At 71.3% G+C, this 55,179-nt stretch carries 52 protein-coding genes and 2 riboswitches (2 of these 54 cut by a window edge); of the genes, 24 read left to right on the top strand and 28 right to left on the bottom strand.

From position 1 onward, the window contains the following. The 5 genes from IAI59_RS07440 to IAI59_RS07460 form a co-directional block, all read left to right on the top strand. Positions 1-1,380 carry the 3' portion of an ABC transporter permease gene (locus IAI59_RS07440; RefSeq protein ID WP_237180632.1) on the top strand. It extends 132 nt beyond the left edge of the window, so the window shows 1,380 of its 1,512 coding nt (coding positions 133-1,512); its start codon lies beyond the left edge, outside the window; the stop codon is at positions 1,378-1,380. Then, positions 1,377-2,459: an ABC transporter ATP-binding protein gene (locus IAI59_RS07445; protein ID WP_207416850.1), complete on the top strand. Its 1,083-nt coding sequence runs from the start codon at positions 1,377-1,379 to the stop codon at positions 2,457-2,459. Before IAI59_RS07440 ends, IAI59_RS07445 begins: the two co-directional genes overlap by 4 nt. Positions 2,460-2,758: 299 nt before the next feature. Then, the gene (locus IAI59_RS07450; protein WP_207416849.1) at positions 2,759-3,094 is read left to right on the top strand and encodes a hypothetical protein; all 336 of its coding nucleotides are present in this window, start codon (positions 2,759-2,761) and stop codon (positions 3,092-3,094) included. A 333-nt stretch (positions 3,095-3,427) separates the two neighbouring features. Continuing rightward, positions 3,428-3,727 (top strand): hypothetical protein, encoded by a 300-nt coding sequence (locus IAI59_RS07455; RefSeq protein WP_207416848.1) that lies wholly within the window; start codon positions 3,428-3,430, stop codon positions 3,725-3,727. A gap of 73 nt (positions 3,728-3,800) precedes the next feature. Then, positions 3,801-4,070, top strand: a complete 270-nt coding sequence (locus IAI59_RS07460; protein WP_207416847.1) for a hypothetical protein — start codon at positions 3,801-3,803, stop codon at positions 4,068-4,070. Between the two features lie 89 nt (positions 4,071-4,159). Here the strand turns inward: IAI59_RS07460 and IAI59_RS07465 are convergent, their stop codons facing one another. Beyond that, a complete protein-coding gene (locus IAI59_RS07465; RefSeq protein WP_207416846.1) occupies positions 4,160-5,188 on the bottom strand; it encodes an adenosine deaminase in 1,029 nt (342 codons plus the stop codon). 186 nt (positions 5,189-5,374) lie between these two features. Continuing rightward, positions 5,375-6,517 (bottom strand): GntR family transcriptional regulator, encoded by a 1,143-nt coding sequence (locus IAI59_RS07470; protein ID WP_207416845.1) that lies wholly within the window; start codon positions 6,515-6,517, stop codon positions 5,375-5,377. Positions 6,518-6,715: 198 nt separating this feature from the next. On the opposite strand from IAI59_RS07470, the gene IAI59_RS07475 reads away from it, so the two are divergent. Further along, positions 6,716-7,684 carry a Bug family tripartite tricarboxylate transporter substrate binding protein gene (locus tag IAI59_RS07475; RefSeq protein WP_207416844.1) on the top strand — a complete coding sequence of 323 codons (969 nt, stop codon included), beginning with the start codon at positions 6,716-6,718 and terminating at the stop codon, positions 7,682-7,684. Positions 7,685-7,697: 13 nt separating this feature from the next. Further along, positions 7,698-9,035 (top strand): class-II fumarase/aspartase family protein, encoded by a 1,338-nt coding sequence (locus tag IAI59_RS07480; RefSeq protein WP_207416842.1) that lies wholly within the window; start codon positions 7,698-7,700, stop codon positions 9,033-9,035. Between the two features lie 112 nt (positions 9,036-9,147). Here the strand turns inward: IAI59_RS07480 and IAI59_RS07485 are convergent, their stop codons facing one another. From IAI59_RS07485 to ispH, 4 genes are all read right to left on the bottom strand, one after another. Further along, a complete protein-coding gene (locus IAI59_RS07485; RefSeq protein ID WP_207416841.1) occupies positions 9,148-10,584 on the bottom strand; it encodes an alkaline phosphatase family protein in 1,437 nt (478 codons plus the stop codon). Between the two features lie 446 nt (positions 10,585-11,030). Then, positions 11,031-11,516: a ribonuclease HI gene (rnhA, locus tag IAI59_RS07490; RefSeq protein WP_207416838.1), complete on the bottom strand. Its 486-nt coding sequence runs from the start codon at positions 11,514-11,516 to the stop codon at positions 11,031-11,033. Next, positions 11,506-12,480 carry a homoserine kinase gene (locus tag IAI59_RS07495; protein WP_207416836.1) on the bottom strand — a complete coding sequence of 325 codons (975 nt, stop codon included), beginning with the start codon at positions 12,478-12,480 and terminating at the stop codon, positions 11,506-11,508. The genes rnhA and IAI59_RS07495 overlap by 11 nt, the downstream gene beginning before the upstream one ends. Further along, a complete protein-coding gene (gene ispH / locus IAI59_RS07500) occupies positions 12,480-13,460 on the bottom strand; it encodes a 4-hydroxy-3-methylbut-2-enyl diphosphate reductase (protein ID WP_207416834.1) in 981 nt (326 codons plus the stop codon). Before ispH ends, IAI59_RS07495 begins: the two co-directional genes overlap by 1 nt. A gap of 111 nt (positions 13,461-13,571) precedes the next feature. On the opposite strand from ispH, the gene IAI59_RS07505 reads away from it, so the two are divergent. From IAI59_RS07505 to IAI59_RS07515, 3 genes are all read left to right on the top strand, one after another. Next, on the top strand, positions 13,572-14,129 hold the full coding sequence (locus IAI59_RS07505) for a hypothetical protein (protein ID WP_207416832.1): 558 nt from the start codon (positions 13,572-13,574) through the stop codon (positions 14,127-14,129). A gap of 2 nt (positions 14,130-14,131) precedes the next feature. Beyond that, the gene (locus tag IAI59_RS07510) at positions 14,132-14,692 is read left to right on the top strand and encodes a histidine phosphatase family protein (protein WP_237180631.1); all 561 of its coding nucleotides are present in this window, start codon (positions 14,132-14,134) and stop codon (positions 14,690-14,692) included. A gap of 77 nt (positions 14,693-14,769) precedes the next feature. Further along, entirely contained in the window at positions 14,770-15,027 is a 258-nt protein-coding gene (locus IAI59_RS07515; RefSeq protein ID WP_207416831.1) for a DUF3072 domain-containing protein, read from the top strand. A 39-nt stretch (positions 15,028-15,066) separates the two neighbouring features. Here the strand turns inward: IAI59_RS07515 and IAI59_RS07520 are convergent, their stop codons facing one another. Then, entirely contained in the window at positions 15,067-16,092 is a 1,026-nt protein-coding gene (locus IAI59_RS07520) for a Bug family tripartite tricarboxylate transporter substrate binding protein (RefSeq protein ID WP_207416830.1), read from the bottom strand. 198 nt (positions 16,093-16,290) lie between these two features. Here IAI59_RS07520 and IAI59_RS07525 point away from each other — a divergent pair, with 198 nt between their 5' ends. After that, positions 16,291-17,262: a phosphoribosylaminoimidazolesuccinocarboxamide synthase gene (locus tag IAI59_RS07525; RefSeq protein WP_207416829.1), complete on the top strand. Its 972-nt coding sequence runs from the start codon at positions 16,291-16,293 to the stop codon at positions 17,260-17,262. A 149-nt stretch (positions 17,263-17,411) separates the two neighbouring features. On the opposite strand, the gene IAI59_RS07530 is transcribed toward IAI59_RS07525, so the two are convergent. From IAI59_RS07530 to IAI59_RS07545, 4 genes are all read right to left on the bottom strand, one after another. After that, complete coding sequence (locus IAI59_RS07530) at positions 17,412-18,503, bottom strand: site-specific DNA-methyltransferase (protein ID WP_408887608.1); 1,092 nt, start codon at positions 18,501-18,503, stop codon at positions 17,412-17,414. A gap of 79 nt (positions 18,504-18,582) precedes the next feature. Beyond that, entirely contained in the window at positions 18,583-19,209 is a 627-nt protein-coding gene (locus tag IAI59_RS07535; protein WP_207416828.1) for a ribonuclease HII, read from the bottom strand. A gap of 8 nt (positions 19,210-19,217) precedes the next feature. Beyond that, on the bottom strand, positions 19,218-20,153 hold the full coding sequence (locus IAI59_RS07540) for an alpha/beta hydrolase family protein (RefSeq protein ID WP_207416827.1): 936 nt from the start codon (positions 20,151-20,153) through the stop codon (positions 19,218-19,220). 139 nt (positions 20,154-20,292) lie between these two features. Further along, positions 20,293-20,745 (bottom strand): GNAT family N-acetyltransferase, encoded by a 453-nt coding sequence (locus IAI59_RS07545; RefSeq protein WP_207416826.1) that lies wholly within the window; start codon positions 20,743-20,745, stop codon positions 20,293-20,295. 94 nt (positions 20,746-20,839) lie between these two features. Between IAI59_RS07545 and IAI59_RS07550 the strand changes: the two genes are divergently transcribed. Beyond that, the gene (locus tag IAI59_RS07550) at positions 20,840-21,976 is read left to right on the top strand and encodes a DNA topoisomerase IB (protein WP_207416825.1); all 1,137 of its coding nucleotides are present in this window, start codon (positions 20,840-20,842) and stop codon (positions 21,974-21,976) included. 19 nt (positions 21,977-21,995) lie between these two features. Here the strand turns inward: IAI59_RS07550 and budC are convergent, their stop codons facing one another. The 6 genes from budC to IAI59_RS07580 form a co-directional block, all read right to left on the bottom strand. Beyond that, positions 21,996-22,760 carry a meso-2,3-butanediol dehydrogenase gene (budC, locus tag IAI59_RS07555; RefSeq protein WP_207416823.1) on the bottom strand — a complete coding sequence of 255 codons (765 nt, stop codon included), beginning with the start codon at positions 22,758-22,760 and terminating at the stop codon, positions 21,996-21,998. Positions 22,761-22,807: 47 nt separating this feature from the next. Then, entirely contained in the window at positions 22,808-23,383 is a 576-nt protein-coding gene (locus IAI59_RS07560) for an NUDIX hydrolase (RefSeq protein ID WP_207416821.1), read from the bottom strand. A 288-nt stretch (positions 23,384-23,671) separates the two neighbouring features. After that, a complete protein-coding gene (gene gcvP / locus IAI59_RS07565) occupies positions 23,672-26,560 on the bottom strand; it encodes an aminomethyl-transferring glycine dehydrogenase (RefSeq protein ID WP_207416820.1) in 2,889 nt (962 codons plus the stop codon). Beyond that, a complete protein-coding gene (gene gcvH, locus IAI59_RS07570) occupies positions 26,560-26,934 on the bottom strand; it encodes a glycine cleavage system protein GcvH (RefSeq protein WP_207416819.1) in 375 nt (124 codons plus the stop codon). Before gcvH ends, gcvP begins: the two co-directional genes overlap by 1 nt. Positions 26,935-26,945: 11 nt before the next feature. Then, positions 26,946-28,052: a glycine cleavage system aminomethyltransferase GcvT gene (gene gcvT, locus IAI59_RS07575; protein ID WP_207416818.1), complete on the bottom strand. Its 1,107-nt coding sequence runs from the start codon at positions 28,050-28,052 to the stop codon at positions 26,946-26,948. 51 nt (positions 28,053-28,103) lie between these two features. Continuing rightward, a riboswitch (glycine riboswitch) is annotated at positions 28,104-28,190 on the bottom strand. 4 nt (positions 28,191-28,194) lie between these two features. Next, positions 28,195-28,295, bottom strand: a riboswitch (glycine riboswitch). 199 nt (positions 28,296-28,494) lie between these two features. After that, a complete protein-coding gene (locus IAI59_RS07580) occupies positions 28,495-29,544 on the bottom strand; it encodes an A/G-specific adenine glycosylase (RefSeq protein WP_237180662.1) in 1,050 nt (349 codons plus the stop codon). Positions 29,545-29,549: 5 nt separating this feature from the next. On the opposite strand from IAI59_RS07580, the gene IAI59_RS07585 reads away from it, so the two are divergent. From IAI59_RS07585 to IAI59_RS07630, 10 genes are all read left to right on the top strand, one after another. Continuing rightward, on the top strand, positions 29,550-30,095 hold the full coding sequence (locus IAI59_RS07585; RefSeq protein ID WP_207416816.1) for a DUF721 domain-containing protein: 546 nt from the start codon (positions 29,550-29,552) through the stop codon (positions 30,093-30,095). A 74-nt stretch (positions 30,096-30,169) separates the two neighbouring features. Then, positions 30,170-30,790, top strand: coding sequence for a DsbA family protein (locus IAI59_RS07590; protein ID WP_207416814.1), 621 nt, complete (start codon positions 30,170-30,172; stop codon positions 30,788-30,790). A gap of 92 nt (positions 30,791-30,882) precedes the next feature. After that, a complete protein-coding gene (locus IAI59_RS07595; protein WP_207417079.1) occupies positions 30,883-34,875 on the top strand; it encodes a chromosome segregation SMC family protein in 3,993 nt (1,330 codons plus the stop codon). Positions 34,876-34,931: 56 nt separating this feature from the next. Next, positions 34,932-35,417 carry a putative pterin-binding protein gene (locus tag IAI59_RS07600; RefSeq protein WP_207416812.1) on the top strand — a complete coding sequence of 162 codons (486 nt, stop codon included), beginning with the start codon at positions 34,932-34,934 and terminating at the stop codon, positions 35,415-35,417. A gap of 68 nt (positions 35,418-35,485) precedes the next feature. Further along, complete coding sequence (locus tag IAI59_RS07605; RefSeq protein ID WP_207416810.1) at positions 35,486-37,831, top strand: putative bifunctional diguanylate cyclase/phosphodiesterase; 2,346 nt, start codon at positions 35,486-35,488, stop codon at positions 37,829-37,831. Between the two features lie 101 nt (positions 37,832-37,932). After that, positions 37,933-38,229 carry an AtpZ/AtpI family protein gene (locus tag IAI59_RS07610; protein WP_207416809.1) on the top strand — a complete coding sequence of 99 codons (297 nt, stop codon included), beginning with the start codon at positions 37,933-37,935 and terminating at the stop codon, positions 38,227-38,229. A 34-nt stretch (positions 38,230-38,263) separates the two neighbouring features. Continuing rightward, positions 38,264-39,019, top strand: a complete 756-nt coding sequence (locus IAI59_RS07615; RefSeq protein ID WP_207416808.1) for a F0F1 ATP synthase subunit A — start codon at positions 38,264-38,266, stop codon at positions 39,017-39,019. A 91-nt stretch (positions 39,020-39,110) separates the two neighbouring features. Continuing rightward, positions 39,111-39,338, top strand: a complete 228-nt coding sequence (locus IAI59_RS07620; RefSeq protein ID WP_187786829.1) for an ATP synthase subunit C family protein — start codon at positions 39,111-39,113, stop codon at positions 39,336-39,338. Positions 39,339-39,406: 68 nt separating this feature from the next. Further along, positions 39,407-40,030, top strand: coding sequence for a F0F1 ATP synthase subunit B family protein (locus IAI59_RS07625; protein WP_207416807.1), 624 nt, complete (start codon positions 39,407-39,409; stop codon positions 40,028-40,030). Between the two features lie 13 nt (positions 40,031-40,043). Next, positions 40,044-40,550 (top strand): F0F1 ATP synthase subunit B family protein, encoded by a 507-nt coding sequence (locus IAI59_RS07630; RefSeq protein WP_207416806.1) that lies wholly within the window; start codon positions 40,044-40,046, stop codon positions 40,548-40,550. A 73-nt stretch (positions 40,551-40,623) separates the two neighbouring features. Here IAI59_RS07630 and IAI59_RS07635 read toward each other — a convergent pair whose 3' ends face one another. The 6 genes from IAI59_RS07635 to IAI59_RS07660 all read right to left on the bottom strand — a co-directional run bounded on the left by IAI59_RS07635 (position 40,624) and on the right by IAI59_RS07660 (position 46,577). Then, positions 40,624-41,412: an alpha/beta fold hydrolase gene (locus IAI59_RS07635; protein WP_207416805.1), complete on the bottom strand. Its 789-nt coding sequence runs from the start codon at positions 41,410-41,412 to the stop codon at positions 40,624-40,626. A gap of 72 nt (positions 41,413-41,484) precedes the next feature. Beyond that, positions 41,485-42,105, bottom strand: coding sequence for a 2-dehydro-3-deoxy-6-phosphogalactonate aldolase (locus IAI59_RS07640; RefSeq protein WP_207416803.1), 621 nt, complete (start codon positions 42,103-42,105; stop codon positions 41,485-41,487). Continuing rightward, on the bottom strand, positions 42,102-42,992 hold the full coding sequence (locus IAI59_RS07645; RefSeq protein WP_207416801.1) for a 2-dehydro-3-deoxygalactonokinase: 891 nt from the start codon (positions 42,990-42,992) through the stop codon (positions 42,102-42,104). The genes IAI59_RS07640 and IAI59_RS07645 overlap by 4 nt, the downstream gene beginning before the upstream one ends. Positions 42,993-43,076: 84 nt before the next feature. Continuing rightward, the gene (locus IAI59_RS07650) at positions 43,077-44,786 is read right to left on the bottom strand and encodes a DUF4214 domain-containing protein (protein ID WP_207416799.1); all 1,710 of its coding nucleotides are present in this window, start codon (positions 44,784-44,786) and stop codon (positions 43,077-43,079) included. 107 nt (positions 44,787-44,893) lie between these two features. Next, positions 44,894-45,769 (bottom strand): ABC transporter permease, encoded by an 876-nt coding sequence (locus IAI59_RS07655; protein WP_207416798.1) that lies wholly within the window; start codon positions 45,767-45,769, stop codon positions 44,894-44,896. Next, on the bottom strand, positions 45,759-46,577 hold the full coding sequence (locus tag IAI59_RS07660) for an ABC transporter ATP-binding protein (protein WP_207416797.1): 819 nt from the start codon (positions 46,575-46,577) through the stop codon (positions 45,759-45,761). The genes IAI59_RS07655 and IAI59_RS07660 overlap by 11 nt, the downstream gene beginning before the upstream one ends. A 191-nt stretch (positions 46,578-46,768) precedes the next feature. On the opposite strand from IAI59_RS07660, the gene IAI59_RS07665 reads away from it, so the two are divergent. Both IAI59_RS07665 and IAI59_RS07670 read left to right on the top strand, forming a co-directional pair. Then, positions 46,769-48,238 (top strand): NAD(P)H-hydrate dehydratase, encoded by a 1,470-nt coding sequence (locus tag IAI59_RS07665; protein ID WP_408887610.1) that lies wholly within the window; start codon positions 46,769-46,771, stop codon positions 48,236-48,238. A 144-nt stretch (positions 48,239-48,382) separates the two neighbouring features. Further along, the gene (locus tag IAI59_RS07670) at positions 48,383-49,777 is read left to right on the top strand and encodes a malonyl-CoA decarboxylase (RefSeq protein ID WP_207416796.1); all 1,395 of its coding nucleotides are present in this window, start codon (positions 48,383-48,385) and stop codon (positions 49,775-49,777) included. A gap of 21 nt (positions 49,778-49,798) precedes the next feature. On the opposite strand, the gene IAI59_RS07675 is transcribed toward IAI59_RS07670, so the two are convergent. The 5 genes from IAI59_RS07675 to gpmI form a co-directional block, all read right to left on the bottom strand. Next, the gene (locus tag IAI59_RS07675) at positions 49,799-50,281 is read right to left on the bottom strand and encodes an RNA pyrophosphohydrolase (RefSeq protein ID WP_207416795.1); all 483 of its coding nucleotides are present in this window, start codon (positions 50,279-50,281) and stop codon (positions 49,799-49,801) included. Between the two features lie 8 nt (positions 50,282-50,289). Then, the gene (locus tag IAI59_RS07680) at positions 50,290-51,294 is read right to left on the bottom strand and encodes a divergent polysaccharide deacetylase family protein (protein WP_207416794.1); all 1,005 of its coding nucleotides are present in this window, start codon (positions 51,292-51,294) and stop codon (positions 50,290-50,292) included. A 20-nt stretch (positions 51,295-51,314) separates the two neighbouring features. Further along, positions 51,315-52,697 carry a S41 family peptidase gene (locus tag IAI59_RS07685; protein WP_237180629.1) on the bottom strand — a complete coding sequence of 461 codons (1,383 nt, stop codon included), beginning with the start codon at positions 52,695-52,697 and terminating at the stop codon, positions 51,315-51,317. Positions 52,698-52,818: 121 nt separating this feature from the next. Next, positions 52,819-54,141, bottom strand: a complete 1,323-nt coding sequence (locus IAI59_RS07690) for a murein hydrolase activator EnvC family protein (protein ID WP_207416792.1) — start codon at positions 54,139-54,141, stop codon at positions 52,819-52,821. Further along, a protein-coding gene (gpmI, locus tag IAI59_RS07695; RefSeq protein WP_207416790.1) for a 2,3-bisphosphoglycerate-independent phosphoglycerate mutase crosses the window boundary here: on the bottom strand, positions 54,141-55,179 show its 3' portion. 491 nt of this gene lie beyond the right edge of the window; 1,039 of the gene's 1,530 nt are visible here — the last part of the coding sequence; its start codon lies beyond the right edge, outside the window; the stop codon is at positions 54,141-54,143. Before gpmI ends, IAI59_RS07690 begins: the two co-directional genes overlap by 1 nt.

Genomic DNA, 55,179 nt, shown 5'->3' on the forward strand with positions numbered 1-55,179 from the left:
GGCGAATTGCTGTGGAACACCACGCTGCTGGTGCTGCTGGCAGTGCCGGCCTGCGGCGCCCTGGCCTTGGTGATGGCTTGGCTGACCGAACGCAGCGACCTTCCGGGTGCCCGGACTTGGTCCTGGCTGGCCGTGGCGCCGCTGGCGGTGCCGGCCTTCGTGCAAAGCTATGCCTGGGTGAGCTTGGTGCCGTGGCTGCACGGGCTGCCCGCCGGGTTGCTGGTTTCGGTGCTGGCGTATTTTCCCTTCATGTACCTGCCCGTCTCGGCCGCGTTGCGGCGCCTGGACCCGGCGCTGGAAGACGCCGCCGCGGCATTGGGCGATCCACCCGCCCGCGTTTTCCGGCGCGTTGTCGTGCCGCAACTGCGGCTGGCGCTGTGCGGCGGGGCGCTGCTGGTGGGGCTGCACCTCCTGGCTGAGTACGGCCTCTTCGCGCTGATCCGGTTCGATACCTTCACCACGGCGATCATCGATCAGTTCCAGTCCACCTTCAACGGCCCCGCCGCCAGCATGCTGGCCCTGGTGCTGGTGCTCTGCTGCCTCGGGCTCCTGTGGCTGGAGGCGACGGTTCGTGGCCGGGCCCGCTATGCCCGCGTCGGTGCTGGCGCCGCCCGGCCCCCGGCTCGCCGGCGGCTGGGATACTGGACGCTTCCGGCGCTGGCGCTGCTGCTCGGGGTGGCGGTGCTTTCGCTCGGCGTTCCGGCCCTGACGCTGTGGCGCTGGCTGGCTGCGGGCGGCAGCGGCATCTGGCGCTGGCAGGAAATCGGCCCCGCCCTCGGCCAGACGCTGGTGCTGGCGCTGTGCGGCGCGGCGCTGACGGTGGCCGCGGCCTTCCCGATCGCCTGGCTGTCCATCCGTCGGCCAGGCCGGCTGCAGCGCGCCCTGGAGGGCGCCAACTTCCTGACCGGTGCGCTCCCGGGCGTGGTCGTGGCATTGGCCCTGGTGACGATCGCCGTGCGGGTGGTGCTGCCGCTGTACCAGACCCTGTTCACGGTGATGCTGGCCTATGCGCTGATGTTTCTGCCGCGCGCCATCATCGGCCTGCGCGCCTCCCTCGCCCAGTCGCCGGTTGAATTGGAGCAGGCGGCCCATGTGCTGGGGCGTTCGCCCGCCAGGACGCTGCTGACCGTGACGCTGCGGCTGGCGGCGCCAGGTGTCGCGGCGGCCCTCGCGCTGGCCTCCCTCGGCATCGTGGGGGAACTGACGGCGACCCAGATGCTGGCCCCCAATGGCACGCAGACCCTGGCGACCGCCTTCTGGTCCTACAGCGGCGAACTCGACTACGCCGCAGCCGCGCCATATGCGCTGCTGATGATCCTGCTGACCTCTCCCCTGACCTGGCTCCTGCATCGCCAATCCCGCCGAGCCGCCGGGCAATGAGCTTTCTCAGCCTTCAAGGAGTCACCAAGCGCTTCGGGTCGGTGCTGGCGCTGGATGACGTCGTTCTGACGGCGCCCCAGGGCAGCCGCACGGCGATCGTGGGTCCGTCCGGCAGTGGCAAGTCGACCCTGCTGCGGCTGCTGGCAGGCTTCGATGCCCCGGATACAGGCCGTATCTCCCTGGATGGCGAGGTGCTGGCCGATGGCCCGGCCGCGGTCCCGGCGCATCGCCGCGGCATCGGGCTGGTGGCCCAGGAAGGCGCGCTGTTCCCGCATCTCAGCGTGGCGGAGAACATCGGCTTCGGCCTGCCCCGCGGCACCGCAGGGCGCGACGCACGGATCCGCTCCCTGGCCGGGATGGTCGAACTGGACGAGGACCTGCTGCGCCGCAGGCCGGACGCCTTGTCCGGCGGGCAGCAGCAGCGGGTCGCATTGGCCCGGGCCCTGGCCCGCCAGCCCAGATTGATGCTGCTGGACGAGCCGTTCTCGGCCCTCGATACCGGGCTGCGCGCCAGCACCCGGAAAGCGGTATCGGCTCTGCTGGACAAAGCGGGGGTCACCACGATCCTGGTGACCCATGACCAAGCCGAGGCCATGTCCTTCGCCGACCAGGTGGCCGTGATGCGCAATGGCCGGCTGCTGCAGGTCGGACCGCCGCGCGAACTGTATCTCCAGCCTTCCGATGAAACGGTTGCCAGCTTCCTTGGCCCAGCCATCTTTCTTGCGGCACAGATGCAGGGCGGCTTCGCCGAATGCGCTCTCGGCCACGTTCCTGTCGGGGGTCATCCCGCCGGCACGCGGGTGCGGATCATGCTGCGCCCGGAGCAGATATCCTTCGTCCCCGTATGTGGCGCAGCTGAGGGCATTGGATATGCCAAGGTCATCGCGACCGAGTTCGCTGGAAGCGATTGCCTGATGCAGGTTCAGATCGAGGGACGCGCAGGGACCGATGCGGTATCCGTCGCCATCAGGACCTCGCCCAGCCATATGGTCCCGCCCGGATCTTGGCTGAAGCTGGCCGTCGTGGGCACGGCGCACGTCATCGAGGCCTCCGCCGCATCCGAAGCATATGTGGACTGAACGCTGCTCCACCCCGGTAGGGTGGGGATGTGTCTCGTGGTCGTGGCACCGCCAAACGCCCACGTAAAAACCAGACGAAGCACTGCCCCATTCCGCAGCACGCTCACCATGCCGGGCAACCAAGCGCTTGGGCACGATGCCGCCGCGTTCGCGCCTCTGGTGGCCGAGGCATCGCTTTCATTCCGGCAGCGGCGTGGTGCCGCGATCGGCAACAAGAGAGCGATGATCGACGCTTCTGCATAGGGCTCGGATGTTCAGCATTGCGCCGTTCCCGGCATTCGCTTCGTGGCACGACCTTGATGGCTGATGTCTGCATCGCTAGGTACCACTTGTCTTCAGATGCCTGTGCCCCGAGACTTTCTTTGCCAAAGAATCGCAAGACGGCAAAAGCCGATCAAAAGCTCCCCTCATCTCGAACCCAGAGACAGGCTGCAAGTCCGGTCAAGGCGATCAAACAAACCGCCAGGAAGCGGAAAACTGGCAAGCCGAAGCTCACTGCCAAGCAGGTGAAACAGATTGCTGCAAGGCAGGCAGCCCGGAGACGATTGCTGTTCGCCGTCGGAGATTACGCACTCGGCCTAGCGATGCTGGCAGGCGCCGTCTGGTGGCTGATCACATTTCTTGAAAGACGGTGACCAGCGCCAGAACGTGTGATCCATAGGCGCTGATCGAAGCAACAGCCATCTCCCCGCGACTGCCTGCTTCAGCGAACGGCGAGTACGAACACCGATGGAGACATGCCACAGCTGCTGTCGCACTTGGGCATCAATCCATATGTGATACGAGATACACTAAGATCTCGTTCGGTTGATGCGCAAAACCCTGGCCTTTGCAACAATCCAATCACGCGCCGGGGGGGCACACCGCCGTTCGATCGCTCGACTGCACCGGGACGCTGCCAACGAACTCTGCAGTATGTCTGAGATAAGCTTGTTGTGATGTCACTCTAAGGAAAGGGACATAATCAGATGCTGAAGATGAGCCATCGATCCAGCGCTGTGCCCGGCAGCAAGAGTGCTGATCCTTCGCAGAAACCGGGCGTGAGCAAACGAATCCTCCCCTTGGTTGGGCTGGCCTTCGTACTTGGGATGGTCATGGCCGGGCTCGTGCTCTGGGCTACCTCTGCTGCCTACGGAGCGATGCCAATGGAAGGCGCGCCACTTATCGCTGCGTTGATCGGGGGCGGTGGGGCGATGGCGATTGGCGTTGGTCTCATGGCTCTTCTGTTTCACAGCAACCGCAGCGGTTGGGATGACCAAAGCGGGTAGTGGATGCTTGGCCTTCTTGCTCAATGACCCAGAAGGTGCTGCGTGCATTCTGCTATTTGAGCAGGCATAGCATGTGCCTTCAGGAATTGGTGCGACGGATCGCCTGTCCTATCGGATCGATCTGGCGACCTTCCCAGGAGACCTCAGCTTTTCATATCGGCGTAGCAAAGAGCTTCAGGCGATCAGCCAATGGCTGATCGAGCGGCGGAGCATCGGGACGCATATTCCATTTTTCAGCAGCAATTTCTTTGCGCCTGATCCGGGCCTGGAGATTCCAGATCTGAGTTTCTGCCTGATGATCGGTTCGACAATCTGGTGGCGCGGAAGACGCCTCTATTTTTGAGTTGCGCAACCAGTCGACCCGTCCCCAGAGGGATAGGTCGCTATATCCGACACATCAAGGCCGCTGCGCGACGATCTGCGTTCAGATGATCAAGCTTGAGCCTCGGTACGGCCGGCAAGATAGTCATCCAGCCGCGTGAGCAGGATTTGCCGCTCCTCCCGCGTGACCCAGGCAGCTTCCAATCCATTGCGGACCAGACGCACGATCTCCGGAACCGACAGGTCGAGGGCGCTTTGGCAGGCCACCAAGTTCTCCGTCACGTATCCGTCGAAGTAAGGCGGATCATCGGAATTGACGGTGACATGCAGGCCATGGGCCATCATGGCCTTCAGCGGGTGCTGAGCCAGATCCGTGACCACTTGAAGCCGCAGATTGGATAGTGGACAGACCGTCAGCGGTGTGCGGCGCGCTGCCAGTTCCCGCACAAGGTCCAGGTCGTCCAGACATGCGTTGCCATGGTCGATCCGGTCCACGCGGAGCAGCTCGAGCGCTTCGCGCACGTAGCTCGCCGGGCCTTCTTCTCCGGCATGGACGGTGATGCGAAACCCCCGATCGCGTGCAGCCTGGAAGAAGCCGGCGAAGTTGGAGGGTGGGTTACCCACCTCGGCACCACCCATGCCGATGCCGATGATGCGGCCGGCCCAGGGCATGATCTGGTCGAGCACGGCCATGGCATCCGCCTCCGTGCGGTGGCGGTGGACGCTGATCATGAGGCCCGAGCTGGTTCCCTGGTCCCGCCGCGCATCGTCCATGGCCTGGAGCACTCCGCCCATCAGGCTTTCCATCGGAACCCCTCGCTCCGTGAAGCTTTGCGGGCCGATGAACATTTCGGCACGGACCACGCCATCCGCGTGCGCCCGGCGCAGGTAGGCGCGGGTCACGTCGTAGAAGTCCTGTTCCGTTTGCAGGACCTTGCAACCCTCGAAGTAAAGGTCAAGAAAGGACTTCAGGTTCGGGAAGGCGTAGGCGGAGCGCAGTGCCTCGGCTGTATCCCAACGAAGCCTCATGCCGTGACGATGGGCCAGGTCCAGCATGAGCTGTGGCTCGATGCTGCCTTCGATGTGCATGTGCAGGTCTGCCTTGGGCAGACCGCGAATGAAAGCCTCGACCGTCTGCATGGAAACCTACCCTCCGCCGATCCGGTCGTTGTGCCCATCCGCGTCAAATCCTGCAATCCTTGCAAGCAGCCCGTGAGTCCAAGCCGGGCCGGGCGGCGAGACAAGTCGTAAGCGTGTCGACGATCGGCGTCCGGTGACATGCGCCCCGCCACTTCTGGCGTGTTGGACCCGGGCAGGCAGCGGGCGCTACCCGGGGGGTTCTCTTCGTGATCGCGAACGACCGGCCCCGGTGGGTGATGCCGGCAGGTGCTGCGATATGGAGAAGCCCGGCACCTCGTGAACCGGCAGCAGACGCAATGTTCCCCGGGATTGCGATCCTGCCCATTGCTTGTTGATCGCTTCGTAAAGCCCGTCACACTGGTCAGACGCCCTGTATCCGATGAGGTTGAAGAAGCCATCGGCCTCTTCGGGAATATCGGTACGGCCAAGCAGAATGATCGAAAGCTGTTCCGGTGTCCTGATCCCTCCGGCGGCCAGGGCGGCGCGGAGCGTGGAACCAGCCTCCACGCCCCAGACAATGATGGCGCTGAAGGGCAATGAACCATCGGGCTTTCTCTGCGCGCAGATAGCATCCGTCAGGGCTGCCAAATAATCGGCGTGAGGCGGCTCAGCCACCAAAAGCGGAGGATGCAGGATGACATGGGGATCGCCCCGTTCCCGCAGCCCTTCATAGCGGCGCAGGCCGAGATCATTCGCGAGAAAGGGCGTGGAGGTGGTTGCCAGCGCGATGTCGCGGTGGCCGTGCTGCCGCAGCCGCACGACCGCACGCTCCACCGGCTCCCCCCACTCAAAGCCGACCGCGTCCAGATCGGTCCCGACCAGCCATGCGCCATCGACGGCCAGGGCATCAGCCCGGGCCCGTGCTGCGGCCAGCATTTCCACCGGGATCGTCTCGAATGATGACTGGATGACGCAGCCATCGAACCGGGGCAGGGACCGCAACACGCGGCAGGCATGCCGCGCATCGGAATAGGTGACTTCCAGCGTCTGGCACCCGTCGGCCTTGAAGCGGTGCTGCAATGCATCGAGGACCAGCCGCCCGCGCCGCAGGCCCTCCGATCGGCGCAGGAACAGCACGCTGCGGACCGGGAGGGGGGGCGGCGAGGGGGGCATGGTCGCTTCGTCCGGGCGGTGGCCAATAAAGGTGCCCCTGCCGACGCCGGACACGATGGCGCCGCTGTCGCGCAACGCGTCCAGCTCCCTCTGCACCTTTGCCTGCGAAAGGCCGAACTGCCGCATCAAAGCGCGTACTGTAGGGAGCCGGTCGCCCGAGCGACCGTCGGCAACCAGCTTCATCAACCTGAGCCGAAGGCGCTCTACATCATCCATGGCGCAGTAATACAATACAATGGGCAGCTTAAAAGCCCCCGATCACCCGCAGCTCAGTCGTCTGGATATCTTGAGACGCCAAACGCTGCAACCGAGCCGATAAATACAATTTGTATTGTAATCATACGACCCACCTTCTAGGGAGCCTCGCTCATATCAGAAGGCGCGTTCGGCGCCGCAAATGCTGGGGGGATACGCATGAACAGCATCGCAAGACGGGGTTTCCTGGCCATGGCCGGCGCGGCGGTGGCCAGCGCGGCGCAGGCGCAGGGCAGCCAGGCCATCAGCCTCGTGGTCGGGTACTCGGCCGGCGGCAGTTCCGACCTCGTCGCCCGCATCATGGCGTCGGAGCTTTCGGCTCGTCTTGGCCGGTCCGTCGTGGTCGAGAATGTCGCGGGTGCCAGTGGGATGATCGCGTTTCAGCGCCTGGCCAACAACCGACCGGACACCGGCACGCTCTACTTCGGTGGCTTCGACACCGTCGCGGTGCCCATGGTCAACCGCAACGTGAAGCTCGATTGGGAACGCGATACAATCCCGGTGGGCCGCACCACCATCGGTGGCATGACGTTCGTCGTCCCCGCGTCCTCACCCTACAAGGATATGGCCGCGTTCATCGATGCCGCCCGGAAAGGCGGGAGCGAGACACGAAGCTATGGCTCGCCCGGCGTCGCATCCGCCCAGCACTTCCTGGGAGAACTGATCAGCGAGAAGGCCGGCGTCAAACTGCTGCATTCGCCTTATCGCGGCGGCAACCTGGTCGTGAACGATCTCATCGCCGGCAACCTGGATGCGGCGGTGCTGGTCGATTCCACCGCCATCCCACCCATCCAGCAGGGTACGCTGCGGGCACTGGCCGTATCCTCCGCCGCGCGCGTCCCGCAATTGCCGGACGTGCCGACACTGGCGGAACTGCCTGGCTTCGACGGTGTCACCTTCCCGCTCTGGCAGGGCATCTTCGTGCGCAACGGTACGCCGGGGACCTTTGTGCAACAGCTTGACGCCGCCATCCGGGAAGCTTTGGCGACCCCCGCCGTCCAGAAGCAGTTGTCCGATGCGGGGTTCACCGCGTCGCCCCTCAGCGGCGAGGCGTTCGGCGCCTTCATCCGGCAGCAGGCGGAGGGCTACCGCAACATCGTGGCGGCATCGAAGCTATCGGTCGAGTGACGGGGACGATCCGATGACCACAGGTATGTTTGACTCCTGCATCACGGGCCACTGGTTCAGCGCCAAAGCGAAAGACATCTGGAGCGACCTCGGCACTTTGCAGGCGTGGCTCGATGTCGAGAAGGCACTCGCGCGGGCACAGGCCGATCTCAGCATGATTCCACGCGCCGCCGCGGACATCATCGGCGCAAAGGCTGACGCGACGCTCCTGGACCTTGGCCGCATGGCCGCGGATATCCGCAGCACGATGCACCCGTTCGTGCCCATGTTGCGCCAGTTCGAGGAGCTCTGCGGCGAGGAGGCGGCCGGATACATCCATTGGGGCGTCACCACCCAGAATATCTTCGAGACCGGCGCGGTGCTGCAGCTGCGCGACAGCCACGTCTTGATCGAACAGCAGTTGCGGCGGGCCGTCGATGCCTGTGCACGCCTGGCGGCCGGGAACCGCGACATCGTGCAGGCCGGCCGCACGCATGGCCAGCACGCGCTGCCCATCACCTTCGGCTTCAAGGTGGCCGCCTGGCGGGAGGAGTTGCGGCGCCACCTGACGCGGCTCGACGTGGCGGCGCAGGACGCGCTGGTGGTGCGAACCGGCGGCGCCGTGGGCACCTTTGCCGCCATGGAAGGGCAAGGCCGGGCCGTGCAGGCGCGGGTGGCCGAGATCCTCGGCCTCGGCGTCGCCGGCATTCCGGTCCGCTCGTCGTTCGACCAGTTCGCCGCCTACCTTGGCGTGCTCGTGCTGCTGGCCGGCACGGCGGAAAAGGTGGCGCGCGAGGTGGTGTTCCTGCAGCGCACCGAGGTGGCGGAAGTCGAGGAACGCTTCGAGACCGGCAAGGTCGGCAGTTCCACGATGGCCCAGAAGCGCAACCCCGCCCATGCGCAGAATGTTGCCGGCGTTGCCCAGATCCTGCGCTCGCGGGCGGGGCTGGTGACCGAGTCCATGGTCCGGGCCAATGAAGGGGACGCGACGGCCAGCAACATCGCCGATGTGCTGGTGCCCGAGATGGCGATCCTGGCCGCGTCCGTGGCGGAAGGGCTGGCCTCGTTGATCGATGGGCTGGTGGTGCATCCGGAAGCGATGCGTCGGAACCTGGACCTGACCGGGGGCGCCATCCTGTCGGAAGCGGTCATGATGACACTGGGGCGCAGCATCGGCCGCCACCATGCCCACCACGTGCTCTACGATGCGGCCATGCGAGCCGCTGACGGCTCTGTCGCCTTTGTCGATGCGCTTCGACAGCATCCGCTGCTGCGGGAGCACGGAAACACGCTCGATTTCGAGGCTCTGCTCGACCCCGCAAACTATGTGGGAGAGGCCGCGGCTTGCGTGGATGATGAGCTCGCGGGATGACGCGGCGCGGCGCCCTGACGGCGGGTGCCGCCTTCTTTGATCCGGAGCGACTGCTCCTCGATCAGCGTTCCTGGACCTGCCGGCCAGGGCACCGGCCACCCGTGACCGCCTGTCAGGCGGAAGGCATGGCAATCCGGCTCAGGCCGGCCGGATAGTACCGGCCGTCCTGGCACATGCGGTCCAGCGCAAAGCCACGCGGCAGGACAATGCGGTCCTCGGCCGGGGGCGTATCCGCGGCGGCATTCCAGGCGGCCTCCAGCACCCTTCCTTCGCAACCCTCATGCCCGACGCCGAGCATATGCAGCAGCGTGGGGGCGAGGTCCGTCAGGTCAGCCGCGCCCTGCACGGTGGCGCGGCGCCGGAAGGGGCCGCCTTCCATCAGCATCACGGTCGCCAGTTCGCGCCGATGCAGCCCGCCATGCATGCCGCCGCCCTCAGGTACGTTGCCGGCATCGAAGGGGGCGGTGCCCGGCAGGCCCCAGGGATCGGGCTGCTCGCACCCGGCGAAGGTCAGGGTCAGATCCGGTGCCCGGGGATGGGCCGCGTCGAGCAGGCTCAGAGGCACGAGGTCGGGCAGGCCCAGTGCCACCGGGTCGCGTGCCAGGAGAGGCCCGGCCCAGGCCTGGGCCGCCAGAAAGGTGGCGAGGGGCGCCGACGTCTTCCCGGGCTCCCTCAGCCAGATGCCCGGCGCCGCCGCCGGTGCGACGACAATGTCCGTGTCGTCGGTGAAGCCAGTGCCCGCGCGGAACCCGGCGCGGCGCAGCTCCTCCACCACCGGGATGCGTCGCGTGCCGGTGACCATGCCATGATCCGAGAGCACCAGCAGCCCGATCTCCGCCGCATCCGGCTGCGCATCGCGCCAGGCCGTCACGCGGCCGACGAGGGCGTCGGCGGCCCGCAGGGCGCGGCCCTGGGTTTCCGCATGCCCGATGCCGAGGAAGTGGCAGGAGATATCCGGCTCGGGGCACCACAGCAGGGTGACGTCGGCGCGCCGCTCCGGCAGGGCGATCTCGGTCATCACGCGGGCGATGAAGTCCACCCGCTCCAGGTTCGGCACCGCGGGTGCGGGCGTGGGTCCGAGGCGTGCCCGCACCCGCTCCGCGGTGGGACCCGTGGTGTCGTTCACGTTCCAGCGAAAGGCGCCGAGCTGCTCGGCCAGGGGATGCAGCAGAAAGGCCGATCCCGCGGTGCCGCCGGACACGACGGCGAGGCTGCGCCCGGCTTCCGCCAGCAATTCGCCGAGCGTTGGCCGGTCCAGCGGAGATGTCGCGCCCCGCGCCAGCAGGCGCAGATCGTCCCGATGGCCGGTGTTGAGCAGCCGGGAAGGCGTCACGGCGGCGTCGAACAGCGTGTTGGCCGCCAAGCCATGCGACTGCGGCCGGGTCCCGGTGATCAGGGAAGATGTGGCCACGCGCGTTTCGCTTGGGAACACGCTTCTCGCCCGGGCAAAACGGGTGCCCGATGCCTGGAGAGCCGCAAGATGCGGGGTCGCGGCGGCGGATACGAGATCAGGCCGGAGCCCGTCCAGGACGATGATGATGAAGCGCATGGCGTGGTTCTGCTAGCAGCCGCTGCCGGTCGGCAGAAGGCTGCTCCGCCGGGGACATGAAATCTTCATCCTGGCCGGATGGCCGGCACGTCACCCGGAGCTGGGAGCGGCCGTCGGGCCTGGCTAGCAGGCATGATGGTGGCATGGCTTGGGGGGTGGAACAAACGATCCGCCAGCCGGTCCGTCGATCGTCGATTTCAAAGACGCCCGCGCGCTTGCATGGTTCGCATCCCGATGACGAAGCGCAGGTCAGCCGCAGCGTTCATCAGGTTGTCCGACCGCAGGCGTCATCCCCCAACGGTTGTGCGGCACGACGGGCGGCCGGGATGACCGCGGCGGGAACTGGCTGACGGCAGCAGTGGCCGAACGATCCCCCATTCTTGATCGGTCAGATCGATCGGATGGCCGCGCCGCGCGGAACCGACGGCCTTATGGCTTGGCGGGCATCACTTCATGTCCCGCGCCGCATCCCGCGCGATGGTTGCCAGCACGTCCGCGCGCTCGTTCATCACGTCGCCGGCATGGCCGCGCACCCAGCGCCATTCCACCTTATGCGGCTTGGCGGCGGCCAGCAGCCGTTGCCAGAGTTCCATGTTGGCCACGGGGTCTTTGGCCGCGTTGCGCCAGTTGTTGCGGACCCAGCCGTTGATCCAGCGGCTGATGCCGTTGCGCACGTATTCGCTGTCCGTGTGCAACACAACGGTGCAGGGGCGCTTCAGCGCCTCCAGCGCGGCGGCGGCGGCGGTCAGCTCCATGCGGTTGTTGGTGGTCTTGGGGTCGGAGCCGGTCAGCTCGCGTTCCACCTCGCCGAACTTCAGAATCGCGGCCCAGCCGCCGGGGCCGGGGTTCGGCTTGCAGCCACCGTCGGTCCAGATTTCCACCACCCGCTCCGCCGCCTCGGGCGGCGCGGTATCGAAGACGTCAGAGGCCATAGGCATGGATGTCCTGGGCACTGGCATGGAAGCGCAGGCGCTTGAGGTATTCCAGCGGGTCCTTGCGCGTGACCATCGCGCCCGCGGGCGTGTGGGTCCAGTCGAAGAGCCGTGTCAGCAGAAATCGCAGGGCGGAACCGCGGCACAGCACGGGCAGCGCCGCCAGCTCCGCCTCGCCCAGCGGGCGGACGGCGCGGTAGGCCGCGATCATGGCGCGGGCCTTGGTGATGTTGAACGAGAAATCTGGCTCGAAGCACCAGGCGTTCAGGCAGATCGCCAGATCGTAGGCCAGGAAGTCGGTGCAGGCGAAATAAAAGTCGATCAGCCCGGACACGCGCGGCGCGCCCCCGGCATCGCCCAGAAAGAACACGTTGTCGGGAAACAGGTCGGCATGGATCTGCCCGCGCGGCAGGCCCTCCGGCCATTCGCGCAGGATACCCGCCAGATGCCCGTCCAGCTCCGCGATCAGCCCGGGCTGCACCGCATCGCCGCCGTCGCGGCATTGCTCCAGCAGCGGCGCCCAGGCCTCGGGGCCCAGGCTGTTGCGGCGTTCCTCCGTGAAGCCGGTGCCGGAGATATGCAGCTCCGCCAGCGCGCCGCCCAGCGGGCCGCAATGGGCCTGCCGCACCCGGCGCGGCCAGACGCCCGGCAGAAAGGTGCAAATGGCGGCGGGGCGGCCGCAGAGCTCGCGCAGTGCCTCGCCATCGCGTGCCGCGACCGGCTCGGGGCAGGACAGGCCGCGCGCCGCGAGATGGCGCATCAGGCCAAGGAACCAGGGCAGCTCCGCCGGGTCCACGCGCTTCTCGTACAAGGTCAGGATGTAGTCGCCGCTGGTGGTCTTCAGCGCATAGTTGCTGTTCTCCACCCCCTCCGCGATGCCGCGAAAGGCGACCAGCTCGCCGATGCCGTAGTCCGCCAGAAAGGCCCGCAGCGCCTCGTCCGAGATCTCGGTGTAGACGGCCATCAGCGCAGGCCGGGCCGCTGCATGGGCGGCACGCGGAAGGTGATGTCCTCCACCGCCACCACCACCTCCTCCGTGGTCACCGCGAAGCGCTGGCGCAGCCGGGCCAGCACCTCGTCCACCAGCACCTCGGGGGCGCTGGCGCCGGCGGTCAGGCCCACCACCGCCACGCCGTCGGCGATCGCGGGGTCCAGCTCGTGGCCGCGCTGCACCATCACGGCGCGCGGGCAGCCGGCGCGCTCCGCCACCTCGCGCAGCCGCACGGAGTTGGAGGAGTTGGGCGCGCCCACCACCACGAACAGCCCCGCCCGCGCCGCGATCGCCTTGACGGCCGCCTGGCGGTTGGTGGTGGCATAGCAGATGTCCTCCTTGCCCGGGCCGGTCAGGTGCGGGAAGCGGCGCTGCAGGGTGGCCACGATCTCGGCCGTGTCGTCCACCGACAGCGTGGTCTGGGTGGTGAAGGCCAGCGCGCCGGGGGGGGGCTGCACCGCCAGGGCATCCTCCACCGTCTCGATGATGGTGGCGGCCCCCTCGGGCAGCTGGCCCATGGTGCCGATCACCTCCGGGTGGCCCTGGTGGCCGATCAGCAGGATGTGGCGGCCGGCCTCCTGGTGGCGCTCGGCCTCGCGGTGCACCTTGCTGACCAGCGGGCAGGTGGCGTCCAGGTACATCATGTTGCGGCGCCGCGCCTCGGCTGGCACCGACTTCGGCACGCCGTGGGCCGAGAAGACCACCGGCGCGTCTTCCGGCACCTCCTCCAGCTCCTCCACGAAGATCGCGCCCTGGGCCTCCAGGTTCTCCACCACGAACTTGTTGTGGACGATCTCGTGCCGCACGTAGACCGGCGCGCCGAACTTCTGGATCGCCTGCTCGACGATCTTGATGGCGCGGTCCACGCCAGCGCAGAAGCCGCGGGGGCCCGCCAGCAGCACGTGCAGCGGCGGCTTCTCGGTCGGCTGGGGGGCGGCAGTATCGGCGGTCATGCTTGCGTCCGGGCCGGGGCCGTGGTGGTTGCGGGGCTTGGAAGTCGCGGCGGCGCGGCGGGGGGCGAGGATGCCGCCCGCTCGGCCGGCCGCACTAAGGGGAAGAGTGGCATGGTGGTCAAGGCACGGAACCTTCTGGCGGGCGGCGCGGCTTTGGGGCTGCTGGCGCTGGCCGGCTGCGGCGACAAGCCGGGCGAGAGCCTGATGTCGCGTGCCCAGGCCCCGTGCCCGCGCATCGGCGTGATCGCCGACGCCGCGGACCTGACGCGCTTCCGTGCCGGCGGCGGCACCGACCTCACGGCGATGGAGGTGGATGCGCGGGTGGCGGGCTTCCAGGCAAAGTGCAACTACGCCTCCGGTCATCAGGGGCTCGCGGTAACGCTGACGCCGCAATTCTCGGCCGAGCGCGGGCCGGCGGCGCCGGGCCCGGCCATCGACGTGCCCTACATGGTGGCGGTGGTGGGCGATGACGACCAGGTGCTGTCGCGTGCCGCCTATGCGCTGCGCATCGAATTCCCGCCCAACGTGTCCCGCGTGCAAAGCCAGGGCGAGGAGCTGACCATCACCCTGGCCGGTGGCGTGGACCAGGCCGCCAGCCGCCGCGTGCTGATCGGCTTTCAGTTGTCGCCCGAGGAACTGGCGGCCAACCGCCGCCGCGGCCCGCGCTGAGCATGCTGCACTTCATCACCCACCCCGAGGTGATGATCGACCCGCTGGTGCCGGTGCCGCGCTGGGGGCTGGCACCGCTGGGCATCGCCCGCATGCGCGCGCTGGCGGCCCTGCCGGAAATGGCAGCGGTGCAGAGCGTCTGGGCCAGCACCGAAGCCAAGGCGATCGAGGGGGCCGGCATCCTGGCCGGGCGCCTTGGCCTGCCGGTCCAGGTGCATGCCGGCCTCGGCGAGAACGACCGCGACGCCACGGGCTACCTGCCCGAAGCCGAGTTCCAGCGCACCGCCGACGCCTTTTTCGCCAGCCCCGACCAGAGCATCCGTGGCTGGGAGCGGGCCGTGGATGCGCAGGCCCGCATCGTCGGCGCCATCGGCGCCGTGCTGGCGGCGGCCCCGCCGGGGCCGGTGGCGGTGGTGGCGCATGGCGGGGTGGGGGCGCTGTTGCGGGCCCATCTGGCAGGGGCGCCGATCAGCCGCTCCTGGGACCAGCCGGGGGCGGGATGCCGTTTCGTGATGCGGCCAGGACAGAAGCCAGGGGACTGGGTGGCGCTGCCGGCCGGGTAGGAAGTCCGGGGAAAGACCGGCAACTCCGCGCCGCGTCGAAGGTTAATGGGAACGTAAAGCGAACGAGGACGCGAACCATGGCCCAGAGCAAGACCGACAAGTCCCCCGAAACCGACCCCAAGGCGCCGCCGCCGGAAGGCACGCCCAGCAACACGGTCAAGGACCCGGACAACTGGACGACCGGCGACGAAAGCATGACCGGCGCCCAGGCCAGCTACCTGAAGACGCTGTGCGAGGAAGCCGGCGAGGAATTCGACGCCTCGCTGAGCAAGGCCGATGCCAGCAAGAAGATCGACGCTTTGCAGGCCGCGACCGGCCGCGGGCGCGACCACTAGGACGCCGGGCCGGGGCACGCCGCCCCGGCCCGCGCCGCATCAGTTCTCGACCGTGATGTTGGCGGCCTTGACTACCTGGCCCCAGCGCGCATGGTCGCGCTTCACCATCGCATCGTAGTCCGCCGCGCTGCCGCTGCCCGGCTCGTCGCCCTGGCCGGTGATGCGCTCGCGCACGTTCGGGTCCTGCAGCGCCTTGGCCAGGGCCGCATTCACCTTCTGCACCACCTCGTCCGGCGTGCCCTTCGGCGCCGAAAGGCCGACCCAGGCACTGAAGGTGAAGTCCTGCAAGCCCTGTTCGGATGCCGTCGGCAGGTCGGGAAAGGCGGGGGAGCGCGTGGCGCCCGTCGCCAGGATCGCCCGCAGCTGTCCCGCCTTGACAAAGGGCGCGACCACCGAGGCGCCGTCGAACATCATGCTGAAGCGGTTGGCGATGAAATCCTGCAGCGCGGGGCCCGAGCCGCGATACGGGATGCTCTGCATGTCCGGGTTGCCGATGCGAAGGCGCAGCAGTTCCATCGCGCAGTGCGACAGGCTGCCGGCGCTGGCGGCACCGTAGTCCACACCGCGCGGCTGGGCCTTGATCCAGGCCGTCAGCTCCGAGACGTCGGTGGCCGGCACCGAGGGATGCACGCACAGGATCATCGAGGACTGCAGCGCCAGCCCGATCGAGGTCAGCTGCAGCGGGTCGATGGTCATGCCAGGAAAGGTATGCGGGTTGATCGCCATCGGGCTGCTGTTGCCGGCCAGCAGCGTGTAGCCGTCCGGGCGCGAGCGCAGCACCGCCTCGGTGCCCAGGTTGCCACCGGCCCCGGCACGGTTGTCGATCACCACCGGCTGACCCAGCGCGGCGGACAGGCCCGGCTGGATGATGCGGGCCGCGAAGTCCGTCTGCCCGCCGGGCGGAAAGCCCACCACCAGCGTGACCGGGCGGCTGGGCCAGGCGCCCTGCGCCCGCGCCACCCGTGGTGCCGCCAGCCCGCCGGCCGCCAGCCCGCCGGCCGCCAGGCCGAGGCCAGCGGCCAGCAGCCCGCGCCGGCCGGGGCCGGGAAATTCCTGGATTGTCATGTGACGTGTTCTCCCTCCGCGCCACCATCGCAGACGCCGTGGCGCGCATGGACGGGTGCTTACCCAGCCGTAACGTTGCTGCCAAGATGCGCTTTTTGGCGCCATTCAGGCGGGGGTGGCGGGGTTGGACCCGGCCCTGGTGGCGGCTAGTTTGGCGCCCATCGCCGCCTTGCCATTCCAGCCCCAGGACACGACCCGATGGATGCCTCCACCCTCGCGCGGCACGCGCAGCAGATCCTGCGCGACGCGGCCATCCCGGAACTGCCCAACTACTACAGCGGCAAGGTGCGGGATAATTACGACCTACCCGACGGCAGCCGCATCCTGATCTCGACCGACCGGCTGAGCGCCTTTGACCGCATCCTGACCTGCATCCCGCTGAAGGGGCAGGTGCTGACGCAGACCGCGCGGTTCTGGTTCGAGCACACGCGCGACATCTGCCCCAACCACGTGCTGGACTACCCCGACCCCAACGTGGTGGTCGGCCGGCGGCTGGACATCCTGCCGGTGGAGGTGGTGGTGCGCGACTACCTGGCCGGCACCACCGGAACCTCCATCCTGACCATGTACAAGGCCGGGCAGCGCAGCATGTACGGCATGACGCTGCCCGACGGCATGCGCGACAACCAGCGCCTGCCGCACCCCGTCATCACCCCCACCAGCAAGGCCTATGACGGCGCCCACGACGCGCCGCTGACGCCTGCCGAGATCGTGGGCCAGGGGCTGCTGACCGAGGCGCAATGGCAGCAGCTTTCCGCCTATGCCCTGGCCCTCTTCGCCCGCGGGCAGGCGATGGCGCGCGAGCGTGGCCTGATCCTGGTGGACACCAAGTACGAGTTCGGCGTGGACGCCGAGGGCACCATCATCCTGGCCGACGAGATCCACACCCCCGACAGCAGCCGCTACTGGCTGGCCGACAGCTACGAGGCCCGCTTCGCCGCCGGCGAGAAGCCCGAAAGCTTCGACAAGGACTTCGTCCGCAACTGGGTGGCCGCCCGCTGCGACCCGTACCGCGATGAGATCCCCGAGATCCCGCAGTCGCTGATCCTGGATACGGCGGCGGTTTATGTGCGCGCCTTCGAGACCATCACGGGCCAGGACTTCATGCTGCCGGACGCCGGCGAGCCGGTGCTGGACCGGGTGCGTCGGAATCTGGCGAAGTACTTCTGATCGGCATCCAGAAGGTCGGGGAAAGAATTCCCCGAGCCCCTTCTTTTTTCTGATCTATTTTTTGGTGCCGCCGGCTGGTCGGGTGCGTTGCCACGACAGCCGCACCCGGAAGAAGATGGGGGTCCGGGGGGAATTCCTTCTCCCGGACTTCAGGCCCCCATGCTGCCTGCGATCTCGCTGCGCAACTCGTCGATCAGCCGCAGCGAGCCGTCCCGCCGCTCGACATGCCAAAACAGCCAGCCGTTGCAGGAAGGCGCTTCCTGCACCGCGGCGCCGACCTGATGGATCGAGCCCTGCGCGGTGCCGCAGCGGAGCGAGCCGTCGGCGCCGACCTGCGCGGAAAAGCGGCGGTGGCGGTCCACCAGGATGGCGCCGGGCGGCACCATGCCGCGTTCCACCAGCGCGCCAAAGGGAATGCGGGGCTGCTCGCGCCGCGTCGGCGTCACCAGCATGGCGGATTCGGACAGCGGCTCGATGGCACCGATGCGGGCGCGGGCGGCGGCGGCGTAGGTGGGGTCGCGCTCGATGCCAATGTAGCGGCGCCCCAGGCGCTTGGCCACGGCGGCGGTGGTGCCGGAGCCCAGGAAGGGGTCCAGCACCACGTCGCCCGGCGCGGTGCAGGACAGGATCACCCGGTGCAGCAGCGCCTCGGGCTTCTGGGTCGGGTGGACCTTGGCGCCCTTCTCGTCGCGCAGCCGCTCGCCGCCGGTGCACAGCGGGATGAACCAGTCGCTGCGCATCTGTGTGTCGTCGTTCAGTGACTTCATGGCGGTGTAGTTGAACTTGTAGCGGCTGTCCTGCCCGCGCGAGGCCCAGATCATCGTCTCATGCGCGTTGGTGAAGCGGCGGCCCCGGAAGTTCGGCATCGGGTTGGCCTTGCGCCAAATGACGTCGTTCAGGATCCAGAAGTCGAGGTCCTGCAACGCCGAGCCGAGCCGGAACACGTTGTGATAGGAGCCGATCACCCAGATGGTGCCGTCCTTGCGCAACACGCGCCGGGCCTCGGTCAGCCAAGCGCGGGTGAAGGCATCGTAGACGGACAGGCTGGTGAACCGGTCCCAGTCGTCGTCCACGCCATCGACCACGCTTTCGTCGGGCCGCCGCAGCTCGCCCTTCAATTGCAGGTTGTAAGGCGGGTCCGCGAAGATGGCGTGCACGGAGGCGGGCGGCAGCGCCCGCAGCATCTCGATGCAATCCCCTTCCAGGATGCAGTCCAACGGCAGATCCAAGCCCGTCCCCACGCCGCCGAAACCCCTTGCCACCGACGCGGCAGGATCCCGCGAATCGAGGCAGGAGAATGCGTTAGGCCGAGTCGCCCCGTCAAGGAAGCGCGAGCAACATCTGGTCCACGGGTGCGAAGCCCCGGCGGTGGTGGGGGCAGGGGCCAAGCCGCGCCAGGGCCTCACGGTGCATCGCGGTGGGGTAGCCGGCGTGGCGCGCGAATCCGTAGCCGGGCCAGCGCGGGTCCAGCCGCCGCATGGCACGGTCCCGTGTCACCTTGGCCAGGATAGAGGCGGCGGCGATGGACAGGCTCAGCGCATCGCCCTTCACCACGCATTGCACAGGGTGCGCGAAGCCGCGCGGCGCCTGATTGCCGTCGATCAGGCACAGGTCCGGCGGCAGCCGCAGGCGTGCCACGGCGCGGGCCATGGCCAGGTGCGTGGCGCGCAGGATGTTCAGCCGGCCGATCTCGCCGGCGCTGGCGGCGCCGATCGCGGCATCCAGCGCGCCTGCCGCCTGCGCGGCGCGCAGCGCGGCATAGGCCGCCTCGCGCTTCGCACCGTCCAGCTTCTTGGAATCGTCCAGCAGGGTCGCCAGGGCGTCCGGCGGCGGTGCGTGGAACAACACCGCCGCGGCCACCACCGGGCCGGCCAGCGGCCCGCGCCCGGCCTCGTCCACGCCGGCGACGCGGCCGCCGGCGGCGAGCTCCAGCAGGAAGTCAGGCATCGCGGCCCTCAGTCCGGTGCGAGGCCCTTGGTTTCCAGGGTGTCGGCGGGTTGCAGGACGCCGGGGGCACCCTGGGCCAGCAGCAGGCGGGATGGCGCATCGCCGAGCCATACGCCACGCAGGAAGAGCACCGCAAGCGCCGCCGTGCGGGCATGGAAGGTCGGCTCCGCCCAGCGCGCACCGGCCGCGATCTCGTCGGCGAAGCTGAGGTGGTTGGCACCGCCCAGGATGGCCAGCACCTGGCCCGGCGCCGAGATGTTGTCATAGGGGATGCGCCGGTCGGACGGGCTGTTGCCGCCGGTGAAGTCGCGGTCCTCGGTGCCCGTCACGTGCAGCATGGGCACCGCCACACGGTCCATCGCCAGCCGCGGCGGCAGCGCCTGCGGCGGGATGGGCGACAGCGCGATGCCGGCACCCAGGCGCGGGTCGGGCAGCCGCAGCCCGCGGTCGCCGCCGGGGACCCGCTGCCCCAACATGGTTTGCGTCAGCCACGCGCCATAGGAATGCCCGCCGATCGCGATGCGCGACGGGTCGGCCCGCCCGCCCAGCCGGCGCGGCAACTGGTCCAGCACGAACACGGTGTCGAGGATGCGGTCGGCGGCGCGCTGCACGTCCGCCACGGCGGCCGCCATGGCCAGCCCGGCATTGGCGCCGCCACCGCGCCACAGGCTGTCGTCGGTGCCGGGGTGCTGCATGTGCACCACCACGAAGCCCGCGCCGGCCAGCGCCCGGCCGAGATAGCCCAGCCCCATCCGTGTGCCGCCCAGCCCGTGCGACAGCACCACCACCGGGGCCGGGCCGCTGCCATCGGGCAGGCGCACCAGCACCGGCAGGTCGCGGCCGCGCGTGGCGTCCCGCCAGGTGCCGGGTGCTTCGGTCACGGCCAGGGCGGGGGTGGCGGACAGCAGGGCAGGGAGGGCGAGGGTGGCGCGGCGGGACATCATGCCGCGAGAGATGGGCGTCCGGCGATGGCACGAAAAGCAAGGCCGGGCGAAGAATTCCCCTGAAACCCCGGCTGCTGTCCCTGGCCTTCGCCACGCCGAGGGCCAAGGGCAGGGTGGCAACCGGCCTGCCTTCCCGCTGTCACAGCTTGATGTCGTAGGTCCGCCACGGCGTCAGCGTCGCCACCCGGTCATACACGGCGCGGCCGCGGTAGTTGGTGTCGTTGGTGATCCAGCGGATCAGGCCCCAGCCCTTTTCGCGGCCCACCGCCGCCACCGCCGCGATCAAGGCGTCCGCGACGCCGTGGCCGCGCGCCGCGCTGTCCACGAACAGGTCATCCAGAAAGCCGCCGGTGCCGGCGAACAACGGGCGCGGATAAGGGCGGAAGTGGGTGATGCCGACGGACTGCCCGTCCAGTTCTGCCATAAAGCCTTTGACCTCGTGCGAGGGATCGGTCAGCCAGCCCCAGACCCGGTCGCGCATCTCGTCCGTCTGGTTGACGCCGTAGAACGCGGCGTAGCCGCCATAAAGCCGGTCCCAGGCCGCGCGGTGGCGCGGCTCCAACGGCAGGATCTGCAGGTTCGCGTCGGGCATCGTTCAGCTCCTCGGGGCGGCGCGTAACCGCTGCGGTTGACGTGCGTTTTCTGTGTTCCCGCTCCGGCGGAACGCCACAGTGGACCCGCAGCCCATGTTGACTGAAGCCGCCGTCACGGTCGAGCCACCCCGCCACGGCCGCACCGCCGCGAAGAGCAAGCCCGAAACCGTGGAACTCAATGCCGCCGCCAGCGCCGGGCTGCGCCACGTGTCGGACGACACCCCCGGCATCACCCGCCGGCGCAGCGGCAGCGGCTTCAGCTACCGGGATGCGCGTGGCAAGGCGTTGCGCGACAAGGACACTCTGGCGCGCATCCGCAAGCTGGCCATCCCGCCGGCCTGGACGGAGGTGTGGATCAGCCCGCGCGCCGATGGCCACATCCAGGCGACCGGGCGCGACGCCAAGGGGCGCAAGCAGTACCGCTACCACGCCGACTGGCGCGTGGCGCGGGACAGCACCAAATACGCGCACGTCATGGAATTCGCCCGCGGCCTACCGGCGCTGCGCGCCCGGGTGGACGAGGACATGGCCCGCCCGGGCCTGGGGCGCGACAAGGTGCTGGCCACCATCGTGCATCTGCTGGACACCACGCTGATCCGCGTGGGCAACGAGGATTATGCCCAGGCCAACAAGAGCTACGGCCTGACCACGCTGCGCGACCGCCACGTGGCCGTCAGCGGCACGGAGCTGCGCTTCGCCTTCAAGGGCAAGAGCGGCAAGGAATGGCGCCTGACGCTGCGCGACCGCCGCGTGGCCAAGGTGGTGCGTGCCTGCCAGGACCTGCCGGGGCAGGAGCTGTTCCAGTATCTGGACGAGGAAGGGCACCGACAGGGCATCGATTCCGGCGACGTCAACGCCTACCTGCGCGAAGCCAGCGGCCATGACATCACCGCCAAGGACTTCCGCACCTGGGCCGGCACCGTTGTGGCGGCGATGGCGCTGAGCGCCTTCGAGGCCGTGGACAGCGACACGGCCGCCAAGCGCAACGTCAAGGCGGCGATCGAGCACACCGCCGCCCGGCTGGGCAACACCCCCGCCATCTGCCGCAAGTGCTACGTGCACCCCGAGGTGCTGGACGGCTACATGCAGGGCGCCCTGCTGGTGCAGGTGCAGCAGGAGGTCGAGGCCGAGCTGCGCGAGGACCTGCCCAGCCTGAAGCCGGAGGAAGCCGCCGTGCTGGCCTTTCTGCACCAGCGGCTGGACCGCATCGCCAAGGCGGGGCGGCACTGACCACCGCCCCGCGGCACCACTAGCCCTGCGGCGGTTGGCCGTTGGAGGCCGACAGTCCGCCATCCACCGGCAGGTTGACGCCATTGACGAAGCGCGCGTCGTGGCTGGCCAGAAACGCGATGACGTCCGCGATCTCCTCCGGCTCCGCCGGGCGGCCGAGGGGGATGCGCTCGGCGAACTTCTGCATCAGCGGCGCATTGTCCTTCATGCCGGCGGACATTTCCGTGATGGTCAGCGAGGGGGCCACCGCATTGACCCGCACGCCCTGGCCGCCAAGCTCCAGCGCCAGCGCGCGCGTCAGGTTCGCGACCGCGCCCTTGGCGGCATTGTAGGCGCTCATGCCCCAGTCGCCGCCGAGGCCGGACACGGACGCGGTGTTGACGATGTTGCCCCGGCTTTCCAGCAACTTCGGCAGCATGGCGCGGATGCAGAAGAACACCCCGTCCACGTCCGTCGCCATCACGCGGTGCCAGTCCTCCACCGCCAGTTCCAGGAACGGGCCGCTCTTGGCGATGCCCGCGTTGTTCACCAGCACGTCGATGCGGCCGAACTTCGCCACCGTGGCCGTGGCCAGCGCCTCGGCCTCCGCCTGGTGCGACACGTCGGCCGGGTGCACCAGCGTCCGCTCCGCCGCCATGCCGGCGGCGACCTCACGCAGCTTTTCCTCGCGCCGGCCGACCAGCACCACGCTGGCACCGTCCTGGCCGAAGCGCCGCGCCGTGGCAGCACCGATGCCGGAACCCGCGCCGGTGACCACCACCACCTTGCCCTCGAAGCGTGCCATGCGGATATCCTTCCCTGCGGTTCGCAGCAGCAACGCGCCGCGCGGGGCTAGGTTGGCCGCAGCGCCAGGTCCAGCCGCCCCGCCGCCGCCAGCGCCAGCAGCAGCGCCGAGACGTGCATGGCCTGCGGCAGCATGCCGGACGGCAACCCTGCCAGCACCTCGGCCAGGGCCGGTGTTTCCACGACGATGTCCTCGCCCGCCTCATGCGCCATGGCGGCGCCGGCCTGCACGCCCAGCGCCAGCACGGTGTGGCAGCGGTTGCGGTGCGTGGCGGTGTTGGGATGCAGGCTCGCCACGTGCCGGATGTCCTGGGCCGTGAAGCCGGTTTCCTCCCGCAGCTCCCGCGCCGCCGTGTCCAGCGGCGAGGCATCGCCAGCGTCCATGGCGCCCGCCGGCAGTTCCAGCGTGTGGGCGCGGGCGCCGTGGCGGTATTGCCGCACCAGCACGATGCGATCGTCGTCGGTCAGCGCCACCACCTGCACCCAGTCCGGATAGCCGAGGGTGTAGAACGGGTCGAGCAGGTTGCCGCGCGCGTCGCGCACCGCATCGGCGGTGACGTCGATCCAGCGGTCGCGCAGGGCGCTGCGGGTGGAAAGGACTTTCCAGGGGGCGAAATCGGTCATGGCGGGCATGGTGCTTGGAATGGGGCGGTTGGCCAAGGGGGCGCTGCCCCCCTGGACCCCCCCGCTGGGGGACAGTGTCCCCCCAGACCCCGCCATCAGGAAGCATGGCGCCTGACACCGCGGGGCGCGCCATCGAATTGTCTTCAAAATCCACCGGCGCCGCGCGTCAGTCGCCGGGGGTTCAACACCCCCGGCGCGCAGGTCCCGCCACAGCCGGGAATGCCGGGGTCCGGGGTGGCTCAGCCACCCCGGCGGGGGTCCAGGGGGCGGAGCCCCCTGGCCTTCGCCTTACTCCGCCGCGATCTGCTGCGCGTTGGCGTAGTCTTCCAGCGGCGCGCAGGTGCAGATCAGGTTGCGGTCGCCATACACATTGTCCACGCGCTTGACCGGCGGCCAGTACTTGTTGGCGGCGACGTAGGGCAGCGGGAAGGCGGCCTCTTCGCGAGAATACGGGTGCGACCATTCCTCCGCCATCACCTCGGCGGCGGTGTGGGGCGCGTTCTTCAGCGCGTTGTCCACCTTGTCCATGCGGCCCTGCTCCACCGCGCGGATCTCGGCGCGGATGGCGATCATGGCGTCGCAGAAGCGGTCCAGTTCCGCCTGGGTCTCGCTTTCGGTGGGCTCCACCATCAGCGTGCCGGCGACGGGCCAGGACATGGTGGGCGCGTGGAAGCCATAGTCCTGCAGGCGCTTGGCGATGTCCTCCACCAGCACGCCGCCGCCCTGCTGGAAGCCGCGGCAGTCCAGGATGCACTCATGCGCCACCATGCCGCGCGCGCCCTTGTAGAGCACGGGGAAGTGCCCATCGAGCCGCTTGGCGATGTAGTTGGCGTTGAGGATGGCGACCTGCGTGGCGCGCGTCAGCGCCTCCGCGCCCATCATGCGGATATAGGCGTAGGAGATGGGCAGGATCGACGCGCTGCCGAAGGGCGCGGCCGAGACCGGGCCGTAGCCGGTGGCGGGGCCGCCCTCGGCCAGCAGCGGGTGGTTGGGCAGGTGCGGGGCGAGGTGCGCCGCGACCCCGATCGGCCCGACGCCCGGGCCGCCGCCGCCATGCGGGATGCAGAAGGTCTTGTGCAGGTTCAGGTGGCAGACATCGGCGCCGATGCGGCCGGGGGCGGTGAGGCCCACCTGCGCATTCATGTTGGCGCCGTCCATGTAGACCTGCCCGCCGGCCGCGTGCACGGCGCCGCAGATGCGGACGATCTGCTCCTCGAACACGCCATGCGTGGAGGGGTAGGTGATCATCAGCGCCGACAGCTTCTCCGCATGCTGCGCGATCTTGGCATCGAGGTCCGCGAGGTCGACGTTGCCGTCGCGGTCGCAGCCCACCACCACCACGCGCATGCCGACCATGGCGGCGGAGGCCGGGTTGGTGCCGTGCGCCGAGGATGGGATCAGGCAGATGTCGCGCTGGTCCTGGCCATTGGCCAGATGGAAGGCGCGGATCGCCAGCAGTCCGGCATACTCGCCCTGGCTGCCGGCGTTGGGCTGCAGCGAGACGGCGGCGAAGCCGGTGATGGTGGCGAGCCAGTCCTCCAGCTGCCGGATCATCGCGATGTAGCCCTGCGCCTGGTCGGCCGGCACGAAGGGGTGCATCTCGCCGAAGCCGGGGAAGGTGACGGGGATCATCTCCGCCGTCGCGTTCAGCTTCATGGTGCAGGAGCCGAGCGGGATCATGCTGCGGTTCAGCGCCACGTCCTTGTCTTCCAGCCGCTTCAGGTAGCGCAGCATGGAATGCTCGGCGTGGTGGGTGTGGAACACCGCCGCCGTCAGGATCTCGGACTTCCGCTCCAGAACAGCGGGGATGCCGCCGGCGGTGGCCTCCAGCGTGGCGCCGAACAGGCCCGCCAGCGTCGCGAGTTCCGCGCGCGTCACGGTCTCGTCCAGCGCGATGGCCAGCGCGCCGCCGTCCAGCTTGCGCAGGTTGAAGCCCTGCTCAAAGGCGGCGTGGTAGATGGCGTCCGTCTTGTCGCCGGTTTCCACCGTGACGGTGTCGAAGAAGGCGTCATGGCGCAGCGTGAAACCGGCGGACTTGGCAGCGCCCGCCAGAAGCTTCGCCTGCAGCGCCACCCGCTGGGCGATGCGACGCAGCCCCTCGGGGCCGTGCCACACGGCGTACATGCCGGCCATCACGGCAAGAAGCACCTGCGCGGTGCAGATGTTGCTGGTCGCCTTTTCGCGGCGGATGTGCTGCTCGCGCGTCTGCAGCGCCAGGCGCATGGCGGGCTTGCCGGCGGCATCCAGCGACACGCCGACCAGGCGCCCCGGCATCAGCCGCTTCAGCCCGTCCTTGACCGCCATGAAGGCGGCATGCGGGCCGCCATAGCCCATCGGCACGCCGAAGCGCTGGCTGGAGCCGATGACCACATCCGCGCCCATCTCGCCCGGCGCGCGCAGCAACACCATGGACAGCGGGTCGGCGGCGACGATGGCCAGCCCCCCGGCCGCCTGCACGGCGGCGATCTCGGGCGACAGGTCGCGCAGCTCGCCGGTGGTGCCGGGATACTGCAGCAGCAGCGCGAAGGGCTTTTCGCTGCCGCAGGCGGCCACGACCTCGGCCGGGGCCACGACGCTGACGGTCAGCTTCAGCGGCTCGGCGCGGGTGCGCACCACGGCGATGGTCTGCGGGTGCACGTCGGCGGCCACCAGGATGGTGCGCGACTTCTGCTTGTTGGAGGCGAGCGCGATGGCCATCGCCTCGGCCGCCGCCGTCGCCTCATCCAGCAGCGAGGCGTTCGCCACCGGCAGGCCGGTGAGGTCGGTCACCATGGTCTGGAAGTTGACCAGCGCTTCCAGCCGCCCCTGGGCAATCTCCGCCTGGTAGGGGGTATAGGCGGTGTACCAGCCCGGATTCTCCAGCACGTTGCGGAGAATGACCGGCGGCACGTGGGTGCCGTGGTAGCCCATGCCGATCAGTGACTTCTTGAGCACGTTCTTTTCGGACAGCGCGCGCAGCTCGGCGATGGCCTCGGCTTCCGTGGCCGGCGCCGGCAGGGTGGAGAAGTCCTGGCCGCGGATGTCGGCCGGCACGGTGCGGTCGGCCAGCGCGTCCAGGCTGTCGACGCCCACCACCTTCAGCATGGCGGCGATCTCGGCCCCCGACGGGCCGATATGCCGGGCGGCGAAGGCGCCGTGGTCTTCCAGCGCGCTCAGCGCGTCGAGGGCCGAGGTCATCAGAGGCTGTCCACGAAGGCGGCGTAGTCGGATTCGCTCATCAGGGCCTCCACGGCGGCGGGGTCGGCCGCCTCGATCTTGAAGAACCAGCCGTCGGCGGTGGGCGCCGAGTTGGCCAGCGAGGGGTTGTCCACCAGCGCATCGTTCACCGCGACCACCTTGCCGGCGATCGGCGCGTAGACGTCGGACGCCGCCTTGACGCTTTCGACCACCGCCACGGCCTCCTCGGCCGCGACCTCACGCCCGGCCTCGGGCAGTTCCACGAACACCACGTCGCCCAGCGCGGTCTGCGCGTGGTCGGTGATGCCGATGGTGGCCACGCCACCTTCCAGCCGCACCCACTCGTGGTCCTTGGTGTACTTGGTTTCAGCCATGACAGGGCTCCTCAGCGAATGTAGCGGTGGGGAAAGAAGGGGGTGGCCGCGACGCGGGCGGGCGAGGCCTTGCCGCGCACCATCAGGTCCAGCGCCGTGCCGTCGGCGGCATGCCCGCGCGCCACGTAGCCCATGGCGCAGGGGCCGTTCAGGCTGGGGCCGAAGCCGCCGCTGGTGATCTCGCCGACCACGTCGCCGCCCACCTGCACGGGGGTGTGGCCGCGTGCCGGCTGCCGGCCGTCGGGCAGGATGCCGACGCGCAGGCGCTTCGGGCCGTTGTCCAGCTCCTCGCGCACGCGGTCCGCGCCGGGGAAGTTCCATTCGGTGCGGCGGCGCTTGCCGATGGTCCACACCAGATTGGCTTCCACCGCGCTGGTCGTCTCGTCGATATCGTTGCCATACAGGCACAGCCCGGCTTCCAGGCGCAGCGAGTCGCGCGCGCCGAGGCCGGCCGCCGTGGCGCCCGGCAGGGCCAGCAGCGCGCGGGCGAGGCTTTCGGCCTCCTCCGCCGGCACGGAGATCTCCACGCCGTCCTCGCCGGTGTAGCCACTGCGGCTGACCAGCGTGGGGATGCCGGCGATCTCCACCGCCAGCACGTCCATGAAGCGCATGCCGGCGACGGCGGGCGCGATGGTGGCCAGCGATGCCACGGCGCCCGGGCCCTGGAAGGCCACCAGCGCGCGGTCCGGCAGGCGCTTCAGGGACACGCCGGAGGGCAGCGCCGCCTCGATCGCCGCGTAGTCCACCGCCTTGCGGCTGGCGTTGACCACCAGGAACAGGCGGTCGCCGAGATTGGCGACCATGAAGTCGTCCAGGATGCCGCCGGCTTCCGTGGTCAGCAGCCCGTACTTCTGGCGGCCCGGCTTCAGGATCTGCACGTCGGCCGGCGTCAGGCGCTCCAGCGCCGCGGCGGCGCCTTCGCCCACCAGCTCGGCCTGTCCCATGTGGGACACGTCGAACAGCGCGGCACCGGCGCGCGTCGCCAGATGCTCGGCCATGATGCCGGCGGGGTACTGCACGGGCATGGCATAGCCCGCGAAGGGCACCATCTTGCCGCCCAGCTCCCGGTGCAGGGAGGCGAGGGGGGTTTCCAGAAGCGTTTCAGTCGTATCGGCCACGCAGCCTCCATCGCCGCGCCTGCGCGCGGCGTGTCCGGGTTCGTGGCCCCCCTCTGTCCGATGACCTGAGAGATTCAGCGCGAAAGCCTCGCGCCTTACTCCGTCGGTGCCGGCGCTCGCGCGCCGGGCTTTCCAGAGTCCCCTTCCCCACGCGGTTCCTGGTGCCTGAGCGTTTCCGGGGGCCGGTTGCGCCTTCGGCGACGGCAGGGCGCCTTGCCTGCCATGCTCTCCCGCGCGGGATCAGCGGGTGGGGTTCTCTCTGCCCGAGCAGCGGGCGCGAGGCAACGGTGCAGAAGGTCGGGGAAAAGAATTCCCCCGAGCCCCCATCTTTCTTTTGCCTGTTTGCCGGTCAGAACCACGGTGAGGGCCCGCCTGACCGCCCAACCCGGCGCCATCAAGCAGAAAAAGGATGGGGGTCCGGGGGAATTCCTTCCCCCGGCCTTTACCCCATCGCCCCCTCGCTCTCCGCCAAGTCGAGCAGCTTCTGCATGGTCCCCGGCAGCGCGGCCCGCGCGGCGGCCAGCGTCATCCACTCGCCGTCGCGCAGGTTGGCGCCGGGCGGCGCGGTGGCGACCCGCAGCGCCATGTGCAGCTCGAAATGCGTGAAGCCGTGCTTCGCCTCGCCGTCCAGCGCCCGCCAGTCCAGGCCGGGCAGGGGGGCGAAGGGCGGGATCTCGGCGTCGGTCCAGGGGGTTTCGCGCCAGGGGGTGCCGGGCAATTCCAGCATGCCGCCCAGCAGGCCGGTGGGCGGGCGGCGGCGCAGCAACAGGCGGCCGGTGCCGTCCAGCAGCAGGAAGTGCACGCCGCGCTTCAAGGGGCGGGCCTTCTTGGCCGCCTTGCGCGGCAGGCTGGGGGCGAGGCCGGTGCGGAAGCCCTCGCAGTCCGAGCGCCAGGGGCACAGGGCGCAGGCCGGGCTGCGCGGCGTGCAAATGGTGGCGCCGAGGTCGAACAGGGCCTGCACGAAATCCGATGGCCGGGCGCGGGCGGCGTCCTGCTCCATCCAGCGGCGGGCCAGGGCGGCCAGCGCCGGGCGGGCGCCGGGCAGCGGGGCCTCGATGGCGCCGAGCCGGGCGGTGACGCGCTCGACATTGCCGTCCAGCGGCACGGTGGGGCGGCCAAAGGCGATGGCGGCCACGGCGGCGGCGGTATAGGCGCCGATGCCGGGCAATGCCCGCAGCTCGTCCTCCGTGTCGGGAAAGCCGCCGCGCGCCACCACGGCCTGGGCGCAGGCGTGCAGGTTGCGGGCGCGGGCGTAGTAGCCGAGCCCGGCCCATTCCTCGGCCACCGCGTCCCAGGGGGCGGCGGCGAGGGTTTCGACATCCGGGAAGCGAACCAGGAAGCGGCGCCAGCGCGGGCCGACGGCGGCGACCGTGGTCTGCTGCAACATGACCTCGGAGAGCCATATACGGTATGGATCGCGCGTCGCTTCCCGCCAGGGCAGGGTGCGGCGGTGGCGGTCGTACCATTCGAGAAGCAGGGAGGCGGCGGGCAGCACGTATGCAGCAAAAGGACCGGAACGGCGGCGGCGCAACCCCCCCGGCGGCGAAAACCGCGCAAAAGCCGGCCCTGGCGCCCGATGGCGGCCCCGGATGGCGGTCGGACCGCGGGCCACGCGCGCTGGGCGCGCTGCTGCCGGCGCTGACCCGGCCGGTGTTCCGCAAGCGCAGCCCGGCGGCGGCGCAGCTGATCATCGACTGGCCGCAGATCGCGGGGCCGGTGCTGGCGGCGCAGACGGTGCCGCGCGGCGTCTCCGGCGGCACGCTGACGCTGGCCTGCTCCGGCCCGGTGGCGATGGAGCTGCAGCACCTGGCACCGCAGCTGATCGGGCGCATCAACACCGCCATGGGGCAGGCGCTGGTGCAGCGGCTGCGCTTTGTGCAGGCGGCGCTGCCGCCGCGCCGGCCACCGCCACCCAAGCCCGCGGCGGTGGCGCTGCCGGACGCGCTGGCCGCCCGTCTGGAAGGCGTGGAGGACCCGGAGTTGCGGGCGGCTCTGGCAAGATTGGGCCAGGGGGTTTATCGGGGGCGCCGAAACGCCGGTTGACGGCTGGCGGCGCGGCCGCCGCGACCCTATCTGCCGCCGCACATCGCTGTTCCAAGCCACCTGAGGAGGCCGCCTTGACCCTTTCGCGCCGTTCGCTGCTGACCGTGCCGCTGGTGCTTGCCGCCGCGCCCGCCCTGGCCCAGGGCGCCTCGCCGACCAACGCCGATGCGCGGCTGGGCGACCGCGGCTACGGCCCGGCCGGCGCCAAGGTCGTGGTGCAGGAATACTTTTCCCTGACCTGCCCGCATTGCGCCGCCTTTCACAAGGAAAGCTGGCCGCAGATCAAGGAACGGCTGATGGGCCCGACCGGCAATGCCCGCATGGTGTGGAAGGAATTCCCGCTGGACCAGCTGGCGCTGGCGGCCTCGCAGGTGGCGCGCAGCCTGCCGGCCGAGCGCTACGAGGGCTTCATCAGCGCGCTGCTGGCCAGCCAGGACCGCTGGGCCTTCGCGCGCGGCGCCGACAACATCGCCGAGATCGCCAAGATCGCGGCGCTGGCGGGCATGACGCGGGCGCAGGTGGATGCCGCCGTGGCCGACCAGGCGCTGGCCAAGGGCATCCTGGAAATGCGCGCCGCCGGCCAAAGCCAGTTCAACGTCAATTCCACGCCCACCTTCGTGTTCAACAAGAAGGTGCAGCCCGGGGCCGTCAGCGCCGACCGCTTCGCGCAGCTGGCAGCCGAAGCCGGCGCTTGAGCGAGGCTGAGGGGGGCGCACCCGCCGCCCCGCAGGAGGATGCCGCCCCGGCGCGGGACGCGGCCACCGAGGCGGCGGCCCGCGCCGCCGCCTTGCGCGCCACGCTGGTGCGGCTGCGCATCGCCGGCTTCAAGAGCTTCGCCGAGCCCACGGTGGTGGAGGTGCTGCCCGGGCTGACCGGCGTGGTCGGCCCCAACGGCTGCGGCAAGTCCAACGTGGTGGAGGCGCTGCGCTGGGCGATGGGCGAAACCAACGCTCGCGCCATGCGCGGCGGCGAGATGGACGACGTCATCTTCGCCGGCACCTCCACCCGCCCCGGCCGCAACCAGGCGGAGGTGACGCTGCAGCTGGAGGATGCCTCCGGCCTCGCCCCGCCGCCCAACCAGCAGGCGCCGGAACTGGAGATCACCCGCCGCATCGTGCGCGGCGAGGGCACCGGCTTTCGCATCAACGGCCGCGAGATCCGCGGGCGGGACGTGCAGACGCTGTTCGCCGACATCGGTTCCGGCGCGCGCTCCTCGGCCATGGTCAGCCAGGGACGCGTGGCGTCGCTGATCGCGGCCAAGCCCGAGGAACGGCGGCAGGTGCTGGAGGAAGCGGCCGGCATCGCCGGCCTGCGTGCCCGCAAGCACGAGGCCGAGCTGAAGCTGCGCCAGGCCGAGCAGAACCTGACCCGCGCCGAGGACCTCAAGGGTCAGCTGGAGGTGCAGCGCCAGTCGCTGACCCGCCAGGCACGGCAGGCCGCACGCTACCGCAACCTGTCTGGCCTGACCCGCGCTGCGGAAGCCGAGTTCTTTGCCCTGCTGGTGGCGCGTGCCGAGGCCGCCCTGGTCGCCGCGCGGCAGGACTTCGCGCAGGCCCAGGCCGCCACGCGCGCCGCCGAGCAGGCAGCCACCGAGGGTGCCACCCGCGCCTTCACCGCCGAGCGCGCGGTGCCCGCGCCGCGCGAAGCCGAGGCCACCGCCCGCACGGCGCTGGAACGCCACCGCATCGCCGCCGAAAGCACGCAGGACGAGGAGCGCCGCGCCCGCGCCGCCCTGGCCGAGGCCGAGGCGCGGCTGGCCCAGTTGCGGGGCGACCTGGAGCATGCCGCCCGCCAGGAGCGCGACGCCGCCGAGGCGGAAGGGCGCCTGGGGGCCGAGGCCGCGACGCTGGAAGCCGTGCGCGCCGCGCTTCCCGACCGCCTGGACGCCGCCCGCGCCGAGGCTGCCGGGGCCGGCGATGCCGCCGCCGAAGCCGAGCGCGCGGCCGACCGCGCCGCCGAGGAAGCCGCCGCCGCCGGCGCCGAGGCCACCCGCATCGGCGCCGAGCGCGCCGCCGCCGAGTCGCGCGCCGCCCGCCTGCGCCAGCAGCACGCCGCGCTGGCCGCCGAGCACGCCGGGGCCGAGGCGCAGCGCCTGCCGCCCGGGGCGATCCCCGCCGCGCGGGCCGCGCGCGAAGCGGCCGAGGCCCGGCTGACCGCCACCCGCGCCGCGTTGGAGGAGGCAGAGGCTGCCCGTGCCGCCGCGCAGGAAGCCCATGCCACGGCCCGCCGGGCCGCGCAGGAAGCCGAGGCCGCCCGCGCGCGCGCCACGCAGGACCGCGAGCAGTCGGCCAGCCGTGCCGGGGCCATCCAGGCCCAGCTCGCCCGGCTGAGCGCCGAGCGTGATGCCGCCAGCGCGGAGCGCCCCGCCGCCGGGCAGCTGGAAGCCGCCATCGCCGCCGTGGCCGGTGCCGAGGCCGCGCTGGCCGCCGCCCGCGCCGTCCTGGCCGAAGCCGAGGCCGCGCGGACCGCCGCCGCCGCCGCGCATTCCACGCTGCGGGCCGCCGCCGGTGCCCGTGAAGCCGAGCGTGCCCGTGCCGCGGCCGAGCGCCAGGGGTTGCTGGACCTCCTGAGCGCCCGCGAGCCCTCGGCCGCCGCGCCGATCCTGGATGCCGTGTCCGTGCCGCCCGGCCTGGAAGCCGCGCTGGGTGCCGCGCTGGGCGAGGCGCTGGACAGCCCCGCCGACCTTGCCGCCCCCCGCCACTGGCGCCAGCTGCCGCCCTTGCCCGCCCCTGCGCCCCCCGCCGGCTGCACGCCGCTCGCCACGTTGGTCGGGGCGCCGCCGGAGCTGGCGCGGGCCTTGGCGCAGATTTTTCTGATCGAGGGTGACGGCGCCGCCCTGCAACCGTCCCTGGCCCCCGGGCAGGCGCTGGTGGCGCGCGACGGTGCGTTGTGGCGCTGGGACGGCCATGGCGCCGGCGCCGATGCGCCCAGCCCCGGCGCCGTGCGCCTGACCCAGCGCAACCGGCTGCGGGCTGCCGAGCAGGCGCTGGACGCCGCCCGCGACATCGCAACACAGGCCGAGGCCGCCGCGCGGCAGGCCCAGGACGCGGAGCGGCAGGCCGCCGCCGCCGAGGCCGCCGCCCGCGACAACCGTGCCCAGGCGGAACAAGCGCTGAGCCGGGCGCGGGACCAGGCGCAGCGGCTGACCGCGCGCGCTGCCCAGGCAGACAGCCGGGTCGCCGCCCTGGGCCCGCAGCTGGACCGCCTGGCCGCCGACCTGGCCGGCGCGGAGGCAGCGCGCGAGGCCGCCACCGCCACCCTGGCGCGGTTGGCCGACCCCGCTTCCAGCCGTGCCGCGCGGGATGCCGCGGCACGGGGTGAATCCGAGTCGCAGGCCGCCGAAGCCGCCGCCCGCGCCGCCCGCCGCGCTGCCGAGCAGGCCCTGGAAGCCGCGCGAGCCGAGGAAGCGCGGTTGAACAACCGTGCCACGCAAACGGAAAGCCGGCTGGCCGCCCTGGCACCGCAGCTGGCCCGCCTGACCGAGGAAGCCGCCGAGGCCGAGCGCCTGCTGGCGCAGGCCCGCGAGGCCGAGGCGGCGCAGCCGGACGTGGCGGGCCTGCGTGCCGGCGTGGAGCAGGCCCGCGCCACGCTGGGCGCGCTGCGCCTGCGCGCCGCCGCCGCGCGCGACGCCGGCGCCGCGCTGGCGGCCGAGGCGGAGCGCATTGTCGGGCGGCTGCAGGGCATCGGCACGGAGCGGGCCTCCTGGCAGGAGCGTGCCGCCGCGGCCACGGCCCAGCGCGAGAACCTATCCGCCCGCGTGGCGGAAACCGAGGCGGCGCGCGACGCCGCCCTGGCCGCGCCGGAGGAAGCCGCCGCCTGCCGCGCCGCCGCCGGCCGCTTGCTGGCCGAGGCCGAAGGCACCCACGCCGCGCTGGCCCAGGCGTTGCGCGACGCGGAAGCCGAGGATCGTGCCGCTTCCGAAAACCGCCGTGCCGCCGATGCCGCCTTCGCCGCCGCCCGCGAGCGGCAGCTGCGCGCCGAGTCGCAGAACACCCAGGCCGAGGCCGCAGCCGCCGCGCTGGCCGACCGCATGGCCGAGCGCCTGGGCGAGGCCACCGAGCTGCCGCCCGCGCCGGACGATCTGTCCGACGCCGCCGAGGAACGGGCCCGCCGCAAGGCCGAGCGCCTGGCGCGGGAGCGCGAGGAGATGGGCCCGGTCAACCTGCGCGCCGAGCAGGAGGTGGTGGAGATCGAGGACCGCATCGGCGGCATCGACCGCGAGCGCGAGGAGATCGCCAGCGCCATCGCCAAGCTGCGCGGTTCCGTCGGCCATCTGAACCGCGAAGGGCGGGAACGGCTGCGCGCGGTGTTCGACAAGGTGGACGGCGAGTTCCGCGCGCTGTTCACCAAGCTGTTTGGCGGCGGCCGCGCGCATCTGGCGCTGGTCGGCAGCGACGACCCGCTGGAAGCGGGGCTGGAGATCTATGCCGAGCCCCCGGGCAAGAAGCTGTCCGCCCTGTCGCTGCTGTCGGGCGGCGAGCAGGCGCTGACGGCGCTGTCGCTGATCTTCGCGGTGTTCCGCTGCCAGCCCGCGCCGGTTTGCGTGCTGGACGAGGTGGACGCGCCGCTGGACGACGCCAATGTGGAACGCCTGTGCGGGCTGCTGGAGATCATGGCGGCCGATTCGGGCACCCGCTTCCTGGTGGTCACCCACCACCCGCTGACCATGGCGCGGATGCACCGGCTGTATGGGGTGACCATGCAGGAACGCGGCGTCAGCCGGCTTCTTTCGGTGGACCTCGGCGCCGCCGTGGAGATGGTGGAGGGCACGGCGCCTTAAGCCGTCGTTCACCCGGGGCGGCCAGGATCGGCCTGTCAGCACCCGGGATGCCGTTCATGCGCCGCCGTTCGCTTGCCGCCCTCGCGGGCCTGCTTTCTGTCGCGTCATTGCACCCGGCGCGGGCGCAGGCCGCGCCGGTGGTGCTCACCGTGTCCGGCGGCGCCGCGCCCGCGCCGCGTGACTTCACGCTGGCCGAGTTCGAGGCGCTGGGTCTGCGGGAGATGTCCACCGCCACGCCCTGGACGCAGGGGCTGCAGAATTTTTCGGGCGTGCCGCTGGAGCAGCTGCTGCGGGCCATGGGCGGCGAGGGTGTGGCGCGCATCCGGGCCGAGGCGCTGAACCGCTATGCGGTGGAAGTGCCGGCCAGCGACGGCACGCGCCTGGGGGCGTTTCTGGCCACCCGGGTGGACGGCCAGCCGATGCGGGTGCGCGACCGCGGCCCGGTCTGGCTGATCTATCCCTGGACTGCCCGGCCCGAGCTGGACCGCCCCGAGCTGCATGAGCGGGCGATCTGGCAGCTGCGGCGCATCGAGCTGCTTTAGTCGCCATGGCAGGCCCCCCGCCGCCGGAACCGCGCGGCCCGATTCCCGGCGGTGGCTGGTGGAACGGCATGCGTCGGCATGGCTTCCAGATCAGCTTGGCCGTCGCCGCGCTGCTGTTCGTGGTGTCGCTCGGCGTGTCGCTGGTGCGGGTGTCGGAACAATATGCCGCGGAGGTGCGCATCCGCCGCAACGGCATCTGGATCACCACCCAGGCGCAGGTGGAGCTGGTGCGCATGTCCGCCATGGTGCAGCGCTTTTCGCTGCGGGTGCCGGGGGTGACGGCGGACGACCTGTCCCTGCAGTTCGAGATCCTGTTGAGCCGCATGCACCTGTTGTCGAGCGGCGAGGGGCCGGTGGAGTTCGGCGAGCTGCAGCGGCTGCGCAGGCGCGCTTCCGAGATCGAGGCCATGGTGGCGCCGCTGGAGCCGCTGGTGGACCAGCTGGCGGCAGGGGATCTGGCGGTCGCGGCCAGGCTGGTGGCCGCCCTGGATGCGCTGGAGCAGCTGGTGATGCGCGCCAATCTGCAGCTGCACCTGGAGCGGCAGGCGGATGCCGACCATGCGCAGGGCGGGCTGCGCAGCCTGCACTGGACCTTGCTGGCCTGCATGGCCGGGCTGATCGCCTCGGCCGGGCTGCTGATCCTGTTGCTCTTGTCGCGCTCACGGCAGGCGCGGCGGTCGCAGCGGCTGGCGGAGGCCGCGGCGCTGCGGCAAAGCGAGGCGGAGCGCACCCTGCGGGTGCTGATCGACAGCCTGCCCGCCATGGTCAGCGCCTATGACCGCCAGGGGCGCTATCTGTTCTTCAACGAAGCGCATGCGCGCTTCCACGGCCTGGGCGCGGAAGCCGAGGTGATCGGCCGCACGCCGTTCGAGCTGGGGCTGTCGCCGGATGCCGGGCTGCGCCGGGCGCTGCGCGGCAGCGCCGCGGAGCCCTTCACGGAATATGCCGCCCAGGATCCGGACGGCACGCCCCGCACGCTGCTGGCCACCGCGGCGCCGGTGGATGACGGCCACGGTGCCGCCGGGCGCGTGGTGCATGCCGCCTTCGACATCACCGGCCGTAAGGCGGCGGAAAACCAGGTGCGCCACATGGCGGAGCACGACAGCCTGACGGACCTGCCCAACCGCGTGCTGTTCGCGGCCCGGCTGGCACAGGCGCTGGCGGCGGCGCGGCAACTCGGCGGCCGCTGCGGCTTCGCGTTGCACCTGATCGACCTGGACCGCTTCAAGGCGATCAACGACAGCCTGGGCCACCATGGCGGCGACCGGCTGCTGCTGGCGGCGTCCGAGCGGATGCGCGCCTGCCTCCGGCGGGGCGACACGCTGGCCCGATTGGGCGGCGACGAATTCGCCGTGATCCAGCTGGGCATCACCGACGAGGCGCAGGTGACGCGGCTCGCGGCGCGGTTGGTGGCGGTGCTCGGGCGGCCCTTCGTGATCGACGGCTGCACGCTGCATTCGGGCGGCAGCATTGGCAGCGTGCTGGGCCCGCAGCAGGGGCAAAGCCCGGACGCGCTGCAGCAGCGGGCGGACATCGCCCTGTATCGCGCCAAGGCGGAGGGGCGGGGGCGCGCCGTGATGTTCTCGCCGGAGATGGAGGCGACGCTGGTGGAGCGCCGGGCGCTGGAAGCGGACCTGCGCGCCGCCCTGGCGGCGGAAGCCCTGACCCTGGTGTACCAGCCCAAATTCATGGTGGGCGAGGCGCGCTGGCCGAATGCCCGGCCCAGCGGCTGCGAGGCGCTTTTGCGCTGGCACCACCCCGGGCGCGGCATGGTGCCGCCCGGCCTGTTCGTGCCGGTGGCCGAGGAAGCCGGGCTGGCCGCCGAGTTGTCGCGCTTCGTGCTGCGGCAGGCCTGCGGGCAGATCGGGGCCTGGCTGCGGCAGGGGCTGGAGATGCCGGTGGCGGTCAACCTGTCGGCCCTGCACTTCGCGTCGGACCAGGCCGTGGCGCTGGTGGAGGAAGCGTTGCGGCACAGCGGCGTGCCGCCGCGGCTGCTGGAGGTCGAGGTGACGGAAGGGGTGTTCATCCGTAATGCCGCGGCCGCACGCGCCACGCTGACGGCGCTGCGCGCCCGCGGCGTGCGGGTGGCGCTGGACGACTTCGGCACCGGCTATTCCTCGCTCAGCTATCTGCAGCACCTGCCCTTTGACGTGGTCAAGGTGGACCGCGCCTTTGTGCGTGAGCTGCACCAGGATGCCGGCAGCGGCGCGCGCATCGTGGATGCCATTGTCCGCCTGGTGCATGGCCTGGGGGCGGAAGTGGTGGCCGAGGGAGTGGAGGAGCCGGCGCAGCTGGAGCTGCTGGCCCAGCTTGGCTGCGACGCGGTTCAGGGCTATCTGCTGGGCAGGCCAATGCCGCCGGACCAGCTGGAAGCGCTTTGCGCCCTGGCCCGGCCCCCTTCGGCGGCGGCATGACGGGGTTTCACGCGGGCGGCAGGGTCACGCGCACTTGACATGAATTTAACCCGCCCTTAGAGCCGCCCTGCCTGCCCGCGGGGGCTACCGCAGGAGCAAGGGTGAGCGAGCAGAACGACTTTGAACGGCGGTTGCGCCAGGCCCGCGAAAAGCAGGGGCTGGACAAGAAGCCGGATACGGCAGGCGGTGGCGGGCTTCCGTCCAGCGGCTGGCGGATCGGTCTGCGGGCGGGGACGGAGGTCGTCTCGGCCCTAATCGCGGGCGCCGGTCTGGGCTGGTTGCTCGACCGGTGGCTCGGCAGCTTTCCCTGGCTCTTCCTGGTGTTCTTCGTGGTGGGCGGCGCCGCCGGGGTGATGAACGTCTATAGGCTGTTCAACCCCCGCAACGGCGCCCGTTAGCCGTCCTGAGACCGAGACAGTTTGGAGAGCCGCCGTGGCCGCCGAAGGCAAGACGATCGACGCGCTGAGCCAGTTCGAGCTCCACCACGCCCTCGGCCCCATCGGGGCGGCGGTGAATTTCACCCAGTCCAACGCGCACATGTTGCTGGCCGCCGCCGCGATCGTCGGCCTGATGGCCTGGGGCATCGCGCCGCGCGCCGTGGTGCCGGGCCGGCTGCAGTCCATGGCCGAGATGTTCTACGAGTTCCTCGAGAACCTCGTGACCGGACAGGTGGGCCATGAGGGGAAGCGCTACTTCCCCTTCGTCTTCACGCTGTTCATGTTCGTGCTGTTCGGCAACGTGATCGGCCTGCTGCCCTACGCCTTCACCTATACCAGCCACATCGCCGTCACCTTCGCGCTGGCAGCTCTGGTGTTCGTGGTCACCACCGTCGTGGCCCTGGCGTTGCACGGCAAAAAGTTCTTCGGCTACTTCTTCCCGGAAGGCGCGCCGCTGTGGCTGGCGCCGATCATCGTGCCGGTCGAGGTGGTGTCCTACCTCTCGCGCCCGATCAGCCTTTCCGTGCGTCTGTTCGCCAACATGGTCGCCGGCCACGTGCTGCTGAAGGTCTTCGCCACCTTCGTGGTGCTGCTGGGCGGCCTGGGCGCCATCGGCCCCGTGGTGGCCGTGCTGCCGCTGGGCGTGAACGTTCTTCTGATCGGGTTCGAGCTGCTCGTGGCCTTTCTGCAGGCCTACGTCTTCGCCATCCTGACCAGCATCTACCTGCACGACGCGGTCCACCTGCACTGAGCGGGGTCAGTCCCCACAAGGGGGCCACGCCTTTACGGGCCCGCGCGCCGCGGACACCGACCATTCCGGTCTTTTGATAGGGATATCTCTGATGGAAATCGTTCTTGCCGCCAAGGCGATCGGCGCCGGCATCGCCGTGCTGGCCCTGTTCGGCGTCGGCCTCGCGCTCGGCAACATCTTCTCGACGCTGATCGCCTCGGTCGCCCGCAACCCGGCTTCGCGCGACGTCGTGTTCCCCATCGGCATCCTGGGCTTCGCCCTGACGGAAGCGGTCGCGCTGTTCGCCCTGCTGATCGCCTTCCTGATCCTGTTCACCTGATCAGACCGGGCGCGCGGCGGCAACGCCGCGCGCCCATTCAGGTACGAGATTCCACGAGGACGATGATGATGAAGCCGGTTGCCCTCGCGGGCCTGAAGACCACGCTGATCGCGTTCGGCGCCCAGGCGCAGCCGATCGCTGACGGCGCGCTGGAAGCCCGCTCCACCGCCGTGGCGGAAGCCTCGGGCGGCATGCCGCAGCTGGACTTCGGCAACCCGCTGATGCTGGCCCAGGTGGTCTGGCTGCTGATCATCTTCGGCGTCCTCTACTACGTGCTGGCGCATGTGGTCCTGCCGCGCTTCGAAGGCGTGCTGGAAAACCGCCGCGCCCGCATCCAGGGCGACCTGGAAGCCGCCCGCGCCGCCAAGGCCGAGGCCGACGCCGCGCTGGACGCGCACCGCAGCGCCACCGCCCGGTCCCGCACCGAGGCGCAGGCCGCCATCGCCGAGGCCCAGGCGAGTGCCAATGCCGAGGCCGCCGCGCGCGCCGCCGCGCTGAACGCCCGCCTGAACGACCAGATCACGGCCGCCGAGGCGCGCATCGCCGCGTCGCGCGACACCGCCATGGGCGCGCTGCGCGAAGTGGCCACCGACACCGCCGACGCGCTGGTGAAGCGCCTGACCGGGCTGAGCGAGCCGGCCGCGATCCAGGCCGCCGTGCAGCGCGAGCTGGCCGCCCAGGGCCGGGCATAAGGGGGAGGCCGCGATGCATCACTACGAACACTTCTACCTGAACCCGACCTTCTGGGTCGCCGTTTCCTGCGTCCTGTTCCTGGCCCTGCTGGGCCGGACCATCTGGCGCCGGCTGACCGAGGCGCTGGACGCCCGCGGCGCGCAGATCCGCAACGAGCTGAGCGAGGCGTCCCGCCTGCGTTCCGAGGCCGAGGCGATGCTGCGCCAGGCCGAGGCCGACCGCACCGCCGCCCAGGCCGAGGCGCAGCAGACCCTGGCCCGCGCCAAGGCTGAGGCCGAGCGCGTCGCCGCCGCCACGGCGGCCGAGGCGGAAGCCTCCGCCCAGCGCCGCGAGCGCATGGCGATGGACCGCATCAAGGCCGCCGAGGCCGGCGCCCTGGCCGAGGTGCGCAGCGCCGCCGCGGATATCGCCGCCACCGCCGCGCGCAGCGTGATCGCCGAGAAGCTGGATGCCGCGGCCGATGCCGCGCTGATCGACAAGGCCGTGATGGACCTGCCCAAGGCGCTGCGCGCCGCCTGACTGGTCGCATCCACGGGCACGACGCGGCGGGAGTCCCTCGGGGCTCCCGCTTTTTTGTGGTGCCGCGCCGGCGCTAGCCGATGCGGGCCAGATGCACGCGCAGCCCGTCCGTCACGGCGGCGGCGAATTCCAGCGTGGTGATGTGCCCGCCGCCGGGGATGCTGTGCAGCACCGCGCCGGGAATGGCGTCCCGCAGCGCCTGCACGGCGGCGGCGGGGGCGGCCGGGTCGTGCTCGCCCGCCAGGATGGTGCAGGGCGCGCGGATGCGGCCAGCGACATCCGCCGCCGTGGCGTCGCGCAGCGCACAGGCGGCGCCGGCATAGCCGTCGCGGTGGGTGGTCAGCAGCATGTGGCGCAGCCCGCGGGACGACGGCAGCGTGGTGTCGATCACCCAGCGTGGCATCACCGCCTCGACCAGCACCTCGGTGCCGGTGCGGCGCACGTCGTCGATGCGCACCTGCCATTGCGCGACGCTGGGAAATTCCAGAGCAGTGTTGAGCAGGAACAGCGACCGCACGCGTTCCGGACTATCGGCCGCGAGTTGCTGGGCGATGCGGCCGCCGATCGAGCTGCCACCCACATGCACGCTGGCGATGCCCAGGGCGTCCAGGATGGCGGCGGCGTCCCGCGCCAGCCCGGCCATGCTGTAGTCGCCGCCGGTGATGCCGCTGAGGCCGTGCCCGCGCATGTCAGGGCGGATCACGCGGAACTGCCCGGCCAGTTGCTGGGCCTGCGGCTCCCAGATGTGCAGGCTGGTGCCGATGGAATGCAGCAGCAGCAGCGGCGGCGCCCGCTCCGGCCCGTCCACCACGCAATGCATCAGCGTGCCGTCGATATCCAGAAACATCGGGTTCCACTTCATGGTTGGGCCCCCGGCCGGGCCGTGACTCGGTCCTAGCCTAAGCTTGGCGGCGATGCCATCGCGACGGCACCGCTAGCTCCAGGCGGCGCGCAGGGCCTTCGCGCGGTCGGCGACGGTGGCCGGCGTGTCGCCGGGCTTGAACAGGGCGGAGGCGATGCCGAAGCCCGCCGCGCCGGCGTCGCGCCAGGGCTGCATGTTGTGCGCGCCGATGCCGCCCACCGGCAGCACCGGCGTGCCCTTGGGCAGCACCGCCAGCAGTGCCTTGAGCACGGCGGGCGAGGCGGCCTCGGCCGGAAACAGCTTCAGCCCGTCGGCGCCGGCGGCCAGCAGCGCGAAGGCCTCGGTGGGCGTGAAGAAGCCGGGCACCGCCAGCAGGCCGAGGCGCTTGGCTTCGCGCGTCACCGCCGGGTCCGCATGCGGCGTGACGATCAGCCGTCCGCCGGCCTGCGCGATGCGCGATACATCGGCGGGGTCAATCACCGTGCCGGCGCCGACCAGCGCGCGGTCGCCGAAATGCGCGGCCAGGCGGCGGATGCTGTCCAGCGGCTCGGGGCTGTTGAGCGGCACTTCCAGCACCGGAATGCCATTGCCGACGATCGCCTCGCCCACGGCGATGGCTTCGTCCGGCCGCAGGCCGCGCAGAATGGCGACCAGCGGGCACTGGTCCAGCCAGGGGCGCAGGGCAAGGGTCACGCGGCGGCTCCCAGGCTGGCGGCGATGCGGAACAGGCCGGCGGCCGCGGCGTCTTCCGTAACCTCGGTGGTGCTGACGCCGAAATGCCGCAGGGCCCGGGCGTAGCGGCCCATTGCGGCACCGTCGCCCACCAGCACCACCTGCGTGGTGCCTTCGGGCAGCGTCGCCGCCACCTCGTGCCCCAGCAGCATGCCGGACAGATAGGAAGCGCTGGCGGCCTCGGTCAGCTCGCCGAACAGAAAGCGCGCGCGCTGGCCGAACAGGTGGTGCAGCAGCCCGCCCGGCTGGCGGGCACGGGCCAGCCCGTCCTCGAAGGCGGCCGCGTCTTCCGGCGCGCCGCGGTCCAGCGTGCGGGCCAGGATGGTGTTGCCGGACAGGGTTGCGAAGGCCTCGCCGGTGAACTGGGTGACGAAGCGCAGCACGGTGCCGTCCTCCACCGTCGCCCACTTGCTGTGGCTGCCGGGGCTGAGCACCAGGCTGCGCCCCGCCGGCAGCCGGTCCAGCAGGCCGAGGATCTTGGTTTCCTCGCCCCGCATCACTTCCGGCACGCCGTTCTCGTCGCGGCAGGACAAGCCCGGCACCAGCAGCACCCGGGCGGTGGGAAAGTCCACCGGGGTCAGGGCGCCGGCCAGCGCCCGGGCGTCGGCGGGGCAGGGGAGGTAGGCGGCTTCCTTCCAGCCCTGGCGGGAGCCGGCCATGCCGCACACCAGCACCAAGTCCTCGCCGGCGCGCAGCCAAGGGCCGATCATCTCGTCCAGCACGGTGGGAAAGGCGCCGGGCTCGACCGTGAGGATGCCGCGCGGGGCGGAAATACGGTCGGCGATGCTTCCATCGGCTTCTATCCGCCAGGCGCGGAAGCTGCTGGTGCCCCAGTCGATGCCAATCATGCCGCTCTCCCGGAGTGTGCCTTTGTCGGCCAGGGTGGCGGGGCGGGCCGCCGCGCGCAAGTCCGCGCGGCGGCCTGTCGGCGTCTAAGCGAAGACGATGCCGCCTTCGGTGAGCCCGGCGCTGAGCACCAGGAATTCGGTGCTGTGGCTGACGCCGCCGACCATCTCGCCGCGCGTCATGCCATGGGCCAGCTGGTCCAGCCAGAAGGCTTGGCCGGTGGCGTCGATGCCGCGGCCGAGGGCGTTCTGGTAGACGGCATTGACGAACTCGGCATCGCTGCCGCCCGGAAAGCGGTTGGTGAACTCCGCGCTGTTGGCGAACTGGTTGGCGATCGCCGCATCCGGCACGCCGTGGTTCGCCTGCTCGTTCCAGAAGCGCAAGCCGTCCATGTCCGGCGCGCGGCCGAGCACCGCCTTGTACAGGCGCGCCAGATCGGCGATCTGGTCGTCCGCGTCCCACAGGCCCTTCGCCAGCAGCGGTGCGGTGCGGGCATGGTTCTCGGCGCTTTCGCTGAACCCGGCGAGCAGCCCGGCCCGGCTCATGCCGGCGGCAAGCTGGCCTTGCCAGAAGGCCTGCCCGCTGGCTTCCCCTTCGCGCCCCAGCGCCTGGCGGTAGGCGGTGGCGACAAAGCCGGCATCGTCCTGCCAGCCGAAGCGGGCCTGGAACTCTGCGCTGCCCAGAAAGCCCTCGGCCAGCCGTACCAGGGGCGCGCCATCCAGCAGCTGGGTGGTCCAGGATTCCCGCCCCACCGCGTCTGGCTGCCGGCCAAGGGCGGCCTGGTACATGCGGACCACCTGGGCCACTGGGTCGGCATCGTCGAACACCAGCCGGCCATCGCCGAAGGCGAGCACTTCGATGCCGTTGAACACCTGATGCTCGCCGGGGGTGTAGAGCGTGCCGGAAACCGTCCGGGTGATGCTGCCGTCGTTGTATTCGCTGCCGAGGCTGACGCCGCTGAGGCTGGTTTGCGCGCGGAACAAGCCGGTCGCCAGCACGTCCGTTCCGGCGCCGCCGGAGATGCGGTTGAGGCCGGTGCCGCCGAACAGCATGTCGTCGCCGGCGCCGCCGTTCAGCACGTCGTCGCCGCCATAGCCGAAGATGATGTCGCGCAAGGCGGTGCCGGTGATGCTTTGGCTGCTGTTGTTGCCATCGTGGCGGATGCCGCCGCGCGCCGCGTCCCAGTTCCATTGCACGGAAAAGTTCTGCTCGTCCGACTGGGTGCCATACAGGTACTGGATGGCCTCGATGTCAGCGGCGCGCAGGGAGGCGGGGGTGGCAAAGCCGTAGCGGGGATAAGCCATCACGGTGTTATCGAAGTTGTTCAGCCCGTCCGTCAGCACGGGGTAGCTGTCGAAGGGATGCTTCAGGCCAAGCGCGTGGCCGATCTCGTGCAGCAGCACCAGATAGCCGTAGCTGCCGGGCTCCAGGTTGTCCTGGGCATACAGCGACAGGCTCAGGCTGATGTCGCCGACCTTGGGGTAATAGGCGGACCCCGCCGTGCCGTCGGCCATCTGGGACAGCTGAAAGCGGATGTCGATGCCGGCGCCGGCCTTGGTATCGGGCACCTCGATGAAGCGGATGCCGGACACCGCGGCCCAGCTGTCCAGCGCCTGGCGCGCCGCGTGCTGCTGCCCGGCGCTGAAGCTGGACCAGGCAATGCCGGCCGCCGTGGGGTTCGGCCCGCCGGCTGCGCCTGCGAAGCTGAAGGTCACCAGCGACGGCTGGTGGCTGCCGCTGTTCCAGGTAGCGTATTCACTGTAGATCAGCGTCCGGGCGATCGGGGACAGGGCCAAGGCGGGATATCCATGTAAGCGGCCCACGCCACCTTGGCGCTGCCACCATGATCATAGCCGGCGCCGCGCCGCCATCGCCACGAATTCGTCCGGTCCGGCGCGGCCTCTCAACCCCCGGTCATGGGGGACACGTTCTGCTCGGCCTGCCCGCGCATCGCCCAGCCGGTGGTGCGCTCCTCGATCACCACGGCCAGGGCATACATCAGCACGCCCATCACGCCCGTGATGATCAGCCCCGCGAAGACCAGCGGCACGTCGAAGCGCGAGGAAGCCAGGATCATCAGGTGGCCAATGCCTTTGTTGGCCGCCACCGTCTCGGCCATGATGGAACCCACAAAAGCCACCGTGATGGCGATCTTAAGCGACGCAAAGAAATACGGCATCGCCCGCGGCAGGCCCACCTTGCGGATGATGTCGCTGGGCCGGGCGCCGAGCGCCCGCAAAACGTCCCTCAGCTCCGGCTCCACCGTCGCGATGCCGGTGGCGACATTGACCACGATGGGAAAGAAGCTGATCAGAAAAGCGGTGATCACGGCAGGCACCGTGCCGATGCCGAACCAGATCACCAGGATCGGCACCACCGCCACCTTGGGCACCGAGTTGAAGCCGATCAGCAGCGGGTAAAGCCCGTGGTACAGCAGCGTGGAGGAGCCGATCGCCACGCCCAGCGCCAGCCCGAAGACAATGGCCAGCGCGAAGCCGATCAGCGTGGTCATCAGTGTCTGCCAGGCGTTGTCGACCAGCGGCCACCACCACTTCACCATGCTGTCGGCGATGGCCGAGGGTGCCGGCAGCACGAAGGCCGGCACCTGCATGGCCCGTACCGCGACTTCCCACACCAGAAAGGCGCCCAGGATGATCAGCCAGGGCAGCAGCTTCTGCAGCCGGCGGCGGCGGCGGGCGGCGAGGACCAGCGCCTCCACCCGGCGGGCATTGGCCTCGCCGCGTTTCGGGGCGGCGGCGGGGGGCATGTCACGCGGCATCGGGGATGTCCTCGCCCTTGCGGGCCAGGCTGATCTGGTCGCGCAGCTCGTGCACCAGGGCCTGGAATTCGGCGGTATAGGTGGCTTCCAGCCGGCGCGGGCGCTCAAAGGGAACGCGGCGCTCCGCCAGAATGCGGCCGGGACGGGACGACATGACCAGCACCCGGTCAGCCAGAAACACCGCTTCCTTGAGGTCGTGCGTCACCAGGATGACAGTTGGCTTCAGTGTCAGGCAGACCTGCTGCAGCTGCTCCCACAGGTCCTCCCGCGTGAAGATGTCCAGCGCCCCGAAGGGCTCGTCGAGCATCAGCAGCTGCGGGTCGTGGATCAGCGCCCGGCACAGGCTGGCACGCTGCTGCATGCCGCCCGAAAGCTGATAGGCGAAGCGCTTCTCGAAGCCGGCCAGCCCGACCATGGCCAGCAGCGCGCGCGCCTTGGCTTCGTATTCGGCGCGGTGGGCACGCAGGCGGCGGCGGTGCGGTTCCACCACCTCCAGCGGCAGCATCACGTTGTCCAGAATGGTGCGCCACGGCAGCAGGGTCGGGTTCTGAAAGGCCATGCCGGCGATCGACAGCGGCTTGTCCACCTCGTGCCCCGCGACGATCACGCTGCCGGCGCTGCTGGGCCACAGCCCCGTCACCAGCCGCATCAGCGTAGACTTGCCGCAGCCGGAAGGGCCGACCACGGCGACGAATTCGCCACGGCCCACGGCCATCGTCGTGTCCTGCAACGCCAGCGTCCCATCCGTGCCGCCGTAGCGCATCGAGACGCTGTCGATCTCGACGAATGGCCGCTCCATCGCCGTCATGCCCCACCCTCTCCAACCGGTGCCGGACACTGCGTCGGGCGGCGGGGCGGATGCAAGCGCCAAGCCGGCGGGAAACGGGCCGGTTGCGCCAGATGAACCTGCGTCCTGCCCAGATCCTGGGCAGCCCGCCCGCACCGCTGGCACAGGGCCGGCGGCTGACGCCCGCGCGGGGCTGGGCTACCCTGCCGCCCATGCCGATAGCCCCTCCGCCACCGCTGCCCCTGCTGACCCCGCTTGAGATGGCCGCCGTCGATCGCGCCGCGCCCGCGCATGGCGCCGGGGGCTTCGCACTGATGCAGGCGGCGGGGGCGGCGGTGGCACGCGCCATCCGCGCCCGCTTCCGCCCGGCGCGCACGCTGGTGCTGGCCGGACCGGGCAACAACGGTGGCGATGGCTACGTGGTGGCGCGGCTGTTGGAAGCGGCGGGGTGGGACGTGGCGGTGGCCGCCCTGGCGCCGCCGCGCCCCGATGGTGATGCCGCGCGGGCCGCAGCAGCTTGGCATGGCCCGATGCGGCCCTGCACCGCCGAAAGCGTGGCCCGCGCGGGCCTGGTGGTGGACGCGCTGTTCGGCGCCGGCCTGTCGGGCGAGCTGCCGGCCGAAGCGGTGGCGCTGCTGCGCGCGGCGCGGGCGCCGCTGGTGGCGGTGGACGTGCCATCGGGCATCGACGGCGCGACGGGCGCGGTGCTCGGCCACGCGGCGCCGGCGGCGCTGACGGTCACTTTCGGGCGCCTCAAGCCCGGCCACCTGCTGCTGCCGGCGCGCGACCTGTGCGGCGAGCTGGTGCTGGCCGATATCGGCCTGCCGCCCGCGGCGCTGGCGGCGGTTTCGCCGCGCGCCTTCCGCAACGCGCCCGGCCTGTGGCGGCTGCCGCCGCGCGGGGCGGAGCAGAACAAGTTCAGCCACGGCCATGTCACGGTGCCGGGCGGCGCCCGCATGCCCGGCGCCGCGCGGCTCGCCGCCCGCGCCGCGCGCCGCGCCGGGGCCGGGCTGGTGACCTTGGCCGGCGAGACGGCCGACACCGCCACCCTGTTCCGCCTGGAAGAGCCCGGCCTGATGGTGGCGGGCCCCGACCCGGCGGCGCTGCTGGAAGACCCGCGCCGCAACAGCTGGGTGATCGGCCCGGGCCTGCCGCCGGAGCACGCCACGCTGCTGCTGCTGCGGCAGGTGGTGGAGGCCGGCCGCGCGGTGGTGGCCGATGGCGGCGCGCTGACCGCCGCCGCCGGGCAGCCGCACCTGCTGGCCGGCGCCAGCATCCTGACCCCGCATGCCGGCGAATTCGCCAAGGTATTCGGCGCGCCCGGCCGCGACCGGCTGGCGGCGGCGCGCCTGGCCGCGGCGGCCACCGGCGCGGTGGTGGTGCTCAAGGGGTCGGACAGCATCATCGCGGCGCCGGACGGGCGGGTGGCGATCAACGGCGATGCCCCCGCGGCCCTGGCCACGGCGGGCAGCGGCGACGTGCTGGCCGGCACCGCCGGTGCCCTCCTGGCACAGCACATGCCGCCCTTCGAGGCCGCCTGCGCCGCCTGCTGGCTGCATGCCCGTGCCGGCGCCCTGGCGCTGCGACGGCAGGGGGCAGCGCAGGGCTCCGGCGTGCCGCTGCTGGCCGAGGACGTGCTGCAGGACCTCGGCGCCGCCTGGATCGCGGCGGAAGCCGGCTGAGCCGGTTGCCGCTGCGGAACGTCGCCGCTCACCCTAAACTAATAGCGGTGTGGGATGTTCCTGCGGCAGGGTTATGATCACCGGATGTTACCCGGTGTTTCGGTCCGGCCATCGGGGGCCGGAGGTTTGCAGGGGAGACGTTCCATGTCCGATGTCGCGGTGGTACCGGAAAGCGGCTTGCTGGATTGGGCGCTGAAACGCGTCACCCTGCTGTGGCGGGACATGGCCTCCACCGTCACCGGCCCCGCCGCCGATGCCAGCTGGGAAGGCCGCATGCGCGCCTGCCTGGAAGCGCGCGGCGGCGAGATCTCGGCCCGCAACCGCGCCGCCGGCTTGGCGCAGTCCTACCTGACGGCGCCGGAAACCGAGCGGCTGGCGTTCTTCCAGGCGTTGGCAGGCTTCGACTCGGACGTCGCCGCCGTGGAAGCCGCGATGGCCAAGGTCACCGCCGCCACTGACACGGCCGAACGCGGCGCCGCCAAGGCCGCGCTGCGTGCCGCGCTGGAGCCGCCGCGCACCCGGCTGCTGACGCAGTTCACCACCATCCCGGACGGCATGAAGTTCCTGGTGGACCTGCGCGGCGACCTGCTGCGCCTGATGGGCAAGGATCCGATGATGCGGGCGCTGGAAGGCGACCTGCGCGGGCTGCTCGCCTCCTGGTTCGACCTCGGCTTCCTGGAGCTGCGGCGCATCGACTGGACCTCGCCGGCGGCGCTGCTGGAAAAGCTCGTCGGCTACGAAGCGGTGCACAAGATCCGCACCTGGCGCGACCTCAAGAACCGCCTGGATTCCGACCGCCGCTGCTACGCCTTCTTCCACCCCCGCATGCCGGAGGAGCCGCTGATCTTCGTGGAGGTGGCGCTGGTGCAGGGTCTGTCCGGCTCCGTGCAGAAGCTGCTGGACGAAAAGGCGCCGGTGCTGGACCCGCGCACGGCGGATACCGCCATCTTCTATTCCATCAACAACTGCCAGCGCGGGCTGGACGGCATCTCCTTCGGCAACTCGCTGATCAAGCGTGTTGTCACGCTGCTGTCCGAGGAACTGCGCGGGCTCAAGACGTTTTCCACCCTGTCCCCCATGCCGACCTTCCGCCGCTGGCTGGACGAGCAGAAGGACCAGCCGGACCTGCTGACCGAGGAAGAAGGCAAGACCCTGGCCGAGGCGGCCGGCGTCGCATCCGGCGCCGAGGCGGTGGCGCTGCTGCTGGCCGCCCGCCGCCCGCTGTCGCTGCCCTGGATCAGCAAGGCCGAACCGGTGCTGACCCGTCTCGCCGCCCGCTACCTGGTGGTCGAGACCGGGCGCGGCGGCCGCCGGGCGCGGGACCCTGTGGGGCATTTCCACCTGTCCAACGGCGCGCGGGTGGAGCGGGTGAACTGGCGGGGCGACACCTCGGAGAAGGGGCTCAAGGAAAGCCTCGGCTTCATGGTCAACTACCTCTACGACCCGGCGAAGATCGAGGACTATCACGAGGCCTATGTGGGCGAGGGCAGCCGGGCCGCCACCACCGCCATCCGCAAGTTGGGGCGCGGCGGGCGGTAGCGCCCGCGGCGTCCCGCGCGTTCAGCCCGCCCTGGCGAATTCCGCGAAGGCCACCGCCAGGCGCTCGTAGATCGCCCGGCGGAAGGGCACCGCCATCCCGGGCAGATCGGCCAGATCCGCCCAGCGCCAGGCGTCGAACTCCGGGTGCGGGTCCAGGTCCAGGCGGATGTCGCTGTCCTGTCCCGTGAAGCGCAGGGCGAACCATTTCTGCTCCTGGCCCCGGAAGCGGCCGCCCAGAGACCGGCCGAGCAGTTCCGGCGGCAGGTCGTAGCGCAGCCAGTCTCCCAGCTCGCCGATGATCTCGGCACGCATGGTCCCGATCTCCTCGGCCAGTTCGCGCATCACGGCGATGCGCGGCTCCTCCCCCTCGTCCAGCCCGCCCTGCGGCAGCTGCCAGGCGGCGGCGGCCCCGGCCGGCTGGTCGGCGCGGCGGGCGACCAGCACTTGGCCATGGCGGTTGAACAGGGCGGCGCCGACATTGCGGCGGTAGGGAAGATCGGACATGGCGAGGCTTATGGTTCCTGGGATCGGGACGGACGGCGGATCAAGGCGGTGACGGGGGCGAGGGCGATGCCGCGGGCATCCAGCCCGGCGGCCCAGGCGGCGACGCGCTCCACCAGCAGCGGCGGCGCGCCGGGCAACAGGCCGAGCGCGGAGCCGCGCTCGCGCGCCAGCCGCTCCAGCCGCTCCAGCTGGCGGTCGATCTCGCCCCGCGTGGGCGCGGGTTCCAGCACCAGGTCGACGCTGCGGCCCCAGACCTGCTCCGGTGCCGCGCCGCCGGGGCGCGGCTCCACCCGAAGCAGGCCGCGCCGGGCCAAGAGCATGTCGGCCTCGCCGCCGCCCAGCGCGCCCACATAGCCGGCAAAGCGGCCGAGCACCGGCAGGAGCCGCGTGCTGCCCGGCGCCGGCAGCAGCAACAGGGTTTCGTTGCCGCGGGCCCGGGCGGCGGCCAGCAACGCGGGGCCGGGTTCGTCCAGGGCCAGGGCAATGGCGGGGGGCAGGCGGTGCAGCGCCGGCTCGGTGACGCCGGGCAGCACCAAGCCGACACGTGGCCGGGTGTCGGCGCGGTTGAAGGCCCGGGCATAAACCCGGCGCGGCAGCGTGCCGTCGGCGCCGATGCGCGGCAGCAGGCCGTCCGGCGTGCTGTCCAGCAGGGCAGGGTCGGGCGGGGCGATGGGATGACCGGTGTCCGCCAGGCGGTCGGGCTCGGCCAGCGGCGGCGGCTCGGGCGCATCCGGCAAGGCGGCGGGGGGGCGGGGTGCCGGAGTGGTGGCGGCGGTCCGGGTGGCGCCGGCGGGCGGGGCGGCGGGCACGGGCACCGACGCGGCGGCGGGGGCCGTGGCGGTGGGGGCCGCCGTGGAGGCTTCGGGGGCCGGTATCAGGGTGCGCGGCGCCATGGCGGGCGGCGCGCCCAGCCAGGCCAGCACGCCCGCCGCCGCCAGGCCGCTTCCCAGCACCACGGCCCAGAACACCCGCAGGGCGCGCCATGCGCCGTGGCCCGGTTCGCCCGGCGCCATGGGTCGCGCTTTCGCCGCCCTTACCGGGCGGCGCGGCGCTGCGGCTCGGCCACCGCCCAGGCGCGCAGGAAGCCGGCGGCCTGCTGCAGCTGGAAGTCGGTTTCCGGCTTGGCGGGGTCAAAGGCCGCGGCCCCCTCGGGCGGCAGGCGCTGCACCTTGTCGGCCAGCCCCGCCGGCAGCTCCAGCGGCGGCAGCGGCGGCGGCGGGTGCGCGTCGTTGTCGTTGCGCAGCGCGCGGCGCAGCTCGGCCTCGCGGTCGCGCAGCGGCGCGTTGCCTTCCTCGCGCGTTGCCAGCACCTCGATGTCCGGCGTGATGCCGAGGCCCTGGATGGAGCGGCCAGACGGCGTGTAGTAGCGCGCCGTGGTCAGCCGGATGGCGCCGTTGCCGGGGATCGGCATGACGGTCTGCACGCTGCCCTTGCCAAAGGACTTGGCGCCCATCACCACCGCGCGGCGGTGGTCCTGCAAGGCACCGGCGACGATCTCGCTGGCCGAGGCCGAGCCGCCATTGACCAGCACCACCACGTGCAGATTGTCCGTGATGTCACCGGGCTTGGCGTTCCAGCGCTGCGCATCCTCCGGCCGGCGGGCGCGGGTGGACACGATCTCGCCCTGGTTCAGGAAGTCGTCCGACACCTGGATCGCCTGGTCCAGCAGCCCGCCCGGGTTGTTGCGCAGGTCGAGGATGATGCCCTTCAGGTTGCCCCCCGCCTGGCGGCGCAGCGTGGTCACGGCATTGCGCAGCGCGTTGTCCGTCTGGTCGTTGAAGGAGGACAGGCGCACATAGCCGATGTCGGTGCCTTCCATGCGGAAGCGGGCCACCTGCGGGCGGATCACCTCGCGCACCAGGGTCAGCTCGATAGGGCTTTCCGTGCCGGGGCGGCGGATGGTCACCTTGAGGCTGCTGCCTCGCTCGCCGCGCATCTGGTCCACCGCTTCCTGCAGAGTCAGGCCCTGCACGGAACTGCCGTTCAGATGGGTGATCAGGTCGCCCGGCTTGACGCCCGCGCGGGCGGCGGGCGTGTCGTCGATGGGCGAGATGACCTTGACGTAGCCGCCTTCCTGGCTGACCTCGATGCCCAGGCCGCCGAACTCGCCGCGCGTCTGCACCTGCATGTCGCGGAAGGAGCGGGCGTTCATGTAGCTGCTGTGCGGGTCCAGCCCCTGCAGCATGCCGTTGATCGCAGATTCGATGGCGTCACGGTCGTTGATCGGCTCGACATACTCGGCCTTGACCCGCTCGAACACCGTGGCGAACAGGTCCAGCAGGCGGTAGCTCTCGGCCCGCCCGCCGGCTTCCTGCGCAAAGGCGGAAACGATCGGCGGGGCGACCAGCGGCCCCAGCGCGGTGCCGGCGGCAAAGGCCGCCGCGACCACGCCCACCATGCGCAAACCAGGCTTCATGCTACGACCCTTCATACGGTCCGCGATCCCATTCAAGGCCGACCTTCCGGCCAGCTTACAGCCATCCGCACGCGCCAGCCGCGCGGTTTTACATTCCGAGACGCAAAAAGCGCGCTCAGCCTCAGCCGCGCGACCGGAACCACCCCTTGGGGTCCACCGGCTGGCCGTCCCGCCGCAGCTCCACGTAAAGCGATGCCCGGCCCCCACCATCGCCCGAATCGCCGCCGCCGAGAACCCCTACCGGCTCGCCGGCCAGCAGGCGGGTGCCCGCCTCGGCGTCCAGACGCTCCAGCCCGGCCAGCACGAAGTGGTAGCCACCCCCGCAATCGACGATCAGCAACAGGCCGTAGGAGCGGAAGGGCCCAGAAAACACCGCCCGCCCGCCGCAGGGGCTGACCACGCGGGCGCCGGGCGGCGCGGCATAGGTCAGGCCACGCGCCGGGCCGCCCGCGGCGCTGTCGCCGAAGTCGCGGGTCAGGCGCCCGGCGACCGGCACGGCGCGCCCGCCCCGCGCGGGGGCCGCGGCCGGCGGGCGGGCGGCGGCCTCGCGCCGGGCGGCCTCGCGGGTTTCGAGCGCCTCGCGCTCGCGCGCCAGGGCGGCGCGGCTTTCGGCATCGCGCGCGGCGCGCTGGCGGGCGGCAAGCGCCGCCTCCTGCGCCCGCGCGGCGCGCGCGGCGGCGGCCTGCTCGCGGGCCGCCTTGGCGCGCTCCTCGGCCTCGGCGCGCGTCTGCTCCTGTTCCAGCCGTTCCAGCATGCCGCGGATGTCGGCGGCCCGGGCGGCGGCCTGCGCGGCCTGGCGCCCGGCGGTGGTGGCCTCGGCCTGGGCGGCGGTGCGGTGGGTGCGCGCGGCGGCCAGCGCGGCTTCCACCTCGGCCGCGGCGGCGCGGGCTTCGTCGCGTGCCTGGGCCAGGGCGACGCCTTCCTGCTCCGCCTTGCCGCTGGCGGCCACGGCCGCCTGCTGCGCCGCGCGCAGCGCCGCCGCCTGCTCCGCCGCCTGGCGCGCGATGCCGCGCAGCACCAGCGTGCCGCGCAGCGCGGTTTCCGGGTCCGCCGGCACGGCCAGCAGGGTTTCCGCCGGCCACATGCCCAGGCGGCGCATCAGCGGCAGCAGGGGGGCCAGGGCGGCGGCCTGCTTGTCCAGCTCGGCCAGCGCGGCGTCGCGCTCGGCCGCCGCCGCCCGGGCGCGGCCGCCGGCGGCATCCAGCGCGGCATCGGCGGCCACGGCGCGGCGGCCGGCGGCGGCGCGCTGCTCGGCCAGCGTGGTTTCGGCGGCCTGGGCGGCGCGGGCGGCGGCCTGCGCGGCCTCGGCGGCGGCGGCGGCCTCGCGCGCGTCGCGCTCGGCGTCGCGCAGGCTGCGCTGGCTGGGCGCGGGCTGCGCCAGCAGAACGGCGGGAGCGGAGGCGAGCGCGGCGGCCAGCCAGAGCGCGGCCGCGCGCGCGCGCATTACCCGGCGGCCCCGATCAGGCTCCGGCCGGTCATCAGCGCCGGCTGCGGCAGGCCCAGCAGGGCCAGCAGCGTGGGGGCCACGTCGGCCAAGCGGCCCTCATGCAGCGTGGCGCCGGCGGCGCCGCCGACCAGCACCACCGGCACCGGGTTGGTGGTGTGGGCGGTGTGCGGGCCGCCCGTCACCGGGTCGCGCATCATCTCCGCATTGCCGTGGTCGGCGGTGACCAGCAGGGCGCCCCCGGCGGCGCGAATGGCGGCGACGACGCGGGCCAGCGCGGTGTCGGCGGCCTCGCAGGCCTGAATGGCGGCCGCCAAGCTGCCGGTGTGGCCCACCATGTCGGCATTGGCGAAGTTCAGGATGATCAGGTCGTAGCGCCCCGACCCGATGGCCTCCACCGCCTTGCCGGCGAGTTCCGGCGCCGACATCTCCGGCTGCAGGTCGTAGGTCGCGACCTTGGGGGAGGGGACCATGACGCGGTCCTCGCCCGGAAAGGGCGTTTCCTCGCCGCCGTTGAAGAAATAGGTGACGTGCGGGTACTTCTCGGTTTCGGCCATGCGCAGCTGGGTGCGGCCGGCGGCGGACACCACGCCGCCCAGCAGGTCGTGCATGGATTGCGGCGGAAACAGCGTGGCCTGCAGCGCGTCCAGCGCCACGGAATACTGCGTCATGCCGGCGGCGCCGACCAGCTTCGGCACCGGCGGGCGGGTGAAGCCCGCGAAGGCGGGGTCCAGCAGCGCGGTCATGATCTCGCGCACGCGGTCGGCGCGGAAGTTGAAGCACAGCACCGCATCGCCGTCGCGCATGCCGGCATAGCCGCCGATCACGGCGGCGGGGATGAACTCATCCGTCTTGCCGGCGGCATGGGCGGCCGAGATCGCCGCGGCGGCCGAGGCGGCGGGCGCGCCCTCGCCACGCGCGATGGCGGCCCAGGCCTGGCTCACCCGTTCCCAGCGGTTGTCGCGGTCCATCGCGAAGTAGCGGCCGCACAGCGTGGCGATGCGGGCGCCGGGGGCGAGCTGCGGCTCGAAGCGGGCA

It is taken from the genome of Roseomonas haemaphysalidis (assembly GCF_017355405.1).
Taxonomy (GTDB): Bacteria; Pseudomonadota; Alphaproteobacteria; order Acetobacterales; family Acetobacteraceae; genus Pseudoroseomonas; species Pseudoroseomonas haemaphysalidis.

What these genes read in the sequence shown, in the direction of transcription:
- IAI59_RS07665 (WP_408887610.1), top strand. Translation starts at nt 46,769, where the DNA reads ATGCCGATAGCCCCTCCGCCACCGCTGCCCCTGCTGACCCCGCTTGAG.
- IAI59_RS07655 (WP_207416798.1), bottom strand. Translation starts at nt 45,769, where the DNA reads ATGCCGCGTGACATGCCCCCCGCCGCCGCCCCGAAACGCGGCGAGGCC.
- IAI59_RS07670 (WP_207416796.1), top strand. Translation starts at nt 48,383, where the DNA reads ATGTCCGATGTCGCGGTGGTACCGGAAAGCGGCTTGCTGGATTGGGCG.
- IAI59_RS07475 (WP_207416844.1), top strand. Translation starts at nt 6,716, where the DNA reads ATGAACAGCATCGCAAGACGGGGTTTCCTGGCCATGGCCGGCGCGGCG.
- IAI59_RS07480 (WP_207416842.1), top strand. Translation starts at nt 7,698, where the DNA reads ATGACCACAGGTATGTTTGACTCCTGCATCACGGGCCACTGGTTCAGC.
- IAI59_RS07535 (WP_207416828.1), bottom strand. Translation starts at nt 19,209, where the DNA reads ATGCCTGACTTCCTGCTGGAGCTCGCCGCCGGCGGCCGCGTCGCCGGC.
- IAI59_RS07645 (WP_207416801.1), bottom strand. Translation starts at nt 42,992, where the DNA reads ATGATTGGCATCGACTGGGGCACCAGCAGCTTCCGCGCCTGGCGGATA.
- IAI59_RS07605 (WP_207416810.1), top strand. Translation starts at nt 35,486, where the DNA reads ATGCGTCGGCATGGCTTCCAGATCAGCTTGGCCGTCGCCGCGCTGCTG.
- IAI59_RS07465 (WP_207416846.1), bottom strand. Translation starts at nt 5,188, where the DNA reads ATGCAGACGGTCGAGGCTTTCATTCGCGGTCTGCCCAAGGCAGACCTG.
- IAI59_RS07635 (WP_207416805.1), bottom strand. Translation starts at nt 41,412, where the DNA reads ATGAAGTGGAACCCGATGTTTCTGGATATCGACGGCACGCTGATGCAT.
- IAI59_RS07455 (WP_207416848.1), top strand. Translation starts at nt 3,428, where the DNA reads ATGCTGAAGATGAGCCATCGATCCAGCGCTGTGCCCGGCAGCAAGAGT.
- IAI59_RS07520 (WP_207416830.1), bottom strand. Translation starts at nt 16,092, where the DNA reads ATGACAATCCAGGAATTTCCCGGCCCCGGCCGGCGCGGGCTGCTGGCC.
- gcvH (WP_207416819.1), bottom strand. Translation starts at nt 26,934, where the DNA reads ATGGCTGAAACCAAGTACACCAAGGACCACGAGTGGGTGCGGCTGGAA.
- IAI59_RS07630 (WP_207416806.1), top strand. Translation starts at nt 40,044, where the DNA reads ATGCATCACTACGAACACTTCTACCTGAACCCGACCTTCTGGGTCGCC.
- IAI59_RS07690 (WP_207416792.1), bottom strand. Translation starts at nt 54,141, where the DNA reads ATGCGCGCGCGCGCGGCCGCGCTCTGGCTGGCCGCCGCGCTCGCCTCC.
- IAI59_RS07625 (WP_207416807.1), top strand. Translation starts at nt 39,407, where the DNA reads ATGAAGCCGGTTGCCCTCGCGGGCCTGAAGACCACGCTGATCGCGTTC.
- gcvP (WP_207416820.1), bottom strand. Translation starts at nt 26,560, where the DNA reads ATGACCTCGGCCCTCGACGCGCTGAGCGCGCTGGAAGACCACGGCGCC.
- IAI59_RS07685 (WP_237180629.1), bottom strand. Translation starts at nt 52,697, where the DNA reads ATGAAGCCTGGTTTGCGCATGGTGGGCGTGGTCGCGGCGGCCTTTGCC.
- IAI59_RS07550 (WP_207416825.1), top strand. Translation starts at nt 20,840, where the DNA reads ATGTTGACTGAAGCCGCCGTCACGGTCGAGCCACCCCGCCACGGCCGC.
- IAI59_RS07450 (WP_207416849.1), top strand. Translation starts at nt 2,759, where the DNA reads ATGGCTGATGTCTGCATCGCTAGGTACCACTTGTCTTCAGATGCCTGT.
- IAI59_RS07485 (WP_207416841.1), bottom strand. Translation starts at nt 10,584, where the DNA reads ATGCGCTTCATCATCATCGTCCTGGACGGGCTCCGGCCTGATCTCGTA.
- IAI59_RS07515 (WP_207416831.1), top strand. Translation starts at nt 14,770, where the DNA reads ATGGCCCAGAGCAAGACCGACAAGTCCCCCGAAACCGACCCCAAGGCG.
- IAI59_RS07510 (WP_237180631.1), top strand. Translation starts at nt 14,132, where the DNA reads ATGCTGCACTTCATCACCCACCCCGAGGTGATGATCGACCCGCTGGTG.
- IAI59_RS07545 (WP_207416826.1), bottom strand. Translation starts at nt 20,745, where the DNA reads ATGCCCGACGCGAACCTGCAGATCCTGCCGTTGGAGCCGCGCCACCGC.
- IAI59_RS07505 (WP_207416832.1), top strand. Translation starts at nt 13,572, where the DNA reads ATGGTGGTCAAGGCACGGAACCTTCTGGCGGGCGGCGCGGCTTTGGGG.
- IAI59_RS07445 (WP_207416850.1), top strand. Translation starts at nt 1,377, where the DNA reads ATGAGCTTTCTCAGCCTTCAAGGAGTCACCAAGCGCTTCGGGTCGGTG.
- IAI59_RS07585 (WP_207416816.1), top strand. Translation starts at nt 29,550, where the DNA reads ATGCAGCAAAAGGACCGGAACGGCGGCGGCGCAACCCCCCCGGCGGCG.
- IAI59_RS07525 (WP_207416829.1), top strand. Translation starts at nt 16,291, where the DNA reads ATGGATGCCTCCACCCTCGCGCGGCACGCGCAGCAGATCCTGCGCGAC.
- IAI59_RS07560 (WP_207416821.1), bottom strand. Translation starts at nt 23,383, where the DNA reads ATGACCGATTTCGCCCCCTGGAAAGTCCTTTCCACCCGCAGCGCCCTG.
- IAI59_RS07660 (WP_207416797.1), bottom strand. Translation starts at nt 46,577, where the DNA reads ATGACGGCGATGGAGCGGCCATTCGTCGAGATCGACAGCGTCTCGATG.
- budC (WP_207416823.1), bottom strand. Translation starts at nt 22,760, where the DNA reads ATGGCACGCTTCGAGGGCAAGGTGGTGGTGGTCACCGGCGCGGGTTCC.
- IAI59_RS07600 (WP_207416812.1), top strand. Translation starts at nt 34,932, where the DNA reads ATGCGCCGCCGTTCGCTTGCCGCCCTCGCGGGCCTGCTTTCTGTCGCG.
- IAI59_RS07470 (WP_207416845.1), bottom strand. Translation starts at nt 6,517, where the DNA reads ATGGATGATGTAGAGCGCCTTCGGCTCAGGTTGATGAAGCTGGTTGCC.
- IAI59_RS07680 (WP_207416794.1), bottom strand. Translation starts at nt 51,294, where the DNA reads ATGGCGCCGGGCGAACCGGGCCACGGCGCATGGCGCGCCCTGCGGGTG.
- rnhA (WP_207416838.1), bottom strand. Translation starts at nt 11,516, where the DNA reads ATGGCCTCTGACGTCTTCGATACCGCGCCGCCCGAGGCGGCGGAGCGG.
- ispH (WP_207416834.1), bottom strand. Translation starts at nt 13,460, where the DNA reads ATGACCGCCGATACTGCCGCCCCCCAGCCGACCGAGAAGCCGCCGCTG.
- IAI59_RS07540 (WP_207416827.1), bottom strand. Translation starts at nt 20,153, where the DNA reads ATGATGTCCCGCCGCGCCACCCTCGCCCTCCCTGCCCTGCTGTCCGCC.
- IAI59_RS07620 (WP_187786829.1), top strand. Translation starts at nt 39,111, where the DNA reads ATGGAAATCGTTCTTGCCGCCAAGGCGATCGGCGCCGGCATCGCCGTG.
- IAI59_RS07495 (WP_207416836.1), bottom strand. Translation starts at nt 12,480, where the DNA reads ATGGCCGTCTACACCGAGATCTCGGACGAGGCGCTGCGGGCCTTTCTG.
- IAI59_RS07675 (WP_207416795.1), bottom strand. Translation starts at nt 50,281, where the DNA reads ATGTCCGATCTTCCCTACCGCCGCAATGTCGGCGCCGCCCTGTTCAAC.